Origin of the sequence: Halioglobus maricola, from assembly GCF_009388985.1 — a bacterium.
Taxonomy (GTDB): domain Bacteria; phylum Pseudomonadota; class Gammaproteobacteria; order Pseudomonadales; family Halieaceae; genus Halioglobus; species Halioglobus maricola.
Map to the genome: position 1 here is coordinate 1,800,169 of NZ_CP036422.1, position 57,671 is coordinate 1,857,839.

At 57.2% G+C, this 57,671-nt stretch carries 49 protein-coding genes and 1 riboswitch (2 of these 50 only partly in view); of the genes, 25 read left to right on the top strand and 24 right to left on the bottom strand.

Translation table 11 applies throughout. The annotated features are described in order from the left end of the window. The 5 genes from EY643_RS08160 to EY643_RS08180 all read left to right on the top strand — a co-directional run. Positions 1-422: the 3' portion of an SIMPL domain-containing protein gene (locus tag EY643_RS08160; protein WP_240732864.1), read on the top strand. The gene continues 292 nt to the left of window position 1, outside the view; 422 of the gene's 714 nt are visible here — the last part of the coding sequence; its start codon lies off the left edge, out of view; it ends in the stop codon at positions 420-422. A 73-nt stretch (positions 423-495) separates the two neighbouring features. Beyond that, positions 496-1,980: a glutamate-cysteine ligase family protein gene (locus tag EY643_RS08165; RefSeq protein ID WP_152661734.1), complete on the top strand. Its 1,485-nt coding sequence runs from the start codon at positions 496-498 to the stop codon at positions 1,978-1,980. Further along, on the top strand, positions 1,977-3,011 hold the full coding sequence (locus EY643_RS08170) for a M14 family metallopeptidase (protein WP_152661735.1): 1,035 nt from the start codon (positions 1,977-1,979) through the stop codon (positions 3,009-3,011). Before EY643_RS08165 ends, EY643_RS08170 begins: the two co-directional genes overlap by 4 nt. A 166-nt stretch (positions 3,012-3,177) precedes the next feature. Continuing rightward, on the top strand, positions 3,178-5,580 hold the full coding sequence (locus EY643_RS08175; protein ID WP_152661736.1) for a TonB-dependent receptor plug domain-containing protein: 2,403 nt from the start codon (positions 3,178-3,180) through the stop codon (positions 5,578-5,580). A 113-nt stretch (positions 5,581-5,693) separates the two neighbouring features. Continuing rightward, the gene (locus tag EY643_RS08180; protein WP_152661737.1) at positions 5,694-6,218 is read left to right on the top strand and encodes a winged helix-turn-helix transcriptional regulator; all 525 of its coding nucleotides are present in this window, start codon (positions 5,694-5,696) and stop codon (positions 6,216-6,218) included. An 18-nt stretch (positions 6,219-6,236) separates the two neighbouring features. Here EY643_RS08180 and EY643_RS08185 read toward each other — a convergent pair whose 3' ends face one another. Then, a complete protein-coding gene (locus tag EY643_RS08185) occupies positions 6,237-7,415 on the bottom strand; it encodes a cytochrome P450 (protein WP_152661738.1) in 1,179 nt (392 codons plus the stop codon). 122 nt (positions 7,416-7,537) lie between these two features. Here EY643_RS08185 and EY643_RS08190 point away from each other — a divergent pair, with 122 nt between their 5' ends. Beyond that, positions 7,538-8,140, top strand: a complete 603-nt coding sequence (locus tag EY643_RS08190) for a TetR/AcrR family transcriptional regulator (RefSeq protein WP_152661739.1) — start codon at positions 7,538-7,540, stop codon at positions 8,138-8,140. A gap of 173 nt (positions 8,141-8,313) precedes the next feature. On the opposite strand, the gene EY643_RS08195 is transcribed toward EY643_RS08190, so the two are convergent. After that, complete coding sequence (locus EY643_RS08195) at positions 8,314-9,585, bottom strand: O-acetylhomoserine aminocarboxypropyltransferase/cysteine synthase family protein (protein ID WP_152661740.1); 1,272 nt, start codon at positions 9,583-9,585, stop codon at positions 8,314-8,316. A 146-nt stretch (positions 9,586-9,731) separates the two neighbouring features. On the opposite strand from EY643_RS08195, the gene sstT reads away from it, so the two are divergent. Further along, positions 9,732-10,925, top strand: coding sequence for a serine/threonine transporter SstT (gene sstT, locus EY643_RS08200; RefSeq protein ID WP_152661741.1), 1,194 nt, complete (start codon positions 9,732-9,734; stop codon positions 10,923-10,925). On the opposite strand, the gene EY643_RS08205 is transcribed toward sstT, so the two are convergent. From EY643_RS08205 to cobS, 10 genes are all read right to left on the bottom strand, one after another. Continuing rightward, positions 10,922-11,803: a cobalamin-binding protein gene (locus tag EY643_RS08205; protein ID WP_152661742.1), complete on the bottom strand. Its 882-nt coding sequence runs from the start codon at positions 11,801-11,803 to the stop codon at positions 10,922-10,924. The two genes, sstT and EY643_RS08205, sit on opposite strands and share 4 nt — an antisense overlap. Beyond that, positions 11,804-12,841, bottom strand: a complete 1,038-nt coding sequence (gene cobT / locus EY643_RS08210; RefSeq protein WP_152661743.1) for a nicotinate-nucleotide--dimethylbenzimidazole phosphoribosyltransferase — start codon at positions 12,839-12,841, stop codon at positions 11,804-11,806. 4 nt (positions 12,842-12,845) lie between these two features. Beyond that, on the bottom strand, positions 12,846-13,349 hold the full coding sequence (cobU, locus tag EY643_RS08215) for a bifunctional adenosylcobinamide kinase/adenosylcobinamide-phosphate guanylyltransferase (protein WP_152661744.1): 504 nt from the start codon (positions 13,347-13,349) through the stop codon (positions 12,846-12,848). Continuing rightward, the gene (locus tag EY643_RS08220) at positions 13,346-14,128 is read right to left on the bottom strand and encodes a heme ABC transporter ATP-binding protein (protein ID WP_152661745.1); all 783 of its coding nucleotides are present in this window, start codon (positions 14,126-14,128) and stop codon (positions 13,346-13,348) included. The genes cobU and EY643_RS08220 overlap by 4 nt, the downstream gene beginning before the upstream one ends. Beyond that, positions 14,128-15,156, bottom strand: coding sequence for a FecCD family ABC transporter permease (locus EY643_RS08225; protein ID WP_152661746.1), 1,029 nt, complete (start codon positions 15,154-15,156; stop codon positions 14,128-14,130). The genes EY643_RS08220 and EY643_RS08225 overlap by 1 nt, the downstream gene beginning before the upstream one ends. Next, positions 15,153-16,655, bottom strand: a complete 1,503-nt coding sequence (locus EY643_RS08230; RefSeq protein ID WP_152661747.1) for a cobyric acid synthase — start codon at positions 16,653-16,655, stop codon at positions 15,153-15,155. Before EY643_RS08230 ends, EY643_RS08225 begins: the two co-directional genes overlap by 4 nt. Next, the gene (gene cobO, locus EY643_RS08235; protein ID WP_240732896.1) at positions 16,609-17,178 is read right to left on the bottom strand and encodes a cob(I)yrinic acid a,c-diamide adenosyltransferase; all 570 of its coding nucleotides are present in this window, start codon (positions 17,176-17,178) and stop codon (positions 16,609-16,611) included. Before cobO ends, EY643_RS08230 begins: the two co-directional genes overlap by 47 nt. A 64-nt stretch (positions 17,179-17,242) precedes the next feature. Further along, complete coding sequence (locus EY643_RS08240; RefSeq protein ID WP_152661749.1) at positions 17,243-19,105, bottom strand: TonB-dependent receptor plug domain-containing protein; 1,863 nt, start codon at positions 19,103-19,105, stop codon at positions 17,243-17,245. Positions 19,106-19,205: 100 nt separating this feature from the next. Beyond that, positions 19,206-19,364, bottom strand: a riboswitch (cobalamin riboswitch). 21 nt (positions 19,365-19,385) lie between these two features. Beyond that, positions 19,386-19,925, bottom strand: coding sequence for a histidine phosphatase family protein (locus EY643_RS08245; protein WP_205743183.1), 540 nt, complete (start codon positions 19,923-19,925; stop codon positions 19,386-19,388). Further along, on the bottom strand, positions 19,922-20,710 hold the full coding sequence (cobS, locus tag EY643_RS08250; protein WP_152661751.1) for an adenosylcobinamide-GDP ribazoletransferase: 789 nt from the start codon (positions 20,708-20,710) through the stop codon (positions 19,922-19,924). Before cobS ends, EY643_RS08245 begins: the two co-directional genes overlap by 4 nt. A 50-nt stretch (positions 20,711-20,760) precedes the next feature. On the opposite strand from cobS, the gene bluB reads away from it, so the two are divergent. The 7 genes from bluB to EY643_RS08285 all read left to right on the top strand — a co-directional run bounded on the left by bluB (position 20,761) and on the right by EY643_RS08285 (position 26,762). Next, complete coding sequence (bluB, locus tag EY643_RS08255) at positions 20,761-21,408, top strand: 5,6-dimethylbenzimidazole synthase (protein WP_152661752.1); 648 nt, start codon at positions 20,761-20,763, stop codon at positions 21,406-21,408. Positions 21,409-21,458: 50 nt separating this feature from the next. Continuing rightward, on the top strand, positions 21,459-21,962 hold the full coding sequence (locus EY643_RS08260; RefSeq protein WP_240732865.1) for a DUF501 domain-containing protein: 504 nt from the start codon (positions 21,459-21,461) through the stop codon (positions 21,960-21,962). A 69-nt stretch (positions 21,963-22,031) separates the two neighbouring features. Beyond that, positions 22,032-22,391, top strand: coding sequence for a c-type cytochrome (locus tag EY643_RS08265; protein ID WP_152661754.1), 360 nt, complete (start codon positions 22,032-22,034; stop codon positions 22,389-22,391). Then, positions 22,391-23,752, top strand: a complete 1,362-nt coding sequence (locus EY643_RS08270) for a D-arabinono-1,4-lactone oxidase (RefSeq protein ID WP_152661755.1) — start codon at positions 22,391-22,393, stop codon at positions 23,750-23,752. The genes EY643_RS08265 and EY643_RS08270 overlap by 1 nt, the downstream gene beginning before the upstream one ends. 5 nt (positions 23,753-23,757) lie before the next feature. Beyond that, positions 23,758-25,023 carry a DSD1 family PLP-dependent enzyme gene (locus EY643_RS08275; protein WP_152661756.1) on the top strand — a complete coding sequence of 422 codons (1,266 nt, stop codon included), beginning with the start codon at positions 23,758-23,760 and terminating at the stop codon, positions 25,021-25,023. Between the two features lie 4 nt (positions 25,024-25,027). Further along, positions 25,028-25,630 (top strand): YigZ family protein, encoded by a 603-nt coding sequence (locus EY643_RS08280; RefSeq protein WP_152661757.1) that lies wholly within the window; start codon positions 25,028-25,030, stop codon positions 25,628-25,630. A 79-nt stretch (positions 25,631-25,709) separates the two neighbouring features. Further along, positions 25,710-26,762 carry a 3-deoxy-7-phosphoheptulonate synthase gene (locus EY643_RS08285; RefSeq protein WP_152661758.1) on the top strand — a complete coding sequence of 351 codons (1,053 nt, stop codon included), beginning with the start codon at positions 25,710-25,712 and terminating at the stop codon, positions 26,760-26,762. Here EY643_RS08285 and EY643_RS08290 read toward each other — a convergent pair. Together EY643_RS08290 and EY643_RS08295 are read right to left on the bottom strand one after the other, a co-directional pair. Then, positions 26,759-28,228: an MBL fold metallo-hydrolase gene (locus EY643_RS08290; RefSeq protein ID WP_152661759.1), complete on the bottom strand. Its 1,470-nt coding sequence runs from the start codon at positions 28,226-28,228 to the stop codon at positions 26,759-26,761. The genes EY643_RS08285 and EY643_RS08290 overlap by 4 nt on opposite strands. A 133-nt stretch (positions 28,229-28,361) precedes the next feature. Next, positions 28,362-30,680, bottom strand: coding sequence for a TonB-dependent receptor (locus tag EY643_RS08295; protein ID WP_152661760.1), 2,319 nt, complete (start codon positions 30,678-30,680; stop codon positions 28,362-28,364). Between the two features lie 291 nt (positions 30,681-30,971). Between EY643_RS08295 and EY643_RS08300 the strand changes: the two genes are divergently transcribed. Beyond that, positions 30,972-32,645: a mechanosensitive ion channel family protein gene (locus tag EY643_RS08300; RefSeq protein WP_240732866.1), complete on the top strand. Its 1,674-nt coding sequence runs from the start codon at positions 30,972-30,974 to the stop codon at positions 32,643-32,645. Here EY643_RS08300 and EY643_RS08305 read toward each other — a convergent pair whose 3' ends face one another. Then, positions 32,646-33,680: a DUF481 domain-containing protein gene (locus EY643_RS08305; RefSeq protein WP_152661761.1), complete on the bottom strand. Its 1,035-nt coding sequence runs from the start codon at positions 33,678-33,680 to the stop codon at positions 32,646-32,648. Between the two features lie 93 nt (positions 33,681-33,773). Between EY643_RS08305 and EY643_RS08310 the strand changes: the two genes are divergently transcribed. Then, a complete protein-coding gene (locus EY643_RS08310) occupies positions 33,774-37,304 on the top strand; it encodes a PAS domain-containing hybrid sensor histidine kinase/response regulator (protein ID WP_152661762.1) in 3,531 nt (1,176 codons plus the stop codon). 2 nt (positions 37,305-37,306) lie between these two features. On the opposite strand, the gene gspG is transcribed toward EY643_RS08310, so the two are convergent. Both gspG and EY643_RS08320 read right to left on the bottom strand, forming a co-directional pair. Continuing rightward, complete coding sequence (gene gspG / locus EY643_RS08315; protein WP_170287325.1) at positions 37,307-37,996, bottom strand: type II secretion system major pseudopilin GspG; 690 nt, start codon at positions 37,994-37,996, stop codon at positions 37,307-37,309. Between the two features lie 67 nt (positions 37,997-38,063). Beyond that, positions 38,064-39,308: an NAD-binding protein gene (locus tag EY643_RS08320; protein WP_170287326.1), complete on the bottom strand. Its 1,245-nt coding sequence runs from the start codon at positions 39,306-39,308 to the stop codon at positions 38,064-38,066. A gap of 92 nt (positions 39,309-39,400) precedes the next feature. Here EY643_RS08320 and EY643_RS08325 point away from each other — a divergent pair, with 92 nt between their 5' ends. Next, on the top strand, positions 39,401-40,417 hold the full coding sequence (locus EY643_RS08325; protein WP_152661765.1) for an AraC family transcriptional regulator: 1,017 nt from the start codon (positions 39,401-39,403) through the stop codon (positions 40,415-40,417). A 16-nt stretch (positions 40,418-40,433) separates the two neighbouring features. Beyond that, positions 40,434-42,332, top strand: a complete 1,899-nt coding sequence (locus tag EY643_RS08330; RefSeq protein ID WP_152661766.1) for a DUF3604 domain-containing protein — start codon at positions 40,434-40,436, stop codon at positions 42,330-42,332. On the opposite strand, the gene EY643_RS08335 is transcribed toward EY643_RS08330, so the two are convergent. Then, a complete protein-coding gene (locus tag EY643_RS08335) occupies positions 42,319-43,506 on the bottom strand; it encodes a type III PLP-dependent enzyme domain-containing protein (RefSeq protein WP_152661767.1) in 1,188 nt (395 codons plus the stop codon). The two genes, EY643_RS08330 and EY643_RS08335, sit on opposite strands and share 14 nt — an antisense overlap. 138 nt (positions 43,507-43,644) lie before the next feature. Between EY643_RS08335 and EY643_RS08340 the strand changes: the two genes are divergently transcribed. Continuing rightward, positions 43,645-44,079 (top strand): Lrp/AsnC family transcriptional regulator, encoded by a 435-nt coding sequence (locus EY643_RS08340; protein ID WP_152661768.1) that lies wholly within the window; start codon positions 43,645-43,647, stop codon positions 44,077-44,079. A 6-nt stretch (positions 44,080-44,085) separates the two neighbouring features. Here EY643_RS08340 and dinB read toward each other — a convergent pair whose 3' ends face one another. The 3 genes from dinB to EY643_RS08355 are packed head-to-tail and all read right to left on the bottom strand — an operon-like array spanning position 44,086 to position 46,730. Then, complete coding sequence (dinB, locus tag EY643_RS08345) at positions 44,086-45,162, bottom strand: DNA polymerase IV (RefSeq protein WP_152661769.1); 1,077 nt, start codon at positions 45,160-45,162, stop codon at positions 44,086-44,088. A 1-nt stretch (position 45,163) separates the two neighbouring features. Then, on the bottom strand, positions 45,164-45,811 hold the full coding sequence (locus EY643_RS08350; protein ID WP_152661770.1) for a TetR/AcrR family transcriptional regulator: 648 nt from the start codon (positions 45,809-45,811) through the stop codon (positions 45,164-45,166). A 34-nt stretch (positions 45,812-45,845) separates the two neighbouring features. Next, entirely contained in the window at positions 45,846-46,730 is an 885-nt protein-coding gene (locus EY643_RS08355; protein ID WP_152661771.1) for a LysR family transcriptional regulator, read from the bottom strand. Positions 46,731-46,857: 127 nt separating this feature from the next. Here EY643_RS08355 and cysC point away from each other — a divergent pair, with 127 nt between their 5' ends. From cysC to EY643_RS08370, 3 genes are read left to right on the top strand one after another with little or no spacing between them, the layout of a single operon-like run. Further along, entirely contained in the window at positions 46,858-47,475 is a 618-nt protein-coding gene (gene cysC, locus EY643_RS08360; protein ID WP_152661772.1) for an adenylyl-sulfate kinase, read from the top strand. Positions 47,476-47,488: 13 nt separating this feature from the next. Beyond that, on the top strand, positions 47,489-48,676 hold the full coding sequence (gene sat, locus EY643_RS08365; protein ID WP_152661773.1) for a sulfate adenylyltransferase: 1,188 nt from the start codon (positions 47,489-47,491) through the stop codon (positions 48,674-48,676). 8 nt (positions 48,677-48,684) lie between these two features. Beyond that, a complete protein-coding gene (locus tag EY643_RS08370; protein WP_152661774.1) occupies positions 48,685-49,641 on the top strand; it encodes a DHH family phosphoesterase in 957 nt (318 codons plus the stop codon). Here the strand turns inward: EY643_RS08370 and EY643_RS08375 are convergent. After that, the gene (locus tag EY643_RS08375; protein WP_152661775.1) at positions 49,629-51,971 is read right to left on the bottom strand and encodes a putative bifunctional diguanylate cyclase/phosphodiesterase; all 2,343 of its coding nucleotides are present in this window, start codon (positions 51,969-51,971) and stop codon (positions 49,629-49,631) included. The genes EY643_RS08370 and EY643_RS08375 overlap by 13 nt on opposite strands. Before the next feature lie 216 nt (positions 51,972-52,187). After that, a complete protein-coding gene (locus tag EY643_RS08380) occupies positions 52,188-53,291 on the bottom strand; it encodes an alkene reductase (protein ID WP_152661776.1) in 1,104 nt (367 codons plus the stop codon). A 180-nt stretch (positions 53,292-53,471) separates the two neighbouring features. Here EY643_RS08380 and EY643_RS08385 point away from each other — a divergent pair, with 180 nt between their 5' ends. Continuing rightward, positions 53,472-55,196, top strand: coding sequence for an SLC13 family permease (locus EY643_RS08385; protein WP_152661777.1), 1,725 nt, complete (start codon positions 53,472-53,474; stop codon positions 55,194-55,196). Here the strand turns inward: EY643_RS08385 and EY643_RS08390 are convergent. Next, the gene (locus EY643_RS08390; RefSeq protein WP_170287327.1) at positions 55,193-56,047 is read right to left on the bottom strand and encodes an alpha/beta hydrolase family protein; all 855 of its coding nucleotides are present in this window, start codon (positions 56,045-56,047) and stop codon (positions 55,193-55,195) included. The two genes, EY643_RS08385 and EY643_RS08390, sit on opposite strands and share 4 nt — an antisense overlap. A 146-nt stretch (positions 56,048-56,193) precedes the next feature. Between EY643_RS08390 and EY643_RS08395 the strand changes: the two genes are divergently transcribed. Together EY643_RS08395 and EY643_RS08400 are read left to right on the top strand one after the other, a co-directional pair. Next, entirely contained in the window at positions 56,194-56,829 is a 636-nt protein-coding gene (locus EY643_RS08395; RefSeq protein ID WP_152661779.1) for a nuclear transport factor 2 family protein, read from the top strand. Positions 56,830-56,831: 2 nt separating this feature from the next. Next, positions 56,832-57,671: the 5' portion of an alkene reductase gene (locus tag EY643_RS08400; RefSeq protein ID WP_170287328.1), read on the top strand. The gene runs 225 nt beyond the window's last position; the window shows 840 of its 1,065 coding nt (coding positions 1-840); it begins with the start codon at positions 56,832-56,834; its stop codon lies beyond the right edge, outside the window.

A 57,671-nucleotide genomic window follows, 5' to 3' on the forward strand; every position in this document is an offset into this window, starting at 1 on the left:
ACGTCTATCCCAAACCCCGCAATGAAAAACCGCCAGTGATTGCCGGTTATCGCGTGCGCAACACGCTCTCCGTCATCGTGCGCGAGCTCGACAATCTCGGTGTGCTGCTGGACCAGTCGGTCAGCCTGGGTGTAAATGAAGGAGGTAGCGTCAGCTTCGGTAATTCTGACCCCTCGAGCGCGATTGATGCCGCCCGCGCCGACGCGGTGCGCGATGCGATGAGCAGGGCAAAGACCCTGGCCGGCGCAGCGGGTGTGAAACTGGGCGATATCATTTCTATTACTGAGCAGACCGGGGATTCCCACCCGCGCCCTGTGATGATGAGTCGCGCGGTCGCTGCAGAGGCGGACTCGGTTCCCATAGCGGCGGGCGTAAACAGCTACAGAGTCACCGTGCAGCTCTCGATCACCATCGAGCAATGATGCGCCGGCGAGGTCTCGCCAACACGATCTAAATCAATAACAATACCTGTGAATACCGCCACAATAGGTAGTCATGGGTATAGAGATAGACAGGGTCGATTTCTCTGACGGCGATTTCAGCCGCTTTAGCGCGTGCCTGGAGGAGAATCTGGCGGCGTTGGGGCAACTGCTGGCCCGCCCGGAATTTGGTCACGGGCCTGGCTCATTGGGCGCCGAACTCGAAGTCTATATTGTCGATAGCCAGGGCAGGCCGCTGCACGCCAATCAAGAGATCCTTGCGGCCGCAGGGGACCCGACGCTCACCCTCGAACTCAATCGCTACAACCTTGAATTCAACCTGCCGCCCTTTGGCCTGGATCAGGGGCCGTTTCATGCCACCGAACAGGCCATCCGCGAGAGCCTCGCCAGGCTATCAATCAGCGCCGCGGAATTCGGCGGCAGAATCGTTCCCATTGGCATCCTGCCGACGTTGCAGGAAACTGACTTTGGCCACCATTGTATTACTGACAGGCGGCGCTACCACGCGCTTGTGAAGCAGCTGATCCACCGCCGGGGCGAGAACTTCCGCATTGATATTAACGGTGCCGAGCCACTGAAGATGGAGATGGGAGATATCACTCTCGAGGGTGCCAACACCTCATTTCAGGTGCACTACCGGGTAGCGCCCGAAGACTATGCTGAAACCTTTAATGCGATCCAGTTGCTGACGCCGCTTGCGCTTGCTCTGGCGGGCAATTCGCCGGGGCTGTTCGGTCACTCGCTCTGGTGCGAGACGCGGATTCCGTTGTTTAAGCAGTCTATCGATACTCGCCATCTCGACCCCTACGGCTGGAATGAGCCCGCCCGGGTTAATTTTGGCCAGGGCTGGGCGCGCGGCGGTGCGGAAGAATTGTTTCGCGAGGTTGTGCGCATTTATCCGCCGCTGCTGCCCTGTTGTGGAGCGAGCAGCGCTGCCGAGGAAATGGCTGCCGGCGAGGTGCCGGGTCTTGGCGAATTGCGCCTGCATCAGAGTACCGTCTGGTTGTGGAACAGGCCTATCTACGATGATGCCGATGGTGGCCACCTTCGTATAGAAATGCGTGCGTTGCCAGCAGGGCCTACTGCTGTGGACATGGTCGCCAATGCAGCGTTCCTGATTGGCGCGGCTGAAGGGGTTCGCCCGCAATTGGAGAGGTTGTTGCCCGCGATACCTTTTCGGATAGCAGAGTACAACTTTTATCGCTCGGCACAGCACGGGCTGGATGCAAAGTTGCTGTGGCCGGAGCTGGACCAGCATGGTTTTCGTGAGCAGGGCATCGCAGGGATTATCGCCCGCTATATCCCGCTGGCGAAGGAAGGGCTGCGCGCGATAGGTATTGGTGCAGACGAAGTGCATTACTACATGGGCGTCATCGAGCGGCGTTTGCAAACACGCCAGACTGGAGCGCAGTGGCAGACTCGTAAACTGGCGCAACTGCAAGCGCAGGGCATGCCTCAAGCCCAGGCCCTGCACGCGATGTTGGAGAGTTTTATGACACACAGCGCAGACAACCTGCCTATTGCTGATTGGCCCCTATGAGAAGATTTAAATTTGTACGCAATCCTGAGGCCTCCGAACTCGGCAATAATGTTGAAGAATTCCTGGATTGGCTGGGCGGGCCCACCTGCCTGTTACTTGAGGGGGCGGACCCAAGCCGCACCCGTGCGTTGGTCACATTGCTGCATGGCAACGAACCATCGGGCACGATCGCACTTTACCGCTGGCTTCGTAGTGGTCGCACTCCGGCGATCAATATCGTCTGCATCGTCGCATCAGTGGGTGCCGCACAGGAAAGCCCGCGCTTTAGTCATCGCATGTTGCCGCGCGCGCGCGACCTCAATCGGTGCTTTCGCCCACCGTTTGAAGACGCCCAGGGAGAACTTGCTGAGGAGATTCTCGAGATTCTGCGCGTGCACTCACCAGAGGCTGTTGTCGACATGCACAACACCTCGGGCTCCGGCCCCGCGTTTGGTGTGTGCACACATATGGATTCGCAGCACGACGCGCTTGTCTCTCTCTTCACCCAGCGCCTGATAGTGTCCAACCTCGGACTCGGTGCATTGATGGAGCTGAGTGAGGAATCCTGTCCCACCGTCACGGTAGAGGTAGGCGGACGGCTTGATGACGAGGCTCATGAGTTGGCCTATGAGGGGCTGTGCCGCTATTTCGAGGCGGAAACGGTGCTCAGCCCCGAGGTGACCGATTGGGGCCTGGAGCTACTGTGTGACCCGATCAGGTTGGAGCTGCGCGAAAACGTGACTCTCACCTATGCAGAAGAGCCCTGCGACAACTATGACATCACCCTGCGGCCTGATATCGAGCACCATAACTTCGGTGGCGTGACCAGTGATACCGTATTGGGTTGGGCCCGATTGCCAGAAAGGCAGTTGTTCTCGGCACAGGATGCAGGGGGGCGTTGCGCGGTCACAAGTCTGGTGCGAGTAGCGGAAGGCAAGATTTTTCCGGCACAGGCGCTCAAGTTATTTATGATTACCAATAATGCCGCCATCGCGCACTCGGATTGTCTCTTTTATGCAGTACTGGACGATGGTTCGACGATCTGCGCCTAGCCCCGTTTGTTAAATATTCACATTTCCCTTCGGCTTTTATGTCACAAACCACATGTTATTGTGGTGTTGCACATTATCAGGTACTAGTCGGTTTGACGCGGTGTCGGATGTTGTCAGCTGAGACCGAACAAGAACTAAAAAAAGAAACGTTTAGGGAGGCTCCACCATGCATTTCAAGAATGCACCTTTGTACGCAGCTGTCGCTGCTGCCGTCGTCACAATGACCCAACCCACCCTGGCCATTGCCCAGGATGAACAAGCCCAACTTGAAGAGGTAGTGGTAACAGGTACTCGTAACCTGAAGCCCCGTACCGTTTCAGATTCTCCGGTACCCGTGGATGTTCTCAATAGCGAGGAGTTCAATAGCCTCGGTAATACCGCAGACATCACCGATAACCTGAAGTCCTTGATCCCTTCATATACGGCTACTCCCGCTACCGGTGACGGTAGTGCCTTTATACGACCGACCTCTCTGCGGGGCATGGCGCCAGACCAGACTCTGGTGTTGGTCAATGGCAAGCGGCGCCACCGCGCAGCCCTTGTACAGTTTTTCGCCCCGGCCGCCGGTGATGGCGCCCACGGTGTTGATATTGGCATGATTCCCAGTATTGGCCTGAAAAGCGTTGAAGTTTTGCGCGACGGTGCCGCCGCCCAATACGGTTCCGACGCGATTGCCGGCGTGATGAACTTTCGCATGAAGGATGACAGCGAAGGTGGTTCTGTCATGGTGCAGTACGGCGAGTTCTTCGAGGGCGAGCAAAGCATGAAGATCGGTGCCAATGGCGGTTTTGCTATCGGTGAGAGTGGTTTCCTTAACCTGACCGGTGAGTTCTATGAAAATGACGGCCTGTCCCGGGGGGATCAGCGTCCGGATGCGCAGGCATTGATCGATGCGGGTAACCAGGGGGTCGGCTCTGACGCCGTCTTCGACGATGCACCCTTCACTCAGTCCTGGGGACGTCCTGAAACTGAAGGCTACCGTCTGTTCTTCAATTCCGGTTTTGCTGTGGGTGAAGAGAGCGAATTGTACTTTTTCGGTAACTACGCCGAGACGGAAGGGCGTTACCGTTTCTTCTATCGTAGCCCGGACCATTCCTCCATGAACAAGCTGCGTGACGAGTTTGGTTACGACGGCCCGCTCAATGAAACAGGCTATACGCCGTACCTCGATGGCGACCAGACCGATTACAGCATCGTTGGTGGCTGGAAGGGTAATTGGAGCAACGATCTGTTTTACGACTTCAGTGTTGGTTGGGGCAAGAACGAGCTCGACTATTTCCTGAATAACACGACCAACGCAGCTCTGGGCCTGGGCTCCGATGGCGAACCGGTAAAAATGGATTTCGATCCGGGTGACCTTGAACAGGAAGAGCTGAACTTCAATGCTGATTTCGGTAAAGCGCTCACCGACAACCTGTTCCTGGGCTTCGGTGCGGAGTGGCGCGAAGAAACTTACACCATCGTGGCAGGCGAGCCGGATTCCTATAACGGCGACGGTTCCAGCGGTTTGGCAGGCACCAAGCCCCAGGATGCGGGTGAGTTCGACCGTGATAACTGGGCGATATATGGTGACCTGGAACACGACATCACCGACGAATGGTTAATGCAGTATGCATTGCGCTATGAGGATTTCTCCGATTTCGGTGACACCACGAACGGCAAGATAGCGACTCGTTATCGGATCGCTGACACGTTCACCTTGCGCGGTGCAGTCTCTACTGGCTTCCACGCCCCCACGCCGGGTCAGGCCAACGTCCGCAGCACGATCACGACTTTCGACGGCGCGACGGGTCTGCAGGTTGAGGAAGGCCTGGTGCCACCAGATTCGGACATCGCCCAGCAGAACGGTGGCGCGCCGTTAACCGAAGAAAAATCCACTAACTATTCCCTCGGCTTTACCTGGGATTTCGGCGAGCGCACCACACTGACCCTGGACGGTTACTTTGTTGAAGTTGATGACCGTATCTACCGTACCGGTGATATCCAGACTGATAGTGACGGCACGATCTCGTTCTTTACCAACGCCCTGGATGTGGAGCACATGGGTCTCGACCTGGTGCTCACTAACGACATGTTCTGGGACGACAGTACTTCGACGACGTTCACACTGGCGTATAACCACAACGAGATCGAAGTGGTAGGTCAGTCCCTGGTGGATGGTATCCAGCCCGTCAGCGATGCTCAGGTCGAGGATATCGAGAACAACTACCCGGAAGATCGCATCGTGTTCACTGCGAACACACGTTTTGCCGACAACTGGTGGTTTATGTTCCGCACCAACTGGTGGGGTGAGCATTACGATGAGCGGGGCACGATCAATGGTGAGCCCGGAGATCGCTCCAAGGAAATTGGCGACGTTTGGTATGTCGACCTTGAGCTCGGTTGGGATATCACGGAGAACTGGAACGTGACTTTAGGCGGCTCCAACGTGTTCGACGAGTACCCGGATGAGATCAAGGACGACGGTGTTTACGCCAACCGGGTGAGTGTCGGTCTCCCGTACCCCCGTCGTACTGTGACCAACTATGAAGGTGGTTCCTGGTACTTGCGCGCATCCTATAACTTCTAGCGTAGGCTGGAGATCAGAGCAGGGCGGCCAAATGGCCGCCCTTTTTTTGTCTCCCGGTTCCAAATCGGAATGTTTGTGCTAAATTTCTTGTCTCTACACGGAGAGTACAAACCATGCGTTGGGACGATATCGATAAACAAGTTTGTTCAGTGGCTCGCTCACTTTCAGTGGTCGGCGAGCGCTGGACCATGCTGATTATTCGTGATGCCTTTCTCGGCACACGACGATTTGACCAGTTTCAGAAAAACCTGGGCATCACGCGTCACCGGCTCTCAGAGCGTCTCGGAAAACTGGTTGACGCTGGTGTGTTGGTAAAAGTCCCGTACAGTGATCGCCCCCTGCGCCACGAATATCGACTGACGCGCAAAGGCCTGGGCTTGTATCCCGTGCTTATGAGTCTCGGTGCCTGGGGTGATGAGTGGATGGATGCAGGGGAGGGCGCGCCCCTGGAATATGTTCATCAGCGCTGCGGGCGGCAGACCCATGCAGTGATGACCTGTAGTGAATGCGGAGAACCGTTGCGGCCGGAAGAGGTGCTACCAAGCATTGGCCCTGCGCTACAGGGTATAGCCGATGAGTTGGACGAAAAGATCGGCAGTGTCGAGGAAATACCGGCGTTGCTGAGAAAATCCATGTAGTGCAATTATTGGTTTGCGTCAGAAACTGCAAAGCAACTTTGCAGGATGGCGAAATATCGTACCACTGGGAGCAGCACCTTCCGATTCGATCAATTGCAGATTTGGCAGGCGCTCCAGAAGACAATCGAGTGTAGTGCGCAAATTCATTTTTGCCAGATGCATACCCGGACACATGCGAGGTCCGTGGCCGAATGTCATTGATTTGGCGTCGACTTCCCTGTCGATATTGAAGCGATGTGGATCTTCAAATCTACTGGCGTCGTGATTAGCTGAAGCGATACCCATAAACACAAAACTATCCGCGGGAATTTCAACACCTTCAATGATGGATGCGGAACCCGCTTTGGTAACCCTTGGCAAGAAAGAAACCGCGGGTTCCCAGCGCAAGGCTTCATCGATAGCCTGGTCACGGAGATCGGGATTGTCTCGAACCCGGTTCCACTCTCCAGTGCTCAACAGGGCGTAGAGCAGATTGCCTATCGAATCATGGGTCGTTGAAGATCCAGCGCTGAACATAATGCCAATATGAGATTTCAGTAAAGCGTCGTCCATTTTCACGCCATCAACATCATCGTGAATCAGCTGGGAAATGACATCGTCTTGCGGATTGCGGCGACGCTCCTCAATCACCGGGTCAAGATAGGCCCATAACTCATCGCGGCACCTATTGGCTCGCTCAGGTTCTGAGGTGAAATGCAGTAAGCCCACAACCCAGTCAGCAAACTTCTCCTCCTCATCTCTGGGAATCCCCAGTAACCGTGCGATGACGATGTAGGGGTAGAGTAGCGAGAAAGATCGGGTCATATCGGTTTGCGAACAATCGATGAATCTGGCGATGAGCTCGTCCGCAACCTCCTGCATCATGTAGCTATCCATCTTGTCGACCATGCGAGGCCGGAAGGTGGGGGTGGCCAGCTTGCGATAGAGCCGGTGGCGCTCTCCTGACATGGATTGAAAGTTCTCGCCGATGAGAGGCGCGATACCCATTTGATACGCCCGCTCAGGCGGCAGGTTCACCGTGTCCTTGAAAGCGCGCATCAAGCCGTCATGGCTGGTTACGAGGTATGCGGGCATGCCGTAGTACTCGATTTTTGCCAGCGGCCCCTCGGCGCGTAGTTCATCCAAAAAGTGGTGCAACGCCAGCCCGGGAAGTTCCCATTCCGACATATCTTGATCTAGCTGGCTCTGGCGGGGCATAGCTTTCTCCCGAAAATCTATCTGCAGACGCTCAAAGATACAGTTGGTGGAACAACTGTGTCAACTTGTGTGTCAGCACAGCTGTGATAGCCTCTGTACCCTCGAACAGGGAGCTCTGGCCTATGCATGAGATTGTCGTCAGCAAGCGGCGTGTAACACCGCAACAAAAAGCAAAGCGGTTGGAAATTATTGATGAGACCCGCAAGCTGCTGGCCGAGTATGGTGCAGATATCTCGATGGAGATGGTGGGCGCCGCAGCCCAGGTTTCGCGGAGTACGCTGTACCGTTATTACGTATCAAGGGAGCACCTGATTTCAGAGGTCACGCTCGAAGCCGGGAATCGCCTCGTCGAGTATCTTGAATACGACCCGCCGAAAGGAAAAACGATTGGTGCTCGAACGAGCTATCTTTGCGCTCAAATTGTGCATGTGGCAGAAGGGAGCCCGAAGCTATTGGCGGCCTGTATCAATAATCTCGCTTCGGACGATCCAGTCGTGACCGACGCATATGTCGAGATCGAGCAGATAATTCCACGGATTTTTGGCACCGTTTCGGGCACTCAGAAACTGCAAATAGCAGCTGAGGTTTGGAATACGATTTTCCGCTACTTGTTTGGTGGTTTTATACTTGCTACGACGGGAAAGCTCTCGTACTCCGAACTGGCAGGTGATCTGGCGGAGTTATGTAAGTCACTGCTGGCTGATATTTGGGACGTCAAATGTTAACGATAACAAGCGTCCACCGCTCGGGTGGTTCGCGCGCAGTTCACTGTGGAACGTCTCGTTGAAGTAGAGCTGCGTAGTCAGCATAAGCTGCTCACGCAGCGCCACCTGGAGATCACTATGCGCTGCGCTGGGGTCAAAGCAGGCAGCGGAATCGCTTTAACGGCAATCGATGCCTACGTGGCGGCAGCCAGGGCTTGCTCCACATCCGCGATGATGTCGTCCACATGCTCGATACCAATCGATAGCCTGACCATCTCCTCGCTCACGCCGGCAGAGGCGAGCTCTTCAGGGTTCAACTGGCGATGGGTAGTGCTCGCGGGATGGCATGCCAGGGATTTGGCGTCACCGATATTTACCAGACGCAGAATCAGCTGAAGTGCATCGATAAACTTGCCGCCGGCTTCGGTGCCGCCTTCGATGCCGAAGCTGAGAATACCCGCTGCCCGGCCCTTGCAGATTTTCTTGCAGGTGTCGTAGTAGGGGCTGTCCTTAAGACCAGCGTAGTTCACCCACTTCACTTGCGGATGCTTATTCAGATACTTCGCGACCTTCTTCGCGTTCTTGCAATGCTGTTTCATTCGCAGTGAAAGTGTCTCCAGCCCCTGCATGATCAGGAAGGCACTGTGTGGCGACAGCGCTGCTCCGGTGTTGCGTAGCGGGACCACACGGCAGCGACCTATATACGCAGCTTCACCCATGGCCTCGGTGTAGACCACGCCATGATAGGAAGGGTCTGGTGTTGTCATTACCGGGAAACGGCCGCTACCCGCCCAGTCGAATTTACCCGAGTCGACAATTGCACCGCCTATGCTGGTGCCGTGGCCGCCGATATATTTTGTCAGGGAGTGCACAACGATATCGGCGCCGTGGTCGAAGGCCTTGCACAGCAAAGGTGTCGCGACGGTGTTGTCCACGATCAGCGGTACACCGGCCTCGTGGGCGATGTCTGCCCACTTCTCTATATCCACTATGTTGCCAGCCGGATTGCCGATGGATTCGCAGAACAACAGCTTGGTATTTTCGTCGATAAGCGAGCGAACCCGGTCGAAGTCGTCGGCCGCCGCGAAGCGCGCTTCGATACCCTGGCGCGGGAAGGTGTGCGCAAACAGGTTGTAGGTGCCTCCATACAGTTGCGAGGTGCTCACGATGTTGGAGCCCACTTCGGCGATGGCCTCTATGGCGTAGCGAATGGCCGCCATACCTGATGCCACACAGAGGGCCCCAATGCCGCCTTCAAGCTCAGCCAGGCGTTGCTCCAGGACAGCATTGGTAGGATTCATGATGCGGCTGTAGATGTTGCCTGGCACGGCCAGGTCGAATAAGTCTGCACCGTGCTGGGTGTTGTCGAAGGTGAAGGACGTCGTTTGGTAGATCGGCGTGGTGGCGGCGTTGGTTGTAGGATCGCCGTCGTAGCCCGCGTGCAGGGCAATGGTTTCAGGTTTCATATTGCATGGTTCCTTGTGTAATTCGCTTTGGTTCAAGTGGTGTATTCAGATTAGCAAAGGCATGTCTCCCTGCAAGCAGAGCAGGCGAGCGATATGCCTGAAATCGCGCTATAGTGACCCAGAACAAATAAAAACAAGGTGTTGCAATGCGATTGTTGCAAATGGGACTTATCCCTCAAATTTTACTGGGCGTTGTACTGGGTGCGCTGCTGGGTGTGTTCGTACCGACCGTCGCCGAGCCGCTGGGTCTGCTGGGCCAGCTGTTTGTGGCGATGCTCAAGGCAGTGGCGCCACTGTTGGTTATGCTGCTGGTGATGTCGGCAATTGCCAACCGTCATGAGTCTGGCAGCGATGGGCGCAAGACACTGATCGTTGTAGCGCTTTATGTCGCAGGCATGGTCTGCGCGGCCATTGTGGCTCTGATCCTGAGCCAGCTTTTCCCGCAGACCATCGCACTGGCGGCCAGCGCGGAGGGCGCCCCACCTGTGGCGGTCAGTGCAGTCCTGACTGATGTGTTGCTCAAGCTCGTTGATAATCCGGTCAATGCCTTGCTTACCGGCAATTTCCTCGGCTGTCTCTCATGGGCCGTTTTGCTGGGGCTTAGTTTTCGCAAGGCGCCAGATACATTTCGTGAGCATTTGCAGATCGCTGCCGATGGCGTAGCCAGCATCGTGCGCTACGTGATCAAGCTGGCCCCCATCGGTATCTTTGGCCTTGTGTGTTTCACGGTAGCGACGGTGGGGATGCAGGCCCTGGCTGGCTACGCCAGCCTGGCGACCGTGCTCGTAGCGGCCATGTTGATTATGGCTTTGCTTGTAAACCCGCTGCTGGTCTTCTTTCTCACCCGTGAAAACCCGTACCCCATCGTCCTGCAGTGCCTGCAGGAGTCCGGCATCACCGCGTTTTTCACCCGCAGTTCCGCTGCCAATATTCCGGTGAACCTCAGTCTGGCGAAGAAGCTGGGCATCAGTGAGGAGCTTTACTCGGTGACCATTCCAGTGGGTGCAACGGTGAATATGACTGGCGCCGCGATTACTATTACCACGCTGACTCTGGCGGCGACCCATACTCTGGGTATTGAGGTTTCCCTGCCTGCAGCGCTGCTCCTCTGTGTTATTTCCGCTCTGTCAGCTTGTGGCGCCAGCGGCGTGCCCTCGGGTAGCCTGCTCTTGATTCCCCTGGCGTGTTCCCTGTTCGGTATTCCTCTGGATGTCTCGATGCAGGTGGTGGCGGTGGGCTTTATTATCAGCGTAATCCAGGATTCGGCTGAGACTGCGCTGAACTCCAGCACTGACGTTGTGTACACCTACGCGGTAGACCAGATAGGAAAGAGCGACTAACGCATTCCTGCGAGATGTGCGCAGATGACGTTGGCACCCTGTAAAAGCCGGCTTGTGGGCCGTTGTACCAGATCGGGATGCACGTGAAAGAGAGCGTCTTTCTGTACCGCTTTCAGGAACGGGTAGTCGCGCCAGTCATCAAGCCATTCGGGGCGAGACTCGCCCATGCCGCTGGCAAGTATAGCCTCGGGGTTGGATTGAAGTACTGCTTCTCGGCTGACCACCGGAGCTAGCTGGGGTGCCTCTGCGAAAATGTTGCTGCCGCCACATAACTCGATCACTTTGCTGATCATATGCTCCCCGTTGATGGTCTGCAGCGGGCTATTCCACACTTCATAGAACGCGGTGATCTCGCGTTGCGTCCCGTGCTGTGTTTCTAGTGCGGCAAAACCCTGATCAAGGGTGTCGGCCACGTTTTGTGCGATAGCGGCGGTACCCGCCAGGGTGCCGATGTCGCGAATCATCTTGCCGATATCTTCAATATCGCGGGGAGCACTGACATAAACGGGAATGCCAAGAGATTCGAGCTTGCGGAGCGATTCCATGCCATTCCCTGAAGCCCACATGATCACCAGATCTGGCGCCAGCGCGGTGAGAGACTCCTGGCTCCATGCGTGATAGCTGCCGACGCGGGGGATGCTCTGCGCTGCCATTGGGTAGTCAGAATACTCCACGGCGCCCACGAGCCTTGCGCCTGCACCGGCGCTGTAAATGTTCTCCACGATATGTGGCGCTAATGCCACCACTCGTTCGGCAGGCTGAGGTAGGGTGATCGTGCGGCCGATTGCATCGGTCACTGAGACGGCAGCGGATGCAGTAGTTGCTGCGAATGCGCAGCCCAATTGGAGCAAGGTGAAAAGTGTTAGCAGACGCAGCATTCAGTTTTCCTCGGTGACGCCCGCTTCAGCGAAACTCGCCATATTGTTGTGTAGAGCGAGTGCGCTCTCGATCAACGGAAGGGCAGTGAGCGCTCCGCTGCCTTCTCCCAGGCGCATGTCCAGCGCCAGCAAGGGGCGGAGCTCCAGCGTATCCAGCAACTGTTGATGGGCTCCCTCGGCCGAGCAATGCCCGGCGAGTAGCCACCGCTGTACGGTCGGGTTTATACGACAGGCCACTAGCGCCGCAGCGCTACTGATGAAACCATCAACAAGGCTGGGAATGCGGCGCTGTGCAGCGCGGATGTATGCGCCTGCGATACCTGCAATTTCAAATCCTCCCAGACACTGCAGGTTGTGCATCGGCGAATTCAGATGGGCACTGTGTAAGCTAAGCGAAGCGTTGATTAGCCCGGTTTTGGCCGCCAGGCGTTCGTCGTCTATGCCCGTGCCACGGCCGGTGGTCTCACTGGCGTCCAGGCCCAGTAGGGCAGCCATGAGGGCTGAAGCGGAGCTGGTGTTGCCAATTCCCATATCCCCGGCGATGAACAGCTGGCAATTCAGTTGGTCTACTACCGCAGCTCCTGCGTTGAGTGCCCTGTGCGCTTGCTGCTCGGTCATCGCGGGTACAGTGCTGAAGTCACGGGTCCCTGCGTCGACAGAACGCTGTTGTAAGCCAGGCATATCGGCCACCGGAGTGAACGTGCCCATATTCACCACTTCCAGATCCACCTCGCGCTGGCGGCAGAGAACACTGGCTGCGGCGCCGCCGCTGAGGAAATTGGCGATCATCTGGGTGGTCACTTCCGCAGGATAGGCAGAAACCCCGCGGCGAGTTACACCGTGATCTGCCGCGAAAATGCGTGCGCAAACGCTGTGCAGCTCTGGCCTGTCTGTTGCCTGCCATGCTGCAAACTGCTCGGCTATCTGTTCGAGGTAGCCTAAAGCTCCGATTGGCTTGGTGAGCGTGGCTTGTCTATGTTGTGCCGCAACGCGATGTGGTTCAGATGGCGTTGGGCTGGGTTCGGTGAGCCAGTGCATGGCGTTATCCCTTGATAGTCTGTGGCAGGCCCGCGATGACCACGGTGACTTTGTCACAGTGCTGGGCGAGGTCTTGATGCAGCCAGCCTACTTCGTCTACAAATGTGCGGCTGAGCTCACCCATGGGGATGACGCCCATTCCCACTTCATTGCTGACGAGCATTAGTTCACCCTGGAGTCCCGGGAGTAGTTCCATCAGTGCGTTTCGTTCTTGCTTCCAGCACTTCTGGTGCAGGCAGTTGCTCAACCACAGGCTGAGGCAGTCCACCAGTATGCAGGCGTTTGGTGCGTCGATGTTGGCGAGCTGCTTCGCCAGAGCGAGCGGTTCTTCCTTTACCTGCCATTTCGGCGAACGATCTCGCTGATGGCGCGCGATGCGCGCAGTCATCTCCTCATCGCCAGCCTCTGCGGTGGCTAGGAGGTGGGGCGTGTCGCTCTGTGTCTCTGCCAGTTGTTGGGCAAAACGACTCTTGCCGCTGCGGGCACCGCCGAGTATCAAGTGCTTCATGAATTGATCACCAGTGGACCACCGTGTACGGGGTGTTCTTCTATTAAGACATTTGCAGTGAAGACGTCGCTGAACATGGGTGTTGTAAGCACTTCTCGCGGCGTGCCTGTAGCGTGTTGGCGTCCGTTGTTGAGTACTGTAATTCGATCGCAGATCCCGGCGAGAAGATTGAAGTCGTGGCTCGCAATGATGATACCGCAGCCCTCATTGCTGAGCCGCCTGACGATATCACTCACCATGTGGGTATGCGCCAGATCGAGAGCGGCACTGGGTTCATCCATGAGGAGTACCCGTCCAGCACTATCCTCTGGACGCCATATCTGGGCGACGCAGCGGGCAAGTTGAACGCGCTGCCGCTCACCACCGGAAAGTTCAGTGTAAAGCCTTTCGCGCAGAGATTCGGTGTCAGTGAAGGCGAGTACCTGGTTGAGGATTTCGGCATCGGCCTCAATGCCGCTCGCGTGGGGAATCCGCCCCAGCAAGATGACTTCCTCGACGGTGAACGGGAAATTCAGGCCTGGGTTCTGTGACAGGAACGCGAGCGACTGGGCGCGTTGCTCATTATTCATAGACGCCAGTGCCTGTCCCTGAAGGCGCAGTTCACCGTTGTCGAGGGCGTGGCCGCCAGCCAGGGTGTGCAACAGAGTGCTCTTACCGGCGCCATTGGGGCCCACGATCCCCAGTACTTCGGCGGCTGCAAGATCGAGTTGGATTTCCTGAAGCAACTCGCTGTTGCCATAGGGCGAGACCCCCGCAGTATTCAGACTTAGCAGAGCCATCACAGCATTCCATAGTCGCGCCGGCGACGCAGCAGGGAGATAAAGAACGGCACGCCGATCGCCGCGGTGACGACGCCTACGGGTAGCTCAGTGGGCGCAAGCAGGGTGCGAGACAGCGTGTCCGCAAGTACCAACAAGATAGCCCCTGCGAGTCCAGATGCGGGCAAAAGGTAGCGGTGATCCGGGCCGATCAACATGCGCATAATGTGCGGTACTACGAGGCCGACAAAGCCAATTACACCGGCGAGAGCGACAGCCAGGCCAACACCAATAGCGGCCAATGTGACGATGCAACTTTTGGAAAATTCGATATTGATGCCCAGGTAGCGCGCTTCGGATTCGCCGAGCAATAGTGCATTGAGCGCGTTGGCGAAACGGGGAAGGGCGATCGCGAGTACGGTAGTTGCGCCCAGCGCCACAGCGACTCGCGGATAGTTGGCGCCGTCCAACCCGCCCATTCGCCACATACTAATGCGCCTGAGGATCTCATTGCTTGAGTAGAATTCGAGGACATTGCTCGCTGCGGCTGAAAGCGCGGAGATCGCGATGCCCGCCAGGAGCATGGTTGCGACCGACGTGACGCCACCGGAGGTCGCGAGTTTGTAGACAAGAATGACTGCGAGCATGCCGCCGGCGAACGCGCCCAGCGAAACAACGCCTAATGCACCCACACCAGCGACTACCGGTGCAGCGAGGGCTATCGCAATGCTGGCGCCAAGCGCCGCACCGGCTGTAACACCGATTAATGAGGGGTCAGCCAGTGGGTTGCGGAATAGTCCCTGCATGGCAGCACCTGTCATACCCAGCATAGCCCCTACGAACATTGCGAGAAGTGTGCGTGGCAAGCGTATATGGCCGATGATGACAGCGTCCTGGTCGACCCCTTCGCCGCTTATGTAACGTCCCAGAGCGCCGACCGCATCGATCAGCGAAATGTCGACGGTTCCCGATGCCGTTCCATGCAAAATACATAAGGGCAATCCTAGAGCGAGCAGCAGCAGGGTCAGCCTGGCGCGTCGGGCTCTCATGTTGCAAACCACTTGGGAAACATGCGGGGTAGGTCCAGTGATTGTTCCAGCGCATCCGCCAGGCGATCAATTTCACGTTCGCGCAATTGGTCTCTGTCTTCGGCTTCCGCGCCTTTGAGACCGGCCCATCGCAACACCGCGGCGCAGCTTTCGCCGCGGTCCATGATGCCGTGGGTATAGGTGCCGGCTACACGGTTGTCAGCTGATACCGCACCATCTTTGCGCCCGTCGTCGAACGTGACAAAGGGCTTTGTGCCTGTCTCGACCTCGGTCTGGCCGCTGTGAATTTCATAGCCCTCAAAGCGACCCTCGCCGTTAATAAGGCCTGAGACCTGCCGCAGCGTCTTGCCTGGCTCAAGCGTGGTACTTAGTGGTAGAAGTCCCAGCCCCTTTGAGCTGCCAGCAGTGCCTTCAATGCCATTGGGGTCGTCAATTTGATCGCCAAGCATTTGCATGCCGCCACAAATGCCGAGCACCTTGCCACCGTAGCGCAGGTGAGTCAGCAGGTAGTCATCCCAGCCATTTTGGCGCAGCCACTCGAGGTCGGCCCGCACACTTTTGGAGCCAGGCAGAATAACCAGGTCAGCTGGCGGTGGCGGGGAACCGGCACCGACGTAGTGCAGGTCAACCCTGGGGTGGCTGCGCAGTGGATCGAAGTCGGTGTGGTTGGAAATTCTAGGCAATACGGGTACGACGATGCGAAGAGGCGTTTCCGTGTCGCAGGATTGCTCTGTAGTGATAGCGTCTTCGGCGTCCAGTTGCAGGTTTTGCAGGTAAGGCACGACACCCATTACAGGTTTGCCGGTCCGTTGCTCCAGCCATGTGAGGCCGGATTCCAGCAGCGCAATGTCACCGCGAAAACGGTTGATGATAAATCCCTGCACCAGGTCTTGTTCGCTGGGAGAGAGTAGTTCCAGAGTGCCCACGAGGTGAGCGAATACGCCACCACGATCAATGTCCGCAACAATAACCACCGGACAGTTCGCGGCTTCAGCGAAACCCATATTGGCGATGTCGCCCTCGCGCAGGTTGATCTCGGCGGGGCTGCCGGCGCCCTCTACCAATAATGCCTCGTAACTTTTTTTAAGCCGACCCCAGGAGTCGAGAACCGTGTCCATCGCCACGCGCTTGTAGTCATGGAATTCGGTGGCTTCCATGTGTTGTACAGCCTGGCCCTGCAAAATAACCTGTGCGCGCTTATCGCTACTGGGCTTTAAAAGCACCGGGTTCATGTCGACGTGGGGCGCAATACCGGCCGCCTGGGCCTGCAATGCCTGGGCGCGACCAATTTCTCCCTGACCGGGAGTTACCGCGCTGTTGAGCGCCATGTTTTGAGGTTTAAAGGGCGCTACGCTAACGCCGCGCCGGAGCAGGCAGCGACAGAGGCCGGCAACCATCACTGACTTGCCGGCATCTGACGTCGTGCCCTGGATCATCAGGGCAGTCGGGTTGCTAATAATCGACGCCACGCCGGGCCTTAATGCCGGCTTTGAAGGCATGCTTCACTTCCTTCACATCGGAAACAGTATCCATGACTTCCTGAAGGGCTGAGCCACCACCACGCCCAGTAACCACAACGCTTTGTTCCCGTGGGCGATTGGCAATGGCATCAATGATCTCTGCCTCGGGCAGATAGTCGTAGGCGATCATGTAAGTCAGTTCGTCCATGACAACGAGGTCGTAGGAGTCATCCTGCAGCATAGGCAGTACCTTTGCCCAGGTGTCTTTTGCCGCTGCGATATCGCCGGAGCGGTCCTGTGTATTCCAGGTGAAACCGGTCCCCATTTGGTAGAAGTCCACCTGTGGGCACTTGTCCCGCAGGTAGATTTCTTCACCGGACAACTGTTCGCCCTTGATGAACTGGACCACACCCACTTTCATGTCGTAACCCAGCGCGCGCATCACCATACCAAAAGCAGAGCTGGATTTTCCCTTGCCATTGCCGGTCACGAGAATCGCGACACCGCGCTCCAGATCGGCCGACTCAATATTCGCATCGACTTTGGCCTTCTGCTTTTCCATGGCGGCCTTGTGCTTGGCCTCACGTTTCTCATTCTGCTTGTTATCGCTCACGCTGGTTCTCTCTTTAGAAGTTGTACCGCACGCCGGCATAGGCCGCCGCGCCACTGGTGTTATAGCTTGGCACTTCCTGGTAATCCTCGTCCAGCAGGTTCTCGACGCGGCCATAGAGTTCCAGACCATCGATCACTGTAAAGCTGGCGTTGAGGTTCACTACTTCGTAGTCGTCCAACTCACTGCCATCGATGTCTTCCGCGTCATAGGAACCGCGCACATAGACGCCCATTGAGAGGCGATCATTCAGGCCCAGCCAAGTCAGACCCAGGTTGGCCAGGTGCTCGGGACGGCGTATGCGCGCGCTGCCGGTGGCGTTTTCAGTGTCGTTGTAAGTGTAATTGCCATCCAGGGCCAGACCCCATGCCAGTGGGAGTTCGCCGATGAGTTCAACACCGGTGGAATCGGTATCACCACTGCCCTGCAAATAACCGGAGAAGAAGTCGAGGTCAAAGTAGATTTCGTCGCTGACAGTCTGATCGAAGTAATTGGCCTCAAGATAGATACCATTGTTCGCGAACCAGGCGACACCTACATCAAAGCCCTCACTTTCTTCCTCCTTGAGCTCGACTTCGCTAGCGGGCGGATAGAAGGCGTTTTCGTTATAGGCAATTTCATACAGGCTGGGCGCGCGGAAGCCGGTGCCGTAGGTGGCCTTTAGTTTGAGTTCACCGTCACCCACAGGGATCAGGTACGCAGCGCTCGCGCGGTAGGTTGTATGAGTGCCGAAATCTTCATTGTCGTCGTAGCGCACGCCAGCGGTCAGGAACACATCGCTGATAGCTTCACCCTGGTATTCCAGGTAGTAGCCGTCCTGTTCCCGTTCGTGGTTGTTCCAGCCATCGTCGAAGCTTTCTTCCTTGCGTTCTGCGCCGTATACAAAGCGTGTGGTTTCGGTCAGCGAATAGCTGCCCAGATAGCCATATTGATCCAGGTCCCCATCGCCACCGAAGCCGAATACATTCTTGGTATAGAAGGCGCGTTCCGTTTCATTGCCGGTGTAGCTTAGATCGTGGCTGAAGCTCCCCGTTTGCAGTTGTGCTGATACCCGCCAGGCGGTTTGATCGAATGTGTTATAGCAGTCGTTACTGTTGCTGAAGGTTGCGCTGTCATAGCAGCTGTCGTACTCGTTCTCTCCTTCAACATCCCGCATAACCGCTTCAAGACGGAAGTCGTCGGTGATGTTCCAGCCCAGACGCCCGTGCAGGGTTGTGTTTTCGTAGCCATCGTCATCTTTCAGGTCGGTGTCAGTATCGCGTGCATTGAAACCGTCGGTTTCGAAGTCGACTGCCGTCAGGCTGAAATCAACAGTGTCATTGCCGCCGGCAACATCTGCCGCCAATTGTTGGGTACCGTAGCGGCCGCCTTCGGCGCTTACGCTGCCACCAAGACCCGGCTCGGCAGACCGGGTGTAAGCGTTGATGACGCCGCCAGCATCGGCGCCGTACATCATGCCCTGCGTCCCGCGGAGTACTTCGACACGCGTAATCCCTGTCGACAGCAGGTTCTCGAATTTGGGGCCAATCTGGGTACCTGATGTATCGGATACGTCAATGCCGTCGATATACAGCTTGGTGCGGAAGCCTTCTTCGCCGCGCACACGTACGCTGGTGGCAGAGCCGGCGCCGCCAGAATTGCTCACTGCGATCGCAGGTTGGGTCCGCAGTACGTCATACAGCGAATTGAATCCGCGCGCCTGTATATCGGTTTCGGTAATGACAGAGACAGAAGTGCCAATCTGGCGCAGCGGCATTTCAACCCGGGAAGAAACCACGATGATCTCTTCAAGCTTACTGTTAGCGGGCTCTGTCTGGGCGTGCGCAAGTGCGGGAATAGCGCTGGCAACTGCGAGCGCGAGTGGTGTGAATCTGGACATTGTTGTTCCTCAATAGCCATAGAATGTTGGCGACTGAGGGAGGGGATCAGGAAATGCGACCTTGGCTTTGGCCAGACAACCTTGAATGAAGCCCTCCGCTCCATCGGTGTTGCATCAGGCAGGTGTCGGACTCACCGTCAAAGACGGCATACCGTTGCGGGGGCAGTGGTGATGACGATGAAGAACGTCACACGCTTCCCATTTAACCCACCCAGCAGACCAGAGGAATGCGGCGGGCACCTGATACGGGGCGGGAGAATAAGAGCTGGACTGGGTAAAGTCAATCAAGACTGGCGGGGGCCGCATTGGCGAACGCGTAGTTAAGGGCGTGGGTCAGCGGTCTTCCGGCCCGGCTGCAGAGCAGTATGCCGAGTGCCCCCCGGTGACTGATCAGTAGTGTTCCGGGAGCTGAGTCGCTCACCACAGCCTGCATGCGCAGAGCCACCTGCTCAGCAGATTCGCCGCCCGGTGGCCCGCAGCTGACCCAGTTGTCGCCCCAGGCGTCGACTTCCTCGGCTTCGCGGGCATAAATTTCGTCCCAAGCCCGACCCTCCCAGTCGCCCATGGAAATTTCCCGTAAGCGCTCGTCCAGCAACGGTTCAGTGGCGCCAAGGAGCCTGGCCAAGGTATTCGCAGTTTCCCTGGCGCGACCAATATCGCTGCTGATGATATGGCGAGGCAGGGGGCCTGCCCATCCCTGGGCCAGGGCCCGAATTTCGTCGAAGCCACGGTTCGATAACGGATGCTCCCACTGGCCGATACAACGGCCCTCAGGACGCTGGGCGTGGGCGTGACGCAGCAGAGTGAGTTTTGCGATCACGCCGCGTAGTGCGCGCAGAAGAACAGGTAAACAGCGCACTCGGTGAGCTGGTTGACGCCGCCAAGTGTGTCGCCGGTAACGCCCCCGATACTGCGCTTAAGCCAGACGTGACTCAGGAAAACAATCGCCAGCACAAGCCCGATAAGCCCCAGGGCCTGGCTCCCCGGCAGCCACAGTAGTGGCAGAACTGTGAAAGCGCTGCCCAGCAGGGCTCTGCGAGTGGATACGCTTTCCACCAGCGGCTTGCCGCTGGCTCCCTCGCTGACATAGAGAGAAAATTGTACAAGGGGCAGGGTAGTCCAGCGCCCAAGGGCATGAGCGGTCAGTAGCGCGAGCGGAATCATTGCAGCTTCGATAGTTGCCAGGCCGGCGAGCTTTAGCGCGAGTGCAAGAAATAGCGCGGCCGAGCCATAGGTGCCGATGCGGCTGTCCTTCATGATTCGGAGTTTGTCTTCGACCGTCCAACCACCGCCGAGACCATCCGCACTGTCTGCCAGCCCATCTTCGTGGAATGCACCGGTTAGCGCGATCGCAGTGCCAAGGGCGATCACGGCTGCGATTGGCTGAGGCCACAGGGCGAGGCTCGCGCAAAATACAATAGCCGCCAGGGCACCGATAACCAGCCCGACCAGAGGGAAGTACGCGGTCGACTGGCGAAAGCTCTGCTCGGACCAGGCAAAGGCGGGCATCGGGATGCGGGTCAGAAAACTGAAGGCAGTGGCGATGGCGCGCAATTCCTTGATCTTGCGGCTGGCGGGCGTGCAATCTTCAGACGTGGAGTTCATTGCTATTCCTGAGTACTATGCGCGGCAAAGCTGAGGATGATAACTGATTCATGGCAGACGAACACCGATTCACACAGCCTGAGATAGCCGCGGTTTACCGCGCGATTCACGAGCGCAGAGATATGCGCCATTTTCGTTCTGATCCTGTTGCACCGGAGGTGCTTGAGCGGCTCCTGGATGCGGCCCATCATGCCCCCAGCGTTGGGTTCATGCAGCCATGGCGTTTTATTCGTATCACCAAACCGGAACTACGCCAGCAGCTTCATGCACTTGTTGAGGTCGAGCGACTGGCGACAGCAGAGGCGCTAGGCAAGCGGGGCAATGAGTTCATGAAGCTTAAAGTCGAGGGCATTCTCAATTGTGGCGAACTTCTGGTGGTGGGGTTGATGGAGGGTCGAGAGCAACACGTCTTTGGCCGCAGAACCATGCCGGAAATGGATCTGGCCTCAGCCTCGTGCGCCATCCAGAATCTGTGGCTTGCAGCCAGGGCAGAGGGGCTGGCCGTTGGATGGGTGTCACTGTTCGATCCGGCTGCGCTTGCGCAGTTGCTGTGTATGCCCTCGGGAAGCACGCCGATGGCTGTCTTGTGTATAGGTCATACCGACGAGTTTTATGAAGAGCCTATGCTCCAGACCGAGGGATGGAGAGATCGCGATCCAATAGAGCGATACCTCTACGAAGACAAGTGGGAGTCGTAGTTTAGCGCTATGATGGTAATGACGTTTATAAAAGCTACAGGATCTGCAAATTGAGTGTTTCTGAACAGGACAGGGCAGAGGTGGGCGAGTTGCTCGGCCGTGAACCGCGCGGCCTGGAGGACGTATCCGTGCGTGACTCCGAGGGGCGGCCGAGCGTGATCAGGGTGGCTCCACTGGTAGATGACAAACCGTTCCCCACCCTTTACTGGTTGGTCGATCGCGACTTGTCATATCGAATAGATCAGGTAGAGGCATCGGGGCTAATCGCGCAACTCCAGTCGGAGATTGATGCAGATCCTCAGCTGCAGGCAGCGATGGCTGGCGAACATCTTCGCTACAAGCAAAGGCGTGAGCAGTTTATGTCAGATCGAGACCGGCAGAGGATTGAAGCGCTGGGTTTTGGCGATGTGTTCGCGACTAAAGGTATCGGTGGCATTGCCGATACATCACGCATCCGCTGCCTTCACACCTGGTATGCCGCGCATCTGGTAGAGCCGAATACGGTAGGGCGTCTGTTGGATAAGTACTGGGCTACTCAAGCACAAAGCCATTGACCGGGGCCGGCGGTGGTCATAAAATAACCACCAAGAAAGTAGTTATAACTAACTTTAGGGTATCTGCCAATGAAAGTGATCAAGTTAGCCGCTGTAGCACTCACGCTGGTTCTCGCCGCCTGTGCGCAGGAACAAGACAGCACAACGGCCGCGAATGAAGTTGCGAGCCGCGACCTGCAGCCGGCCGATGCACAGCTTGCCGAAATCTATAATCGCAGCTGTCGCAGTTGTCATACCGTGGCTGCTACCGGCTCGCCCCTGACTGGCGACACTGCAGCTTGGCAACCGCGCATGGGCAAGGGAATGAATACCCTGCTCGACAGTGTAGTGAATGGCTTTGGCGGCATGCCACCTTTCGGCCTGTGTATGGACTGCGGTGCCGAAGAGTTTGAGGCGCTAATACTCTTCATGGCAGGGGAGCAGAAGTAATGATGCAGCGTCGCAGTCTTCTTCAGGCCCTGGTGGCCACCGCGCTCGCCAGTCAGGTGAGCCCAATGGCGCTCGCCGCTGAACCGCGGCGTCTACCATGGCGCAATTGGTCTGGCAGCCAGCAATGCCTGCCCATGGCGCGCAAGGCGCCGGCTAACATGGCTGAGTTGCAGGAGTTGCTAAGTTCCACCACCGGCACTATTCGCGCCGTAGGCGCGGGGCATTCTTTCACTCCTCTGGTGCCTACGGATGGTACGCTGCTTTCGCTCTCGCGCATGGGTGGTGTAAGTGACGCTGATAGCAGCACGTTGCAGGCGACCATCGGAGGCGGCACCCGTCTTGGCGATATTGGCCAGCCACTGCACGATGCGGGGCAGGCGATGGTCAATATGCCCGACATCGACGAACAAACCCTCGCTGGTAGCCTGGCCACAGCCACCCATGGCACAGGTGCGGGTCTGGGTTGTATGTCTACCCTGGTCACCGGGCTAGAGCTGATGACGGCGAGCGGCGATGTATTGTGGTGCGACGCGCAGCAGCACCCGGAAATTTTCCAGGCGGCTAAAGTCTCCCTCGGCAGCCTCGGCCTGATTACCAGGGTTCGCTTGCAGAATCGCGAGCCCTATAAGCTGCGCCGCGAAATGGTGTGGATGCCGTTGGAAGAGATGCTGGAGGCTGTTGACGGGCTGGCGGACAAACACCGCAACTTTGAGTTTTTCTATGTACCGTTCTCGGGCTGGGGATTCACCGACGCACACGACATCACCGACGAACCCATTGCTGCGGCAGAGGAAGCGGTCGACCCTAACGAGGGTACGATGGAGCTGAAAACGGTGCGGGACTGGCTGGATTGGTCCCCCGCGCTGCGCGAACTGATTCTCGGCACCTATGCACGGACCATTCCGGATGAGGTGAAGGTTGGTAACTCCTGGAGCAACTACGCTAATGAGCGCAATGTGCGTTTCAATGAGATGGAGTACCACTTGCCACGGGAAAATGGCCTGCAAGCGCTGCGCGAGGTGATCGCTGCGCTGGAGAGTAAGCATCACGAGGTGTTCTTCCCGCTGGAAGTCCGCTATGTGAAGAGCGACGATATCTGGCTAAGCCCTTTCTACCAGCAGGATTCCATGTCGATTGCCCTGCATCGCTACTTCGAGGAGGACTACAAACCCTTCTTTGCGACTGTTGAGCCCATTCTGCGTAAATACGGCGGACGTCCACACTGGGGCAAACTGAACAGCCTGGGGCAGGATGAGTTTCGCGAGTTGTACCCGCGCTGGGATGACTTCGCCGCGGTGCGCCGAGAACTCGATCCCAATGGCAGGTTCCTCAACGACTATATGCGCAAGTTGTTCGGGTAAGTCGAATGAAGCGTCGCAATTTCGTACTGGGAACGCTTGCCGGTGCCGCCGGTGCAGGGCTGCTGCTGCGCCCGGGCGACCGTGGAGCTCCACACAGCGCCTATTTTGAGAGCCTGAGTGCCGCGCTCGATACCGCCGACATAGCAACACCGCGCCTGCTGATTGATCGCGCTGTATTGCGGGAAAATATTGCGACCCTGAAAAGTCACATAGACGATAGATTTGCCTATCGCATCGTCGCCAAGTCACTGCCTTCGATTGAATTGCTGCGGGAAGTGATGCAGCACTCCGGTAGCGACCGGCTGATGTTGTTCCATCAACCGTTTATCAACAGTGTGGCAGAGCGTCTGCCCCAGGCTGATATTCTGTTGGGTAAACCGTTGCCAGTGGCTGCCGCAGCGACATTTTATCGAGAGCGCCCTGACAGCGCCTTCGATGCCGCACGGCAGCTGAACTGGCTGGTCGATAGCCCTGAGCGAGTGACCCAGTACGCGGCATTGGCTGATGAACTGGGCGAATCTTTACGCGTCTGTATCGAACTGGATGTCGGTTTGCACCGGGGCGGTGTTCAGAGCGAGTCTGAGCTTGTGGCAATGCTGGAGATCATTCGCAGTTCCCGGCATCTGCAATTTACCGGTTTGATGGGTTATGAGCCGCATATCGTCAAAGTGCCTGGCGGGCCGGGGCGTTATCAGAGGGCGGCGATGGCGAGCTATGCAGATTTCAAAGCGACGGCGCAGCAGTTTCTCGGCGATGCGTGGCCTGAAGACGTCATCCTGAATTGCGGTGGCAGCCCAACCTACCAGCTATACGATGAGGGTGATTATCCGTTCAATGAACTGGCCGCGGGTTCTTGTCTGGTCAAACCCGTTGACTTTGACCTGCCATCCCTGGCTGATCATAAGCCCGCCAGCTATATTGCCACGCCAGTGCTGAAAACCAGTGAGGGCGTGCAGATTCCCGGGATCAATCTGGGCCCTCTGCAATCCCTCTGGGACGTGAACCGCAGTCGTACGGTGTTTACCTATGGGGGGTACTGGAAAGCCAGTCCTGTGTCGCCTAGTGGCCTTAGCACGAATGGTGTATTCGGCCGGTCCACCAATCAGGAAATGCTCAACGGTTCCGAGGCCATCGGGCTCGAAGTGGATGACTGGGTCTTCCTGCGCCCGAACCAGAGCGAGTTCGTGTTTCTCCAGTTTGGCGCTATTGCCGTGGTTGAAGAAGGTGCGGTCACCGAGTTCTGGCCAGTACTGGGAGAAACCCCGGCCTGACCCCTTGGCTTACCTGATTCCAGCAAGTACCGCAGAGCGCGAGATCGTCATCAAGAAATCGCGGTTTATCGCTCGCGTGGTGCATGTGCAAGACCGCAGCGCCGTGAATCTCGCAGTTGCCCAATCCCGTCTCGACTACCCCGACGCGAGACATCATTGCTGGGCCTATCTGCTCGGCTCCCCGGCGGATGCCCGCAACGCGGGGATGAGCGATGACGGTGAACCTTCCGGCACGGCAGGCAAGCCTATTCTCAACGTACTGCAGCACGGCGAAGTAGGTGATGTCCTCGTCGTTGTAATCCGCTATTTCGGTGGCATTAAGCTGGGCGCGGGTGGGCTTGTCCGGGCCTACGGTGCTGCGACGCAGCAAGCTCTCGAGATTACGCCCACCTTGGCCCTGCGTGATATGGGGCGGCTAACCCTGAACGCAAGTTTCGCAGCGGAGCAGCCCCTGCGGCATCGCCTGTCCCTGCTGGAGGCCGAGGTGCGAGAGGTTGGCTATGGCGATGTGGTAACGATGCAGGTCGCAATACCCGTGGAGAATGAAGATACCCTGCGCCAGTTTTGCGCCGCCCAGGGCGTAGCCGTGGTCTCGCTGGAGGACTGATTTGGCGCAATGCCAATAGCGGCCAGCAAGTGCTATATTAGGCGCCGTTTTTTCTAGCTATGGAAAGGTTTTTACCCGCATGAGTGCCAATACTGACGACCTCAGAATCCAGAAAACCAATGAGCTGATTTCCCCTGAGCAACTAATCGGGGATATAGGCATCAGCGAAGCGGCAGCTGCAACAGTTAGTGAAGCCCGCAGTGCCATCCACCGTATTCTTCACGGCGAGGACGATCGCCTGCTGGCCATTGTGGGCCCGTGTTCTATTCACGACCCCGAGGCAGCGCGTGATTATGCCGCCCAGCTGAAAGCAGAGGCGGATAAGATTGCCGATGACGTATTGGTTGTAATGCGCGTTTATTTTGAGAAACCACGCACGACGGTAGGCTGGAAAGGCCTGATCAACGACCCGGATCTCAACGACACCTTCCAGATCAATAAAGGTCTGCATCTGGCCCGGCAATTGTTAGCAGACCTGGCGGAGATGGGCCTGCCAACAGGTACCGAATACCTTGACCTGATCAGCCCGCAGTACTACGCAGATCTGATTTCCTGGGGTGCTATTGGTGCCCGCACAACGGAAAGCCAGACCCATCGCGAGTTGGCCTCCGGTCTCTCCTGTCCGGTCGGATTTAAAAATGCGACCGACGGGGATATCCAGGTGGCTATCGACGCAATCGGTTCTGCTTCACAGCCGCACAACTTTCTGTCGGTGACGAAGCAGGGCCATTCAGCGATTTTCCAGACAGCGGGTAATGAGGATTGCCATATCATCCTGCGCGGTGGAAAACACCCGAACTACGACATGTTTTCGGTAGACGACGCTGCGGGTATGTTGGCCAGGGCCGGCTTGCCTGAGCGGATTATGATCGATGCATCGCATGCGAATTCACGCAAGATTCCAGCGCGCCAGATCGACGTGGCCTCCGATATCGCCACCCAGATTGCGCGGGGCAGCAATAGCATCGTCGGCATTATGATTGAATCAAACCTGGTAGAGGGACGCCAGAGCGTGGTTCAGGGGCAGGAACTGACGTATGGCCAGAGTATTACTGACCCCTGTATTTGCTGGGACGATACTGCATCTCTGCTCGAGGAGCTCGCAACCGCAGTGCGTCTGCGTCGCGGTTAGCGGGAGCGAGCGCGCTCGCGGGCGGCTGTCATCTGGTCGAGGTAGGTCAGCATTTCCATGGTGTTGGTGTCCGGGTCCATGATCCTGGTTTTGTACACGTCGTATACGAGCTGCTGTACGCTGGGATCGTCCGGGCGCGCGTAGAAAAGCCAGTCGGTCAGGTGAGATGCCAGGCGAATATCCTGGCCGATCAGTCCCTGGGCATACTCCACAATTGCAGGCACATTGCCTCCAGCCAACTCAATGATCATCTCGCCCTGATCTTCCATGGTGGCGGGCGTCCAGTTGGACGGAATGTCATCCCACCAGCCGCTGTACTGCTTGATCAGCATTTTTGAGATGTCGTTAGGCGTCACGTACTGCACATTGAGGGTGGGGTGCGTGGCGAGGTGTTCTGGCAAGCGGACACTGCGATAGATTTCATCCTTGCGTTTGCCCGCGTTCAGGCCGTCCACAGTATGTTGGGTAATATGGTCAAAGGTCTCGGCCAGCACCAGGAAGTTTTCCTGAATAGTTGCAGTGTCGGTTATTTCTTCTCCGTGCGCTGGCAGTAGAATCGCCGGTTCCAGTGCGGCCATTTCCTTCATCGCGAATGACCACTCTTCGACATGACGTTGTACCCGCTTGCCGTTGCCCGCATTAGGCAAAAAACCCTGGTAGTAGTCCGCGCTGGCCAGCGCGCGGCGACCCGGCACCCATACGTAGAGCTGGTCGTCGGTTTCGCCCTTGTGGTGCTGCAGCACGAACTGCTCACCGCCGACCTCAATCTCCAGCCGCTCGCTGAAGTAACGCGTGGGCCACACCAGATCATCAGCGGAGGAGGGGAGTTGCTCCTCGGGCTGGCTCATATATTTCGCCAGCGATCCGCGCAGGCGGATGTAGCGCTCGAAACGTGGTTTTAATGCGTCATGCGCGATAATCTCCGGAGTTTCCCCCGCTTCCATGATCGCCCAGGTGCCATAGGCGTGATCTACGTGGCCGTGGGTGTAAATGATCGTGTGAATCGGCAATTCGGTGACTGAGCGGATGGCCTTGAGGATAGCGGGCCCAGCCGGCCCCATACCTGTGTCTACGAGCACCACGCCCTCGTCAGTCACGAAGAATGCGGCATTCACAATCGGCATGCGGATCAGGTAGCTGCGCGGCCCGACTTCCACGACACTGGTCTTGTCGAGTACGTCGTCGATCGCTCCCTGGGTGCGGCCGAACATGTTCTGTGCCGCTTCCACCGAGTATTCTCCGCCGAAAGATCCCCCCTCCATCAGCCGGGGGATAATTTCGGGGTTCTCTGCAAGCACCATGGTGCGTGTCTCGATGCCAGCGCTGTTGCCGACAACCTCGATGGTTGCAGAACGCACCGAACGGGCTGCGTCGAGCGCTGTTTCTGCGATTTTAGTGTCTGCCAGGGTCATACCAATGAGCAGGAATGCTATGGCAACCAGTGTGTGGGTGATCAGTTTTTTCACGGTCAATCTCCGATAGTTCTGGGCCTAGAATAGTCTCCCGCGGTTTGCACGCCAATGTCCCCCGGGGCCGGATTGTAGTGAACTGAAATAAAAAAGGGCGGCCGAAGCCGCCCTTTGCATACGCTTGCTTCGTTTAGAAGTTGTAGCGCGCGGTGACGCCGATAATCCGCTCTTGCTGGATATTTGTCTGCGTGTAGGAACCGCCTGAATAGGCGATGTCATATTGGTCATGGCCCTGTTCGAAGGTGACTTCGTCGGAATCGAGCAGGTTCTTGGCCCAGAGGTTGACGTCCCAGGTGTAGTCATTGGAGCGCAGGCCCGCGTAGACATTGACGACGTGGTGAGCATCAAATTCAGCACGTGAGGAGATGCCTGCAGAGGCTTCCTGGTTGAGGCGCTCATCGGTGTACTTATACAGAGCCCGAATGTACCACTCGTTGCTGCCTGTGGGGATGAAGTACTCCGTGTTTGCCGTGAGCGTGAATTCTGGCTCGCCACTGATGGGGTCGCCGCCTATGTCACAGGATCCCAAAACTTCACCGGGCTCTCGATCGTTACAAGGGCGTTCGGCACCGTCGTCCCATTCTCCCTTGACGTAGGAAACACCACCGCCGGCGTTCCAGTGCTCGCTAAGAAGAATCTGTCCTTCAAACTCGGTGCCCCATACTGTCGCGTCACCGTTGTAGATGATGCCACCGGAGATATCGACGGGCTCACCCTCGTCGTTGAGAACCTGTACGCCGCGGACGAAGCCGAGGTAGCCGTCATACTTCTGATAGAAAACGGCGCCATTCAGCGTTGCGCGACCGTCCAGGTAGCGTCCCTTGAAGCCCGCTTCGAAGGAGTCACTGACTTCTTCATCGTGGATCAGGTCGTCTTCACCATTGGGCAGGAACGCAACATTCGGTGTGGGGTTAATGGAGATGCCGCTGGGACGGTAGCCTCGGTTGTAGGACGCATACAATGTGGTGTTGTCAGTCCATTCCCAGTTCAGGCCGACAGAACCGGTGACCGTGTCTTCCTCGGTATTCTGGTTCTCCGGGCTCACGCCTTCGATGGGGAATGCCGCTTTGATGCCGCCTTCTACTACGTCCTGGATGGGCTCCAGGAACGAGGGCAGATACAGCAGCTCGCCGTAGAATACGTCAGCCGCACGGAATGATTCGTACTCTGCATAGCGCAAACCAACTTCCAGTTTGGTCCTCTCATTCAGGTAGAAAGTATTGAATGTGAAAATGCCGAGTTCTGTACGTTCAACAGGAATTGCTCCAACCGTGCTGAAGTTAATGTCCAGACCGGGGCTTACAACAGAGTTGGATATGAACGAGGTGCTCGTATCCTGATCCTGGTAGTAGATGCCAATCATCCAGTCGTAGAAATCATTGTCGGAAGACGACAGGCGAAATTCCTGAGAAATAGATTCCTGGTCGGTATTGGAGTTCTGCCAGGTGACAGCTTCTTCAGTGGGAACAAAGCTCGCGCGGTCATTCTCGGTAAAGCCGACTTTTTCACTTTCGGAATAGCCGGTTACGGAAGCGAAGTTCAGGTCGCCGATGTCCCAGTCAATTTGCAGGTTGGCCAGGTCGTATTCCATAGTGGCGTTGTCGATGAGGTCACCAAGAGAAGTCTGGTCACCCGGAGACAGGGTAGGGCGCTCGCCGAGGTTGTCGGAGCCGTTCATCGCCTTGGGGTCTTCAGTGTCCCGGTCTTGATACTGGTACACGAGCTTTATGTTCAGATCGTCCGTGGCTTGCCATACACCGCTCAAACGCGCTGACTTGGCTTCGGCTTCCGGGTCGTCGAAGCCTTGATACTGCTCGACGTTATTGGAATTGTTTATGTCATACACTGCCGCAACACGAGCGGCAAAAACGCCTTCAACGATAGGGCCGCCATAAGAGACTTTAGCGTTGATGCCGTCGTTGTCTGAGACGCTCAACTCGACGGATCCCTCTGCTTCACCGAGGTCGGCGTGGCGGGTTACAAGGTTGATAGAACCGCCTGGCGATGTTTTCCCCTGCAGGGTGCCCTGGGGGCCGCGCAGGACTTCCACTCGCTCCATATCGTAAAGCTGAGAGAAAGCCACGTCTTCACGCACGGGCTGGTCGTTCCAGTAAACACCCACAACACCGCTCGCGCCCGCTTCCGGATCGAGGCTTACACCGCGCATGGCAATGCTGTTGTTACGCGCATTCGGGCTGGCCAATGTGAGGCCGGCGGTCAGCTGCTCGAGGTCGTTAAATTTGAACGCGGAGTATCTGTCCATACTCTCGCCGGTGACCACGTTAACCGTACCGGAAATTTCCTGGACGGTTGCAGCGCGCTTCTGAGCAGTCACGATCACTTCTTCGATGAATAGATCCTGAGCGTACGTCGGTGCCACGAGTGCTGTGATGGCAGTCGCTAGTAGGGTTTTAGCCACTACTGGAGTAGAGGGGCGACGGTTCTTCATTGCATTACCTCACGCAGATGTCCATGCCAATTAGGAGCGGACGGGTTAATTATCTTTCTTATGAGCATCTGCCACGGCAGACCTCCCATACAGGAGTCAATATACTATCTCGGAATACACGATATATGTCCAGAACGGCCATTTTTGTCAGGCGGATTGCAGCCCGCGGTCCTACTATTCGTACCGGCTGGCAGCTTGTCGTAGCGGTGGGAAAATGGCAGAGCTGTGCTAAGGTAGCGGGATTCTGCCGCTGTGCGGTTCGAACCTGTCCTGTCCAACCGGAGTACCCCTGTGAATCCAAGCATCCGCCACCTGTTGATCGCGCTCGTTCTATGTCTAGGTTTGCCGTTTTCGGCATTCGCAGATGAGGCAAAAACGCCCGAGCAGATAGCGGCCCTGTCCGATCGCTTGCAGCAGGAAATAAGTGATCTGCAGGCATTGGACAAACTGATCGAGGGAGCCACTGAGCACAGCCTTGAGTCTTTGATTTACCGACGTGACGACCGCAGCTTCAAGCTTTTGCTGGATCTGGATGCATTGGCCAAGGCTGCCGCCACCTTGCCGGAAGATGCGCCGGTGCGCGTCGAAGTCACCGCTTTTCTCGGCGAGGGTGTGGGGGGCGCCGGACAGGCCATTCTGCAGCGGGTGGCAGAACTCACCGAACGCATTGCAACACATCGCGCAGCCCTGGGCGATCTAAGCGGGTCGGACGCGGTGATCGCCGAGGCGCGTATCGAAAACCTCGAGAACCTGCGTATCCGTTATTACGAGGCGGTGGTAAGTCTCATCGAGAGACGCCAGGATCTGGGCCTGGAAGGCAAGGCCCTGACCAACGATTTGTCACCCATGTTATACCTCCAGTCTGAAGCGCTGGTCGGGCGAATAGAATATGTCGGTGCCGTTCTCGGTGAGCTCAGTCAGCGGATCGCCAAGGACCCGTCTAATGCGGACCTCGGCGCGGCTCGTATGGATATGGCGCGGCAGCAGGAGTTGGATTTAAGCCATCTCGAGCAGTTGATCGATTTACTGGTGCGAATGGGAGATGAGCCCGACGCCTATAAAGAAGTGTTGCTGGCTCAGGGACAGGGGATCAAGGTGTCCGCGCTTGAATCAGGTGTCCTGCTCAGCCTGCTCAAGAGCGGTTGGGCTAGCGTCAAGGAGTCTTTAACGGACAATGCGCCGGACATTCTATTCCGGATTTTCTTGTTCATTCTCGTGATGGTGGTATTTCGCTACCTGTCCAGGCTGACCAAGTCTGCGGTAAAGGCGGCTTGCGACCGGCCCGGAAATGATATGTCAACGCTGCTCAAGGATGTGATGGTTTCAGTGTGTGGCGGCACGGTGCTTGTCCTCGGGTTTTTGATAGCCCTCTCGCAGATAGGGATATCCCTGGGGCCCATGCTCGCCGGTCTGGGCGTCGCTGGTTTTGTGGTGGGCTTTGCCTTACAGGATACATTGGGCAACTTCGCCGCCGGCGGCATGATTCTGCTCTATCGACCCTATGATGTGGATGACTTCGTCGAGGTGGCAGGTGCGTCGGGCCTGGTCAAGAAGATGAGCCTGGTGTCCACAACGATCACTACCTTTGACAATCAGACCCTGGTCGTTCCCAACAGCAAGATCTGGGGTGACGTAATCAAGAACGTCACTGCGCAGAAAGTCAGACGCGTAGACCTGGTGTTCGGTATCAGTTACACCGATGATATCGCCAAGGCGGAACAAGTTCTCGCAGCGGTGCTGGAGGATCACGATATGATCCTGGAAAAGCCGGAAGCGATGGTCAAGCTGCACGAGCTGGCAGACTCTTCGGTCAACTTCATCGTCCGCCCCTGGGTGCGCACGGCGGACTACTGGGATGTCTACTGGGATGTCACGCGCGAAGTCAAAATGCGCTTCGATCGCGAGGGCATTTCCATTCCGTTTCCACAGACGGACGTGCACTTGTATCCACAGCAAGAGAGTTGATCAGAATTCCCAGCCGATGCCCGTGGTGATGGAGTAGTCCCAGTAGCTGTCGCTGTCCTCAACCTGGTTGTCGCTCGTCGCCCAGGCGGTGATGTCCCAGCTCAGGTCTTCTATCATTTCCCAGCGTAGGCGCAAGCTGCTGTCGCTGCGAAGGCGGCCCAAATCGGTAACGCTGGGATACAGGGTGAAGTTCAAGTCGACATTGAGCTCGGGTGTCGTGAATTTCCAGGTGGCATAGGTCAAATTGAAGAACGCTTCCACGTCCTGATTGGTCTCTGCCCCAAGGTTTTTTTCGGTGATGACCTGCAGACCACCTGATCCGACGAGGCGGGTCCGGTGCGAATCAAGAACATAGCGGCCCAGGCCGGCGCCCACACCTATCCGATAGGCCAGATCGAGTTCGTCGTTATCTTCATAGTTCACAAAGGTCGTGCGGAAAGCATCGGAGCGGTTGAGGCGCCACACGCCACGATTGACATTGATACGTGTGCTTGACGTGCTGCCCTCGTCGGTTTCGGTGATTTCGCTACGGGCAGAGAGGGTGTTGCGCGATTTTTCGTCCTCGTAACTCACTTCGGTATTGAAGGCGAGTTGGGTCACGCCACTGGCGTTGGTGTAGCCATAGGTGCCCGAGAGATACACGTCCAGGCGATCGATGAAGGTCTCTTCTACAGGGCGTATCTCCACCACGCCCAACGATTCAAGTTCGTGACGGCCGAAAATGTCGGTGAGTAGCAGCTGGCCGGGGCGAGCCTCGTTGGAAAAAGAGCCATAAAGTCTTTCGCCGTCGCTGACGCGAACCTCATAGTGATATTTGCTCTCAACCCTGGCGACCTCCGGCCATTCGATTCGCACCCGCCCCATGGAGTCTGTGCTCAGCTCCAGGATGCCACCATACAGCTGTTTAATCTCGCCGGTGACTTTGTCGCCGTTGTATAAATGGACAACATCGGTCTTGCGTTGGGCCAGAGCCTCGGTACCGATCAGGCAGAATATCAGGGCCAGAATGCGAATGAAGTGATGAGAAGGTGTCACAGATCAATCTCGTAGTGCGGTTGTGGTCTACCACCTATAGTAGCCGTTGTTGGCGTGGTATGCTCACAGCGGATAACAATAGAATTCGGCTCGATGATCTCACCGTCAAATCTACTCAGCCTGGCGCTGCTCTACATCTGTATTCTGTTTGCCGTGGCGTGGTGGGCTGATCGCCGTTCCGAGCAGGGCAATTCCAAGGGGTGGTTCTCGCGCCCGGGTACGCGCGGCATCGTGTACGCGCTATCTCTGGCCGTGTACTGCAGCTCGTGGACTTTTTATGGGGCGGTCGGGAGCGCGACCGAAACCGCGTGGGGCCACGCTCCCATTTATCTCGGCCCGATCCTGATGTTTCTTTTCGGGTGGCCTGTTATTCAGCGCATGCTGGCCGTGGGTGAGCGCCACCGTGTGACGTCGATTGCTGACTATATCGGCGCGCGTTATGGCAAGCGCCAGATGCTGGCGGTCCTGGTGACGCTAGTCGCTACCGCTGCCGTGTTGCCCTATATAGCCCTGCAGTTCAAAGCGCTTTCGCAGGCCTGGTCTATCGTCGGTGGCAGCCTCGATGAGATGGAAGCGTATGGCGGAGATACCGCCTTGCTGGTCGCTATTTTACTTGCGGTGTTCACTATTCTTTTCGGGACAAGACGTCTCGATGGGCGGGAACGGCATCAGGGCATGATGGCGGCGATCGCGGTTGAGTCGGTCGTGAAACTGGTGGCCTTTGTGGCCGTGGCGATGCTGGCGATGATTTATCTATGGGGGCTTCCAGCCGACGTGAGGATGGAGCATGGCTCCCAGGCGTTGGGCGAATTTACAGTGTCTTCGGACTTTGTCGCTCGAACCCTTATCAGTGCGCTGGCGGTGCTCTGTTTGCCGCGACAGTTCCATGTGATGGTGGTCGAAGCCCAGCAGGGAACGAATACGCGTATGGCCCGGTGGATATTCCCCGTCTATCTGGCCCTGTTTATGGTGCTCGTGGTGCCAATCAGTGTCGCCGGTTCCAGTGTTTTTGCCGTATCAGACACCATCAGTCCTGACACCTATGTCCAATTGTTGCCCCAATCGATGGATTCTCATTGGGTCACGGTCGCGGCTTTCGTTGGCGGCATCTCTGCAGCGACCGGTATGGTCATCGTCGCTACAGTGAGTCTCGCCATCATGATTACCAATGAAGTGGTGGCGCCAATCATCATGCGCGCCAACGCGAACTCACCGGCCGCGGTGTTAAAGCTTGGGGACAGCCTGCGGCGTATCCGCCAGTTCACAATCGCCGGTATCCTGCTTGCAGCGTGGTTGGTGACCCAGCAGATCATGGGTATTCCCTGGCTGGCCCAGATCGGCTTTATCTCATTCCTTGCGGCGGCACAGTTGGCGCCCGGGCTGCTCGCGGGCCTCTACTGGCGCCGGGCCCATGGGGTAGGGGTGATCCTTGGGTTATTGCTCGGGCTCGCGCTCTGGTTCTATTGCTGTGTGTTGCCTGTGGTATTGAATGCAGACGCGAGTTTGTTACTTGAGGGGCCGTTGGGCATTGGCTGGCTCAGCCCAACAAACCTGTTTGGCATTGAAGCCGAGAACCGCCTGGCCTATTCGACGGGTTGGAGCCTGAGTGTGAACGCAGCAGCGGTGGTATTGATCTCTCTGCTGCTGAAACCCTCGCTTGCTGACCTGCGTCAGGCTCGCTTGTTCACCGAGGGCCATCACCACGACACCGCCGATCGCGATCGGGATTTCGAGTTGAGCCTGATTCGAGTGAGCCAGCTCCAGGCGCTTTTGCCGCCATTTATGGAAGCGGACGAATTGCGCAGCATGTGGCTGGAATTTGAGACTGCCTATCAACAGCGGCTACTGCCCGGAGATCGCGCGCCGATCTTTGTGGTCAATCAGGTAGAGTCGGTGCTTGCCAGAATCATCGGTGCAACCTCTGCTCATCACGCCATGGAGCAACTGGAGCGAAGCCAGCAACTGGAGTACTCAGATCTCGCCGGTATGGTGACCGATGCCAGCCGTCTGAATACCTTTAACCGAGAATTGCTGCAGACGACAGTGGAAAGCCTGATTCAGGGTGTCTCCGTTGTCGATAAAGAGTTGCGTCTGGTGGCCTGGAACAAGCGCTACGAGGAAATATTCCACTACCCTGAACGCTTTCTCTACGTTGGCTGCCCGATCGAGAGAGTGTATCGCTTCAATGCTGAGCGAGGCATTCTTGGCAGCGGGGGGCGCCCGGTGGAAGAGGAAGTGAGTCGACGACTGGACTGGTTGCGCGATGGCAACCCTCATCAGTTGGAGCGCACCATGCCCGACGGTACCGTGATCGACATTCGCGGCAACCCGCTTCCTCACGGCGGCTTCGTGACCACCTATATCGACATCACCGACTATCGGGACGTCGTGGGCCAGCTCGAAGAGGCGAAAATGGAGCTGGAGCAAAAAGTGGCCAGCGGCTCCCAGACGCTCACCGAAACCAATGCTCGATTGCGGCAGGAAAATCGTTTGCGCGCGCAGGTGGAATCCAGCTTGCGGGATGCACACCAGAGTAAAACTCGCTTCATGTCTGCCACCAGCCATGACCTGCTGCAACCGATCAATGCAGCGAGGCTGTTCACTGCCGCACTCAAGCCGCAGTTGCGTGAAGATGTGGGCGATGAGACTCGGCGTATCGTTGACCAGATTGACAGTTCGCTGCATCGAGCCGAACAGTTGATTGCCGAACTTCGCGAGATATCACGTCTGGATTCGGGCAAGCAGATGCCACGCCGTAGCCACTTCGCTATCAATGAGATATTCGAGGACCTGTATCGAGAGTTTCTTCCCATGGCCGAGATCAAGGGGTTGCAACTGGAAATGGCACCAAGTTCCGTGTGGCTATATTCCGACAAGGCGCTGCTGACCCGGGTGTTGCAGAACTTTATTTCCAACGCGATCAAATATACCCGGGAAGGGAAGGTCTTGTTCGGATTGCGCAGGCGTGCTGATAGCGCTGAGCTGCAGGTGCTGGACACGGGCCCGGGGATCGCCGAGAGCGATCAGGTCAGGGTCTTTCAGGAGTTCGAGCGTTTGCAACGTCATGCCCATCAGGGCGAGGAAGGGCTGGGGCTGGGGCTCGCTATTGTGTCGCGTTACGCCGAATTGCTCGGCCACGGGCTGAAGCTTCGTTCGGAGCCGGGCCGCGGCACCTGTTTCTCCATCGGGGTCACCTTCGGCCAGCCGCAGGACGTGGGGAGGCCCGAGAAATTGCCGAATGCGAGCCGGGATCTCGAGGGTCTCGAGGTACTCTGCCTGGACAACGACCCACTGATTCTCGACGGGATGCAGCAATTACTGATCACCATGGGAGCCAGTGTTTCGGGCGTGAGCGACAGGGAGGCTTTGCATAGACGCCTGGCTGAACTACCCCGGCCTGACATTATCTTCGCAGATTATCATTTGGACGATGGTGATACTGGGCTCAGCGCGGTCGTGGAGGGGCGTAAGTTATTAGGCATTGAAACGCCCTGCATCATTATCAGTGCCGATGACAGTGATGTGATTCGTGACCGTACCAAGGCGGTGGGTTTTCGGTTCCTGCCCAAGCCGGTTAACGCAGCCCGTTTACGCGCCCTGACGCTGGCGCTTACGCGGGCGTGACGCTAGAGAATACGGTCGATATGGACGAGGTAGCGCTGTAACTCTGAGCTGACATCCGCATCCAGACCTTCACCGCCAGGCTCACCATCGCGGCCTAGCGAGATCATCTCTACCGTGCCCTTGGTGCGGCCCCATTGTGTGGACTTATAGACATAGGGACGTCCCCAGGGGTCTGTGGGGATCGGATTGAGATAACCTCCCTCCCGGTAGTTGGGCATGCGCATGCGGCTTTCCGGTTTTTCCTTAAGCGCAGCCAGTCCCTGTTCGGTCTGAGGGTAGGAGTGGTTTTCTTCGTAGTAGTCCTCGAGCGCGCTCTCAATGCTGGCGAAATCGGCGATGATTTTCAGCCATTCAGCGCTCTCCCGGGTGATCGGGCCAAAGCCTGCTATCGCGGCGAGTGAGGCAGCGGGGTCTTCGCTGCAGAAGACTTTCCAGTCACGCGGCTGTGGATCGCGATCAATCTTTTCGTCTCTGTAGATAAAGGGCGCGTTTTCCTTGCGTGGATCGTGGTAGGAAATGTAGGCCGTGAAGGCGCCACAGACGACCCCGCCAGGGTATGACCTGAGGTCGTCCACGGAGAGGTCGGTCTTGATGACGATGCTCTCCTTAAGCGCGATTTTAGCGTCTTCGATGTTAGAGCCACAGGCAACGAGTGAAAGCGCGATGAGGGTCAGGGCGGCGGGGCGAATCAATCGAGTTATCTCCGTACAGTTTAGCGGCAGAGTATGAACATTTTGCCGGCGGGGTACAAACATGCTCTCACTGCAGATCAATCCAGTCGCGGGGTATGTTGTCTTCGAACAACTGGGCGATGCTAATGCTGATAATGTTGTGCTCTTCGCCCACTTCCGTTGCAAACAGGGATTCCTTGCTTGAGCGCGCGATGACCATTGCGCCGGGGTATTTGCGGCGCAGCCATAATGCGGTGCGCAGATTTTCTTCTTCACGGCCAGTGCCAAGCACAAACACTGTGTTGCCGCCGTCAACGCTGACTGTAGAGCGCACTCTCTCCCACACCTCCGGGTGCGCGATATCGCCCTCAAACAGTTCCCGTCGGTAGTCACCGGAAAACTTCATTTGCTCGTCGGCGACCAGAACCCGGCGCTTGGCGTCCTTGTCAATAATGAGCACCGTGTCCAATTCCCCGGATGCCGAATTTTGCATTTCTTCGAGAACAGTTTGGCCAAAGCGGCCGAAGCCGGCGAGTATGACGACATCTTTAGGTTCGGTCTCGCGGAAGTGTTGGAGCATCTGGCTGCGAACCAGTCCGGAAGCAGCGATGTGATAGGTGTTGAAACAGTGGCAACTGTTGGCGACCCGCGTGTTGGCCATTGAGCGCATAAAGCGAAGGCTGGAGCAGTGAATCACCACGCGCGAGGCGATACCGGGTACAAGGTTCAGCAGCACACTCGCTGCCTCGTAACTACGCAGGCTGTTGTCATTTAATAAAAGAATGCGCCGCGCCCGTTCGACCTGTAATTCACGCAGGAAGAACTCATGAGTAATATCGCCGCTGACCACCACGGCGCCAAAACTCTGTTTGAACTCGGCCCGTAAAACCTCAGCACTATTATTGGATACCACCACCACCGGTATTTTGCGATTGTGTTCGCGCAGAACCCGCAGGTAGCTAATCACCAGTTCGCCGTCGCCCACAACCACGACGTGGTTGCGCATCCGTTTCATCTGCCATGCCTGTGGCGCCAGGGCGTGCAGCAGGGCGCTGATCAGGCCCCAGGCCGCGAGTATTGGTGCGCCGAAGTAGGCGATCCAGACCATGATACGCCCGGCAACGGGCCCCCCGATCGGAGTTCCAAGGTCTACTCCGCCAACCACAAACAGGCTCAGTGAGTAGTAGGCTTTGGTAAGAAGGCCAGATTCGGCAAGCTCGGGGCGCTCTGTTACCGAGACGCCTGTCGTAAAGCCGATCAGTGCGAGAAGAAAAATAGCCAGTGCACCGACGGGTATCCATGGAAATTGCTGTGTTGAATAGTGTTTCTGCATGCCCAGCATGATACCCCAGGGGTCTGGCAGCTCGCTATCGGTTTGTGCTTTGTGTGGCTGCTGGATACACTGCGGTCACTGTAAAAGGTCCTATGAACAAGATCATTACACCCTCGCCGTTGCACCCCGCCAAGTCCTTGCTGCCTGCGCTGGAAGTCATGGCTGCGCGCGGGTTTAGTAGCGATGCCTGTCTCGAACACACTCGTCTGACCAGAGCACAGTTGGAGCGGGAAGGGGTCACGATTTCTGCCTCCCAGGAACTGCAGTTCTATACCAATGTACTTGAGCTCAGTGGCGATGAGAGTATCGGCTTGGAGTTGGGTGACGTATTTGTCCCTGAACGCTACGGTTTGTTTGGCTATGCCTTGCTTGCAGCTGAAACGTTTGAGCACGCATTGGCACTTGCGGAAAATTTCGGACCAATGACATTCAGCTTCTTTGGCTTTCGTTACGGTCAAAGTGACCGCGATGCCTGGTTTGAACTCACCAATGGTCCCGAGGTTTCTCCCGGCTTGTCGCGCCTTTTTATTGATCGGGCTGTTGCGGCAGCGGCGCGAACTTTTAGTGCCATTCTTGGCGACCGATTCAGGCTCCATCATGTGCTCTTGCCGCACGAGGGCAAAAACGGGAGCGAGAACTATTTTGATCTATTCCAGTGTCCGGTGAGTTTCCAAAGCCAGCATGCCAGGTTGGTTTTCGATGCGAGCTTGCTCGACCAGCCGCTGCTGCAGAGCAACCGCGAATCCTCGCTTCATCTGGAGCAGCAGTGCCAGTTGATCATGGCGCGGCTGGGTGGGCAGGGCCGGCTAGTTAACAGCGTGCGTCTGCAGGTGCTGTCGCGGCCGGGCGTGTTCCCGGAGATTGACGTGGTGGCCGAAGCGCTCGGTATGTCTGCTCGCACCTTGCGCCGGAGATTAATGTCTGAGAATACCAGCTACCGTGAAATTGTTGACGAGCTGCGATATGGTCTGGCGCTCGAGTACCTCGGCAGTACGGCGCTCCCCATGGATGAAATTTCGCGGCTGCTCGGCTATACCGGATCGGCCAATTTCAGTCACGCATTTCGGCGATGGGCGGGGCTGTCTCCCAGCGCCTGGCGCCGCCGTTAACTAACAGGAGAGTGTGATGACTGTACGCCCCTTGGCAATATCTGTGCTGTTTTCAGGGCTTTTGTTTGGGCCCGCTCTAAGCAGTGCCCAGCCCTACACAGAGCAGCGTCAACCCTGTGCGCACCGCGATGAGCTCAAGCAGCCTTTTTTTGGCGACTTGCACGTCCACACTCGCTACTCGCTCGATGCGAGTACCCAGGGCACCAGGACCTCGCCGGCCCAGGCCTACGAGTTCGCCCGAGGTGCGAGCCTGGGGATCCAGCCGTGGAGCGATGACGGTGCGCCCATGCGTAGCCTGCAGCTACAGCGGCCACTGGATTTTGCCATGGTCTCTGACCATGCTGAGTTGATCGGCGAAGTCCAGATTTGCAACAATCCGGCAGAGCAGGGGCACGACAGCTGGCAGTGCCTGGTCTATCGGAATATCCCCCGCGCAGCCTATTACCTGTTTAATTTCATGGCGACGATGAAGCAGACCCATCTGGGGCTTTGTGGAGATAACGCGGAAATTTGCCTGCAGGCGTCACTCAAGCCGTGGCAGGAAATGCAGGATGCAGCTGAAGCTAACTACGACCGTTCCGCGACCTGCCAGTTCACCAGCTTTGTGGGCTATGAATGGACCGGTATGGAAGGCTTTAGCGGTGGCAACCTGCATCGCAATATTGTGTTTCGCAATGCAGACGTTCCGCAGCTGCCCCTGAGTTTCATCGACGCTCCGGAACCGCATTTGCTCTGGCAGGGATTGCGCGAAAGGTGCGTCAGTAGCGAAGCCTGTGACGCTATCGTGATTCCACACAATTCCAACCTGAGCGCAGGGTATATGTTCTCGGGAGCGCTTGATGGCGGCGGTCTGATGACTCCGGAGTATGCTGTCGAGCGAGCACAGTTCGAACCACTGGTAGAAATCATGCAGCACAAGGGCGCCTCGGAATGCTACTACGGCCCCGGCAGTAGCGACGAGTTGTGCGCCTTTGAACAATTGCCGGTAGACAATATTGCCGGGCGCAACAATTTGCCCCAACCGGATACGGGTTTTGTGCGGCGGGCGCTTGCCGATGGCTTGAGGCTGCAGGGCGAGTTGGGGGTCAATCCCTACCAGTTTGGCGTGATCGCCAGTACTGACACCCACCTGGGTGCGCCGGGCGCAGCAGAAGAAGACAGGTTTCTGGGGCATGGCGGCGCAGGCGTGCCAGCGGGTGATTCGATTCCTCCGGGACTGCCGGATAAGCTCGAGTACAATCCGGGCGGTCTCGCGGTGGTGTGGGCGGAGGAGAATTCTCGCGATGCGCTGTTTAACGGCATGCGCGCGCGCGAGACCTACGCTACCTCCGGCCCCCGTATAGTCAGCCGGCTGTTTGCCGGGCAGAGTTTCCCCAAAAATCTCTGTGAGCAACCGGACAAAATAGCGCGCGCTTACGCCGAAGGTGTGCCAATGGGAAGCGAGGTCAGTGGCGGTGAAGAAGCCCCGACGTTTTTGGTGGCAGCGAGCCAGGACAATGGTGTGGCGGGTGCCCCGGGTATGCCTCTTCAGCGGATCCAAATCGTCAAGGGCTGGATTGATAAAACGGGAGCGGCCCGTGAGAAAGTCTTTGACGTCGCCGGCGATGCGAACAATGGGGCGTCCGTTGATATCGCCAGTTGTGCAACGAAAGGGGAAGGCTTCGCCCAGCTTTGTACTGTCTGGCACGATCCCGAATTCAATGCGAGCCAGCCCGCATTCTATTACAGCCGTGTACTGGAGAATCCGAGCTGCCGGTGGAGCCAGCGACAATGCGTAGCGGCAGGTGTAAATTGCAATGAAGCAGACACCATCACCGAGGGCTACGAGGGTTGCTGCGCTGCAGAGCACAGGCCGGTCATACAGGAGCGTGCCTGGTCGTCGCCGATCTGGTTTACACCGGCTAAGGCGTCGTGAATTCACCCGCGACCAGGATGTCGCGATAGTCTGCCGGGGCGAAGCCGTTGAATCGGGTGCTGGTCGCCGAGCCATATGCGCCGAGCAAACCAAACTCGATATAGTCACCGGTCTGCATGTCAGCGGGTAGGGGCGTTGCTCTTGACAGACGGTCAACCGGATCGCAGGTGGGGCCGAAGATATGGTAGTCCTGTAGCGACCCCGTCAGCGGCTTGTCTCCCCGCCAGGCCCGAATCGGCAAGTGAAGGTCAACCAGCAGCTGTTCCTGCATTCCGCCATACACGCCGTCATTAATGAACAGGCTGCGCCCGCAATCTCGAACATGAATCACACGCGCTAGCAGCGAAACGCTATCGGCGACCATCGCCCGTCCCGGTTCGCACATGAGTCTGGTTTTGGGCGGCAGAAACGCAGCAGCTGCGGCGTGAATTTCGGAGAAAAACTCGCTGAGCGTCGGTACGTCTGCGCCGGCATAGGCTACCGGAAAGCCGCCGCCGACATTGACCAGATCCGGTGCGCATCCGGCGCGCGCAATGATATCACCGGCCGCCTCCAGGTAGCGGCGGTACATGCCGGGGTCCACGCACTGTGAACCGGGGTGGAACGTGAGTGCGGCCTTGCCACCACGAGCGTGTATGAGGCGCATGAGTTGCACGGCAGCGTCCGTGCTGGCGCCGAACTTGCTACCGAAATCGTAGGCAGCGCCCGCGTGTTCCAGCTTGAAGCGTACGGTATAGCGCACGTTGGTATCACCGCCGCAGGCGCGATAAATTTTGTCGAGTTCAGAGGTTTCGTCGAGGGCGAAAGAGCGCACGCCATAGCGGGCGTAGGCCTCGGTGATGGCGGCGAGGTCTTTCACCGGGTTGTTAAAGTGCAGTACGGCATCAGGCGCAATAGCGAGAGTGGAGCGGACTTCTTCAATAGAGGCGACGTCGAAATGACGGACGCCTGCTTTATGGAGCGTTTGCAGGACTCGCGCTTCTGGGTTGGCCTTGACCGCGTAGCTGACGTCGCCGTGGAAATTTTCCAGAAACACGGCAGCGACTGATTCCAGCTGGCTGGCACAGAAGAGGTACGCGGGCTCTTCCGGCGCGGTATCTGCGATAAATCCGCCAGTGCAGGAGTGGGGCTTTCGCTTGCTCTGGAGCCACTGTTGTTTGATGTCGCCTGTCATGTGCGTATCCCTGAATCTGTTATAGCTCTATTCTGGTCTCAACAGCTGGTGATTTGGGAGTTGCAAAAACTGGTTAATTTGTTCAAATTGGTGTCATATTGAATACATGATTGTTCAAAACGAAAAGTAGGGGGCAATGTGGAACTGAACAAGAATGACCGGCGCCTGCTCAAGGCGTTGCAGCGCAATGCTCGCCAGAGCGTTAGCGAGCTTGCGCGGGAGCTGGATCTTTCCCGCACCACGGTGCAGAAGCGGCTCGCCGCACTTGAGAGCAATGGGGTAATCACTGGGTACAAGGTGAAACTCAGTGATGCCTATCGGGCCGAAACTCTGCAGGCCTACGTCAACCTGGTTGTTGATCCCCGCAAGGGCGCGATGGTAAGTGCGACCTTGGAAAAGTTGCCGCAGGTCGAGGCGCTGTACACCGTCAGTGGCAAGATCGATATGGTAGCGTTGATGCGAGTGCACAGCCCGGCTGAGCTGGATGCGACGCTGGATAAAATCGGCGAAACGGATGGGGTCCGCGATACAGAATCGGCGATCGTGCTGTCTACCCGGTTTGACCGACGTTGAATTGGTTCAGTTATCAAACAGCGCGAGTTGAGATTCGCGGACTTCGTGACGAGGATTGAGGCGCAGACCTGCGCCCAGTAAGCGCACCGGCCGGCTCTGGCGCTGCCAGGCGCTTTCCAGCAGCGCGAGATACGCACCCGGCTGCAGCCAGTGTTCGCCATTGCCAGGAATGACTTCTTCCATCGTGGTCTGGTTGAAGTTATCGAACTTCACTTTCACAAAGCGCTTGTTGGGGTGATATTGCTCTTCGATACGATGAAAGCGGGTCTCCAATTCAGCGAGAATTTTTTCCAGCGCTGTGCGCATGGCATCGATATCAACAAGGTCATCACTATAGGTGTTCTCCACCGAGATCGATTTGCGGATGCGGCTGGTTTGTACCGGGCGGTTGTCTTCGCCGTGGGCCAGCTGAGACAGGCGCAGGCCGTACTTGCCGAAGCGTCGGGCCAATGTTTCCAGTGGTATAGCTTGCAGTTCGCCGCAGGTCGTGGCGCCCAGTTTCTCCAGTTTGGCTGCCGTGACGCTACCAACACCATTGATTCTGGATACGGGCAGTTCGCGCACGAAGCTTGCTACCTGTCCCGGTGCCAGGGTGAAACAGCCATCGGGTTTGTTCCAGTCGCTGCCGACTTTGGCCAGGAACTTGTTGGGTGCAACGCCGGCCGATACGGTTAATTGCAGTTCTTCTTTTATGCTGGCGCGAATTTCTTCGGCGATCAGTGTCGCACTGCCCTGGCACGCGGTAGCTTCACTGACGTCAAGGTAGGCTTCATCGAGGCTCAGTGGCTCAATGACCTCTGTGTAGCGACGGAATATCTCGTGAAACTGGCGCGAAGTCTCGCGGTAGAGCGGGAAGCGGGGTTTGAGTATCTGCAGTTGGGGGCACAACTGGCGGGCGCGGCTGCTGGGCATTGCAGAGCGAACGCCGTATTTTCGCGCTTCATAATTGCAGGTGGCAATAACGCCCCGGCCGGTGCTCCCACCCACAGCGATCGGCTGCCCGATCAGACCGGGATTTTCTCGCATTTCCACTGATGCATAGAACGAATCTGCATCGACATGAATAATTTTGCGCCAGTTCAACTTACGTCCTGGCGGGTGCTTCCAGCATCGCCGCAATGGCGCCCGCGACCTGATCGAGCATGGTATTGCGTTGGCGTGGCTTTGAGCCGAATGCGCTGCAGATGTCCGCAATGCTGTGGAAATTGATCGACAGGGCCAGGAACAGGCGCTGCCTGGCTTCGGCCTGGCTAAGGTGGGACAGGGCCTCGGCCACAATCGGTTCAAGCGCAGCAACCTTGCGAAAGTTCAGTTGCGAGTCATTGCCGGGATTCGTCGCCGGACTGCTGGTGGCGGCCAGTTGCGACAGCATACGCACATAGTAAACGCCCTCCGGGTTTTGTTTCAGATATTCACCCAGAGGAGTGACCAGAGTGCGTGCGACTCGCTCGGCGGGGCGCCATTGTTCCAGATGCGCGCTCTCGAGGAAGCGGTTGCGAAGTGCTTCCACCGCGTCGGCGTGATAGTCCAGAATCGCCTGGATCAGGCCTTTGCGACTGCCAAAGTGATATTGCAGGGCATTGCGGTTCTTTTGACCCGCCGCGAGGGTGATTTCATTGAGCGAAACAGAATCCACCCCGCGCTCGGCGAACAGTTTCTGAGCAGTGCGGATAAACCGCAGGCGCGTATCGGCCGAGCGTGCAGCGTGCTTATTTACATGGCCGCTGGCCATACGGACTACTCCTTGTGGAAAACTCCATCTTAATTCAGGTATCCACCGAACGACAGGTTTCCATCCAGTCGTTCACCGACGCCAGTGGATAGCGCTGTTTGCGCAATACAAAATAGAAACTGCGGCTGAGGTCGCGTCGAGGCAGGGTGAGCGGAACGAGATCGCCATTGGCGAAGTTTCGCTCGAGTACGATGCGGGAGAGGCAGCCTATGCCCAGTCCTGATTCCACTGCATTTTTGATGGCCTCGTTGTGCTTGAATTCAAGATACACATTGAGGGAGGGCAATAGCCCTGCCATGGCCCGGTCGAATGTATGGCGAGCACCGGAATCAGGTTCACGCAGAATCCACGCTGCATCGCGGATATCCCTTGCCGAAAGCGTCTCCTTTTTAGCCAGCGGGTGGTTGGCTGCGCAGAAAACGACGAGTTCATCGTCACGCCAGGGTATTAGCTCTAGCTCGCGGTGCTGGAGTTCTCCTTCAATCATGCCGATATCCACTTCGAAATTAAGCACCTTGGCGGCAATGTCAGGTGTATTCGCAATCTCCAGGCCCACATCGGCTTCGGGATATTTTCCCAGATAGCCAGCAAGGTAGCGGGTGGCCAGGTGATTACCAATGGTGAAGCTGGCGCCAACCTTGATGTGCCCCAGAGACTGGTGTGTCAGCAACAGGTTTTCGAAATGCTGGCAGTGGGCGAGCAGGGATTCCGCTTCTTTGCGCACGGTATGCCCCACCGCATTGAGGGCGAGCTTATTGCTGACGCGATCGAACAGGGGGACGTCGTAGCCCTGCTCGAGATTGAGCAGCGCTTCGCTGGCGGCGGACTGTGACATGTGTAGTTCGCCCGCCGCACGGGATATGTTTTCGTGGCGTGCAACCTCGAGAAAAACCTGCAATTGCTTGAGCGTAAATTTCACGCCGACTCCTGGTTTGAGTTGCCATCGGAAAAACCGATACTTGCATCCATAATATCCTGTTTTACATATAGTGGGAACGGGCGTAAGCTGCCGGCTCTTTTTTTGATGGATTCCACAGGACACCGACATGGCTGAACAAAAAGCAACAAATGTGCACTGGCACGAAGGCGATATTACCCGTGAGCACCGCGAAAAGCTGCTGGGGCAGAAGGGCGCAACGCTCTGGTTTACTGGCCTGTCTGGCAGCGGCAAAAGCACCGTTGCGGTTGAGCTGGAAGGCATGCTGCACGAACGTGGCGTGGCCTGCTACCGTCTCGATGGCGACAACGTCCGTATGGGTATCAACAAGAACCTGGGTTTCTCAGCAGAGGACCGGGCTGAGAATATCCGCCGTATCGGTGAAGTGGCCAAGCTGTTCGTAGACAGCGGGCAGATCGCTTTGTCCAGTTTCGTGAGCCCTTATAAAGCAGACCGCGATGCTGTGCGAGCGCTACACGACGAGGCCGGTATGGATTTCATAGAGGTGTTCGTCGATTGTTCTCTGGAAGCCGCCGAAGCGCGTGACCCCAAGGGCCTGTACAAGAAAGCCCGCGCAGGCGAAATCAAAAACTTTACCGGTATTGATGACCCTTACGAGGCGCCCGAAGCACCGGAACTACATTTGCACTCTGACCAGCAGTCGCTGGAAGAAGAAGTGAACCTCATTCTCGACCTGCTGCGCGAACGCGGCATCGTCACCAAGTAAGCTGGAGAACATAATGATCAAGCCCCATGGCTCAGACGAACTGAACCCGCGCTATGTATATGACGATGCGCAGCGTACTGCCCTGATAGCGGAGGCCGAGGGCCTTCCCTCGCTCCTGCTCAACTCTGCCGCGGCGGCCAATGCTGTAATGCTCGGTGGCGGTTATTTCAATCCCCTGGACGGTTATATGACGCTCGCCGATGCCCTGAGCGTGGCTGAGAACATGACCACCAGCGCTGGCGTGTTTTTCCCTGTTCCCGTACTCAATATGACCGACGAAACGGGTATTGAAGCCGGCAGTCGTATAGCCTTGCGCGACCCGAATGTCGAAGGAAATCCGGTGCTCGCGATTATGGATGTCGAGGGTGTTGAGTCTGTCAGCGACGAGCAGATTGATTTTATGGCGGAGAAGATCTTCCGTACTCTCGATGGTGATCACCCTGGCGTCGCGACGTTCAAAAGCCTGGGTAAGACCGTGCTGTCTGGCCCCATTCAGGTGCTCAACTTCTCCTACTTCCAGGCAGATTTCCCCGAGACCTTCCGCACCGCGGTTGAGATACGTAATGAAATCGCCGAGCGCGGCTGGAACAAGGTTGTGGCATTCCAGACCCGCAATCCGATGCACCGGGCGCACGAAGAATTGTGCCGCATGGCCAAGGATGACCTGAATGCCGACGGTATCCTCATCCATATGCTGCTGGGCAAATTGAAGCCGGGCGATATCCCTGCGGATGTGCGCGATGCGTCGATTCGCAAGATGGTTGACGTCTACTTCCCCGAGAATACCGTCATGATCACTGGTTATGGCTTCGACATGCTTTACGCTGGCCCGCGCGAGGCTGTACTGCACGCGGTGTTCCGTCAGAACTGTGGCTGTACTCACCTGATTGTCGGCCGCGATCACGCCGGTGTAGGCGACTACTACGGTGGTTTTGATGCCCAGACCATCTTCGATGAGGAAGTTGCCGACGACGCTTTGGAGCTGGAGATCTACAAGGCCGATCACACAGCCTACAGCAAGAAGTTGAACAAGGTTGTGATGATGCGCGACGCGCCTGATCACGCCAAGGAAGACTTTGTGCTTCTGTCGGGCACCGCCGTACGCGAAATGCTGGGCAAGGGTATCGCGCCTCCGCCCGAGTTCTCTCGCCCGGAAGTCGCCAAGATTCTGTCCGACTACTACCAGTCTCTGGATAGCTGATCGCGGCGATGGACTACGACATATTCAATGGTGATGCCGATGGCATCTGTGCCTTGCTGCAACTGCGCAAGGCGGAGCCCCGGGAGGCCAAACTTGTCACCGGTGTTAAGCGTGATATTAACCTTCTTGGCAAAGTCGATGCACAATCAGGCGATCGTCTGACTGTGCTCGACGTTTCGATGGACAAGAATAAGGCGGGACTCGGGGCGGCACTCGAGGCGGGAGCCGAAGTGTTCTACGTCGACCATCACTTTCCCGGTGATGTCCCTGAACACGCCTCGCTGACGAGTATTATTAATGAGTCCCCCAATGTCTGTACGGCGGCGCTGGTCAATGGCCACCTCAAGGGCGCCTATCTTGATTGGGCGGTTACCGGTGCGTTTGGTGACAATCTGAAAGAGACTGCGCGCAGCCTCGCCGGTGATCTGGACATTTCCGCTGCCGACCTGGATTTGCTGGAAAAATTGGGCACGTTTATTAACTACAACGGTTACGGCCCGGCGGTTGAAGATCTGCATTTTGATCCTGAGGCGCTCTATCTCCGTCTCTATCAAGCTGATAGCGCGTTGGAGTTCGCAACCGCATCTGCTGATTTTCGCACGCTGGCCGATGGCTATGCTCAGGATATGGGTGCTGCTGAAGCGCTTAGCCCGAGCATGGAGACCAGCAAGGTGGCGCTCTACACGCTGCCCAATGAAGCCTGGGCGAGGAGAGTGAGCGGGGTGTTCAGCAATGATCTCGCGACCGCGCATCCTGAACGCGCCCATGCTGTGCTTACTGCGAAAGACAACGGCAACTTCCTGGTGAGTGTCCGTGCGCCTATGGTGAACAAGCAGGGTGCAGCTGAGCTGTGCATGCAGTTCCCTACAGGTGGGGGCAGGGCGGGAGCTGCCGGCATAAATGATTTGCCAGCAGAACAGCTCGATGCGTTTGGTCGTGCCTTTGGAGAGGCCTACGGCGCCTGAGTGTTACGCGGGGCCGGCGCCTCTGAGAGGCGCTGAACCTGGTCCACGAAGTGCCACGGCGCGAGCATGGGTTTGAGCTTGTTCGCGGGCACTGGCGGGCTGAATAGATACCCCTGAAGGAAGCCGGCTCCGTTTTCAGACAAGAATTTGAACTGTGCGTGGGTCTCCACGCCAGTTACCAGCACTCTCAATCCCAGGCTTCGTGCCATGGCGATGATCGCCACAATCAGTTTTGCTCCCGCTTCGCTGCGGCCACTGTCCAGCAGGAACTCCCGCGCGATCTTGATCTCGTCCAGCGGGTACTGGCTCAGGTAGGTGAGGGGAGAATAGCCCGTGCCAAAGTCATCCACGGAAAGGTAGATGCCAGTTTCTTTGAGCGCCTGCAGTGCCTCGACCGTCTCTTTGTCGTTGCTGGTCATAATGCTTTCGGTCAGCGCCAGCTCCAGTTGCTCAGGCGCAATATTGAACTGGCGGATCACCTCGCGGATTCGGCTAATGAACTCTGTGTCAAATTGCAGGGCTGAGATATTGATTGCTACTTTTTTGAGTTTTACGCCGGCACGGTTGAATGTCTGTACCTGACGGCAGGCCTCGACCAGTACCCAGTCCCCCAGCTCTTCGATAACACCGATCTCTTCCGCCAGGCGGATGAAATCGCCAGGGGGGATCATGCCTTCTTCCGGGTGCTCCCAGCGGAGTAGGGCTTCCACTCCGGCGACAGAGCCCGAGCGTGTGTCCACCTGAGGCTGGTAGTGCAGCGATAATTCATTGCGCTCAATAGCGCGGCGCAGGTCAGCTTCCAGACGCAGCCGATTCTGACCTTCCTCGCCCATGCCCGGGTTGTACACTTCGATACCGCTGCCCGTTGTTTTCTTGGCATGCCATTTGGCGACGCTTGCCGCTTTGATGAGGTCTTCAACTTCAGCGCCGTGTTCAGGTGCCATGGCGATGCCGACAGCGGGCTTTATCACCAGCTCGTGTTCGTCGATATTGAACGGCGTCTGTAAGGTCTGCATGATTCGGTCCGCCACTTGCAGAACCGCTGCTTCGGATTCGACTTCGTTCAGCACCACGGTGAACTCGTCGCCGCCAAGGCGCGACACAGCGATGTCTGCGTCGCTATTGATCAGATGGCCGATACTGTCGCTTTCACGTACAGCCCGGCTCAGGCGCTGGGCGACCTCTTGCAGCAGACGGTCACCCGTGGCGAGGCCGAGGGAGTCGTTAACCCGTTTGAACTCATCCAGATCTATAAAGAGCAGGGCCAGATTTTGCTTGTTGCGATGATTGAGCTTCAGTAGCAGATCAAGTTGCTCGCTGAAAAGCTGGCGATTGGGAAGCTGGGTCAGTTTGTCGTAGTTGGACATGTGATGCAGTCGACTGCGGGTCTTCTTTACCTCGCCGACGACTTTGTTGAGCTGGGCATTGCGTTCGGTCAGCTGCGATGTGCGTTGCTCCACTTTGAGGCTCAGCAAGCGGTTGCCGATTTCCTGTTCAGCCTTGAAGTTTTTGACACCACCGAGCACCGTATTGATGACGCGCGCCACATCCTGCATTTCTCCCGGGCCCTCAAGGTGCACTGGCCCCTTTACTTCGCCGGCAGCGATGTCATCCGCCAGCTGGCCAAGTTGTTGCAGGGGGCGAGTGATGCGCCTTCCCACTAACCACCCGGCAATACTGCAGACGATAACGAGCACGAGAATCCAAATGAATACCTTGCCCGCCTCCAATAGTGAGGCGGTGGCGAGTTCATTGCGATCGAGCAAGAGGTGCAGGTAGCCGATCACCCATTGACTTTGACTGCGGTTGGGCGAGGTGAGGGCGATTGCAAAATCGGCTTCAGTCAGCCTGCGTTCGGCTGGATTGACGAGGGTGAATATCGGCAGGCTGAAGTAGGCCGGGGTGCTCTGGGGAATGACAGAGTTTAGCAGGGAAAGGTCTATGGGCTGCTGACTCCCGTCGAACGCGACAAGTACTTCGTCAAGGGTCAGGGCATCGCCTCGGACAGTCGTAAAGTCGGCGGGATTAAAAGTACGCGCGATGGGGTTATCGCGACTTACCAATTCTGTCCCGGTGTTGTTATAGATAATCGCGCCGGCAACGGCCGCTTGCTGGAAGAAGTCTTCCAGCGTCTCTTCCATGGCGGCAATATCGTTGCGATAGATGTGGAACTGCAGATCGGGCCTGGCCAGCAGCTGACTGGCAGAGCTACGGGTAAGCTGTTCCAGTTGGGTATGGTATTCACGCAGTCCGGTAACGGTGCTCGCAACGATTCCCATCAGCAGCGCACTGATCACGAAAACCAGATTGAGCCGGGTCGTCATACTCATACGCTGCTCTCCCTGCGCGCGCGACGACCGCGAAGACAAAGCGCCTTGTGCCCCGGTACTGTTACAACTGCCATGTCACTTGTCCCGTTATGCCCCCTGTGCAAGGGAGTGCTGTATCGTCCGCGCGCAGTCCATCCTGTACATTGCGCGAGCAAATTATTGCAGCCAAATTACCACGAGCCATGCCCGCCGTGCAATGTGTTGCAGAGGCCCTGCCTATTCTTGCTGGGCGGGTGGCTGATCGCAGTAACCCTCTTCATTGCCGCCGTACCAGAAGAGGGGGTCGATCTCAGCATTGAGAGGCTGCTCGCGGGCCTGGCGATGAACCCAGTCGGGGGTGGACATCAGCGGTCGACCGATGGAAATGGCCTGGGCGTGCCCGCTGGCCAGGGCTGCGCGAGCGCTGGCAAGATCGTAACAGCCGTTGGCAACCAGATTGCCGCGATAGAGCTTACGCAGGTCCCCTGGCGTGAAGTCCAGTTCGCCCCCATCCCCTGTGTCGACTGCTAATGAGTCGAACCCTCGCTCAACGATTTCGAGGAAGGCGAGAGGGCGCTTGTCCAGCTCACGCACCGCGTGGGTGAATACGGTGCGCGGGTCGCTGTCGCTGCAGTCCCAGGTAACGGTGAAGGGCGACAGGCGCACTGACGTGCGGTCCGCACCGATCGCTGTACTCACCGCGTCGGTGACTTCGAGCAGGAAGCGCGCCCGGTTCTCTACTGAGCCGCCATACTCGTCTTCGCGGCGATTAACGCCGTCGCGCAAAAACTGGTCGATCAGATAGCCGCTGGCAGCGTGAATCTGCACACCATCGAAACCCGCTTCAATGGCATTCAAGGCAGCCTGTCGATACTGTTCAATAACCTCAGGAATTTCTTCCAGCGCGAGTGCTCGCGGAGGCGTGCAGGGCTCGAAACCATCGGCGGTGAAGGTGTTGATTTGTCCGGCGGTGGCCGAGGAGGAGACGGGTGCTTCACCTTCTGCCTGCATCTTGCTGTGTGAGACTCGCCCGACATGCCATATCTGGCAGATAATCCGCCCGCCGGCCGCATGTACCGCATCCGTCACCCTGCGCCATCCTGCGATCTGCTCCTCCGTGTGGATGCCTGGTGTAGCGATCGAACCGGTGCCCTGGGGGGATATCTGGGTGGCCTCGGAAATGATTAGCCCGGTGCCCGCCCGCTGCCGGTAGTACTCGACCACGGCATCTGTGGGGATGCGCTCCGGTGACCTTGCTCGGGTCATCGGGGCCATCAGAAAGTGATTGGCAAGGTCAAAGCTGCCCAGAGTGACTGGGGCAAATGGGTCGAGGGAGCTCATCTATCGTTCCTGTATTAATCTAAGGCGAGAGTATTATTATGCGGATCGTTTGGCGACGCGCCAGTAGGGTAAAAGAATACCGCTTTGGGGTCTGCGCCCGCATACCGCATTGCGGCTACTGTTGTGGCCTACCACGACAAACGGATATGCTTGGCGTTTTCCTCCAGGGTGTATTGCACAATGATTGACCAGCTGCTCATAGTCGGGCTATTCGTCGCCCTGCTGGCCAGTCTCATATTTACGGATTGGCCGGCGGTGTGGGTTTTCGTCGGATCGATGCTGGCGGCGTATTTTCTCGGGCTGGTAGAAACTGAGCAGGTTTTGGCCAAGGCGTCCAATATGGGCCTGATGACGCTGATTCTGCTGTTGCTTGTATCGGTAGGGCTGGAAAAGTTGTCATGGCTGACGCGTTTGTCAGGCAAATTGATTTCATCTAACTACGCTCTCAGTCTGTTGCGCCTGGGGACTGTCACGGCATTCTTCTCAGCGTTTGTAAACAATACCGCAGTCGTGGCGACACTGGCGCACACCGTGCGCAGCAATCGGCATCATCCGGCGTCGCGTCTACTGATACCGCTTTCCTATGCCGCTATCCTCGGCGGCACTATGACTCTGATCGGTACGTCCACCAACCTGATTGTCAGTAGTTTTCTCGAAGATGCCACCGGACAGGGCCTGGCGTTTTTTGATTTTTTCCTGGTCGGATTCTCGGTCACGGTCGTGGGCCTGATTGTCATGCTGCTCAGCTCCAGTTTGTTGCCCCGCAGCGGCGGGGAGCAGATCGACATTAACGAATACCTGATCGAGGCAGAAGTCAGTGCCGATTCCGGCCTGGTTGGCAAGAGTATTCTGGACAATGGTTTGCGTGAATTGGAAGCCTTGTTCCTCGTTGAGATTGTCCGCGGAGATCATCTGGTGTCGCCGGTTGCCCCCTCCGAATTTATCGAGGCGGGCGACAAACTGATCTTCTCGGGCGATATCAAGCAGGTAAATGCACTGGAGTCTTTTCCAGGGCTGCATCTGTTTGCCATTGAAGAGGGATTGCTGCGCGAGAATATGACGGAAGTGATCGTCATGCCCAACGCTTCAATCGAGGGCAAGACCATCAAGGACAGTGGCTTCCGATCACTGTTTGATGCGGCCGTTGTCGGTATGCGGCGCGGCGGTAAGCGTCTCTCTGGCAAGCTCGGCAATATCACGATCCAGGCGGGCGACAACCTGATGCTGGCCGTGGGTGCAGACTTCAATGAACGGAAGAATCTGGATAAGAATTTTGTGGTGGTGGAGGACGCGGTGGGCGGAGCGAGCGCGACGCCGGCGCAGAATTACTTCATCACAGCTACCCTGATAGCCGTTGTGGCCCTGGCGACAACGGGCATGGTCCCGCTGATCAAGGGTATGGCCTTTCTGCTGATCTGCATGCTGCTGATGGGCGTGGTGCGCGGGTCGGAATTGCGCCGCCGCTTCCCATTCGAGCTTTGGCTGATTATTACCTCGGCATTGACCCTGTCGCAGGCGCTAACCAATGCCGGCGCAGTGGCGGCCTTGTCGAACGTACTGCACGTCTATCTGGGTGAGCTGGGTCCCTGGGCGGCTATGGCCGGGATTTACTTCGGCACCCTGGTCCTCACCGAGTTGATGACTAACAATGCCGCAGCGGCGTTGGCGTTTCCTGTTGCGTTCGGTCTTGCGGAAAGTTTTGGGATCGATGTCATGCCTTTGGTAATGGCTGTCGCGTTCGGCGCTAGCGCCAGTTTCCTGACCCCCTACGGCTATACCACAAACCTGATGGTGCAGAATATTGGCGGTTATAGTTTGGGCGACTACTTTCGCGCGGGCCTGCCGCTCTCGATCTGTTACTCGGCGACAGTGCTGTTGTTAATCCCGCTGGTCTTTCCCTTCTAGTGGCTGCCGGTACTCAAGCCGGCTAGCCATTGGGCGATACAGGCGCTGGTGCCCTCTGGGCTGCGCGCCCAATTCACATGACCCAAATATTCTCCCTGCTCTTCAGCTCCCAGGCTGACACGGCTTACGTTGGCACCGCTAAGCGGAGAGAGGGCGCGCTCGATGGCCGCCTGGGTGGCGAAATTATCCTGTTCGAATGCTATCGCCAGCACTGAGCCGGTAAAGGCACCTGCTACCGCGATATTGGTGTGGCCGTCGTAATCGAAGCTTCCGCTCAAACACCACTGACGCCACTGCATCATCATGCCAATTGATTCGCGGGATCCGAAGCCCATGAGGCCGCCGGGGTAATAGCCCGGTGCCAGTTTGAACAGCGGCATAACGGTGCACAGAAAACGCAACAGGAGCCGTTCCTTGCCTGGATAGTCAAGGTAGTGTGGAAACGCGCAGGCCAGATGCAGGACGCCCGCAAGTCGCGAAGGCGCACGTCCTGCGTAAATAGTGCTCAGGTGGCCGCCAAGGCTGTGGCCGCCCAATACAATTTTGCAGCCGGGGGATTGGAGTTCTAACCAATCCAGCGCGGCGGGAATATCGAATTCCAGTAAGTCGTCGAGAGAGAACTGGCAGCTGTAGCTGGGCCGCAGGGCGCTGTTGCCGTGGCCGCGCTGCTCCATTACCGCAACGCTGTGGCCTCGGTCGCACAGCTGTTCGGCGAGCCTGCGGTAAAGCTTTGCCTGGATGCCGAGCGCGGGTAGCAATAGCAACACGGTGCCCGTGCCTGTGGCCGGGTACCAGTAGAGGGGGATCGTCGTGCCGTCGCCGGCTGTAATTTCCTGGATGGGGTCGTTCATGCCCTCGACACTATAACTATCTGAACCTGAACGCCAGAAAATCGCCCTGAAGCCAAATGACAAGCGTTGTGAGCGAAGCTGTCGTTGACCAGCTTCGTGTCGGCCTTCTATGCTCAGTGCCATAGAAAATGTGCTCAGGTGACACAATGGCATCCCTAGAACAACGGTTGGATCGTTTGGAATCGCTCGACGAAATCCGGCAACTGGTGGCGAAGTATTCGCTCTCACTGGACATGCGAGATCTTGACGCCCATGTAAACCTCTTCGCGCCTGACATTCGGGTCAGCAGGGAGAAATCTGGCCGTGGGCACCTTAAGCGTTGGCTGGATGACACCTTGCGGCTTCAGTTCACCGGCACATCTCATCATATTGGCAACCATGTCATTGAATTTGATGACCCTGAGCATGCCCGGGGTGTTGTGTACTCCAAGAACGAGCATGAGACGCCTTGTGCGGATGGCGGGACCGAGTGGGTGATCATGCAGATGATCTACTGGGACCAATACGAACGCATCGATGGCCGCTGGTTGTTCCGACGCCGTTTGCCCTGTTACTGGTACGCTACCGACATCAATAAGCCGCCGGTGGGCGACAACAAAATGCGCTGGCCGGATCGCGAACCCTATGCTGGCGCTTATCACGAGCTCTGGCCCTCCTGGGCTGAATTCTGGAAAAACCCTCCCGGCGATGGCGAACCGGACGTTGCCGAGCCAGCGCCACTTGAGGCTTTTCTGACAACCATGCGGCGCGGTGCTGCAGAACCAAAAATCAAGGTGCGATAAGTGTGAACGATACTTTGTTTGAACCGTTGCAACTTGGCGATTTGCAACTCAGGAATCGTGTCGTGATGGCGCCGATGACGCGAAGCAGAGCCGCCGCCGACGGTATGCCTACCGACACAATGGTCGAGTATTATCGTCAGCGTGCCTCGGCCGGCATGATCATCACTGAGGGTGTGGCGCCCAGTGCGGATGGTCTCGGCTATTGCCGTACGCCCGGTATCTACAATCCGGCACAAGCGGCAGCCTGGCGCCGGGTGACAGACGCTGTGCACGGGGAGGGAGGGTTGATCGTGGCCCAGCTAATGCATGTGGGCAGAGTCGCCAGTGCACTGAATAAGCCCGCCGGGAGTGCAACGGTGGCGCCCTCAGCAATTACCGCTCGCGGTGAGATTTACACCGACCAGCAGGGAATGCAGCCGCTGGATTCGCCTCGGGCTCTCAGCCTGAGTGAGATCGCGGAGGTAGTGGTAGATTACCGCTACGCTACTGAGCTGGCCTATGAGGCGGGCTTTGACGGTGTCGAATTGCACTGCACCAGTGGCTATCTGCCAGCGCAATTTTTCTCGAGCGGCACGAATACCCGGCAAGATAATTACGGAGGATCGGCTGAGAATCGATGTCGGTTCGCTCTGGATGTCTTGCGTGAGATATCCGGTGTTGATGGTGCGGGCCGAGTGGGGATGCGTATCTGCCCTGACAATCCTTTTAACGATCTTCAGGACGACGACCCGCAGGAGACCTTCGATACTCTGCTCAGCAAGGCGGCGGAATTCGGGCTGGCCTATCTGCACACGATTCGCCTGCCCACAGGGCGGGTCGACAATCTCGCACTCGGCAGAAAG

Coding starts and splice junctions, on each gene's coding strand:
- EY643_RS08265 (WP_152661754.1), top strand. CDS start 22,032: ATGAAAGTGATCAAGTTAGCCGCTGTAGCACTCACGCTGGTTCTCGCC.
- EY643_RS08220 (WP_152661745.1), bottom strand. CDS start 14,128: ATGGCTCTGCTAAGTCTGAATACTGCGGGGGTCTCGCCCTATGGCAAC.
- bluB (WP_152661752.1), top strand. CDS start 20,761: ATGGCAGACGAACACCGATTCACACAGCCTGAGATAGCCGCGGTTTAC.
- EY643_RS08190 (WP_152661739.1), top strand. CDS start 7,538: ATGCATGAGATTGTCGTCAGCAAGCGGCGTGTAACACCGCAACAAAAA.
- EY643_RS08175 (WP_152661736.1), top strand. CDS start 3,178: ATGCATTTCAAGAATGCACCTTTGTACGCAGCTGTCGCTGCTGCCGTC.
- EY643_RS08380 (WP_152661776.1), bottom strand. CDS start 53,291: ATGAGCTCCCTCGACCCATTTGCCCCAGTCACTCTGGGCAGCTTTGAC.
- sstT (WP_152661741.1), top strand. CDS start 9,732: ATGCGATTGTTGCAAATGGGACTTATCCCTCAAATTTTACTGGGCGTT.
- EY643_RS08270 (WP_152661755.1), top strand. CDS start 22,391: ATGATGCAGCGTCGCAGTCTTCTTCAGGCCCTGGTGGCCACCGCGCTC.
- EY643_RS08240 (WP_152661749.1), bottom strand. CDS start 19,105: ATGTCCAGATTCACACCACTCGCGCTCGCAGTTGCCAGCGCTATTCCC.
- EY643_RS08285 (WP_152661758.1), top strand. CDS start 25,710: ATGAGTGCCAATACTGACGACCTCAGAATCCAGAAAACCAATGAGCTG.
- EY643_RS08325 (WP_152661765.1), top strand. CDS start 39,401: ATGAACAAGATCATTACACCCTCGCCGTTGCACCCCGCCAAGTCCTTG.
- EY643_RS08205 (WP_152661742.1), bottom strand. CDS start 11,803: ATGCTGCGTCTGCTAACACTTTTCACCTTGCTCCAATTGGGCTGCGCA.
- EY643_RS08180 (WP_152661737.1), top strand. CDS start 5,694: ATGCGTTGGGACGATATCGATAAACAAGTTTGTTCAGTGGCTCGCTCA.
- cobO (WP_240732896.1), bottom strand. CDS start 17,178: ATGGAAAAGCAGAAGGCCAAAGTCGATGCGAATATTGAGTCGGCCGAT.
- EY643_RS08170 (WP_152661735.1), top strand. CDS start 1,977: ATGAGAAGATTTAAATTTGTACGCAATCCTGAGGCCTCCGAACTCGGC.
- EY643_RS08350 (WP_152661770.1), bottom strand. CDS start 45,811: ATGGCCAGCGGCCATGTAAATAAGCACGCTGCACGCTCGGCCGATACG.
- EY643_RS08165 (WP_152661734.1), top strand. CDS start 496: ATGGGTATAGAGATAGACAGGGTCGATTTCTCTGACGGCGATTTCAGC.
- EY643_RS08295 (WP_152661760.1), bottom strand. CDS start 30,680: ATGAAGAACCGTCGCCCCTCTACTCCAGTAGTGGCTAAAACCCTACTA.
- EY643_RS08230 (WP_152661747.1), bottom strand. CDS start 16,655: ATGCCTTCAAAGCCGGCATTAAGGCCCGGCGTGGCGTCGATTATTAGC.
- EY643_RS08330 (WP_152661766.1), top strand. CDS start 40,434: ATGACTGTACGCCCCTTGGCAATATCTGTGCTGTTTTCAGGGCTTTTG.
- EY643_RS08375 (WP_152661775.1), bottom strand. CDS start 51,971: ATGAGTATGACGACCCGGCTCAATCTGGTTTTCGTGATCAGTGCGCTG.
- cobT (WP_152661743.1), bottom strand. CDS start 12,841: ATGCACTGGCTCACCGAACCCAGCCCAACGCCATCTGAACCACATCGC.
- EY643_RS08395 (WP_152661779.1), top strand. CDS start 56,194: ATGGCATCCCTAGAACAACGGTTGGATCGTTTGGAATCGCTCGACGAA.
- EY643_RS08370 (WP_152661774.1), top strand. CDS start 48,685: ATGGACTACGACATATTCAATGGTGATGCCGATGGCATCTGTGCCTTG.
- EY643_RS08275 (WP_152661756.1), top strand. CDS start 23,758: ATGAAGCGTCGCAATTTCGTACTGGGAACGCTTGCCGGTGCCGCCGGT.
- cobS (WP_152661751.1), bottom strand. CDS start 20,710: ATGAACTCCACGTCTGAAGATTGCACGCCCGCCAGCCGCAAGATCAAG.
- EY643_RS08390 (WP_170287327.1), bottom strand. CDS start 56,047: ATGAACGACCCCATCCAGGAAATTACAGCCGGCGACGGCACGACGATC.
- cysC (WP_152661772.1), top strand. CDS start 46,858: ATGGCTGAACAAAAAGCAACAAATGTGCACTGGCACGAAGGCGATATT.
- EY643_RS08225 (WP_152661746.1), bottom strand. CDS start 15,156: ATGAGAGCCCGACGCGCCAGGCTGACCCTGCTGCTGCTCGCTCTAGGA.
- EY643_RS08335 (WP_152661767.1), bottom strand. CDS start 43,506: ATGACAGGCGACATCAAACAACAGTGGCTCCAGAGCAAGCGAAAGCCC.
- EY643_RS08385 (WP_152661777.1), top strand. CDS start 53,472: ATGATTGACCAGCTGCTCATAGTCGGGCTATTCGTCGCCCTGCTGGCC.
- sat (WP_152661773.1), top strand. CDS start 47,489: ATGATCAAGCCCCATGGCTCAGACGAACTGAACCCGCGCTATGTATAT.
- cobU (WP_152661744.1), bottom strand. CDS start 13,349: ATGAAGCACTTGATACTCGGCGGTGCCCGCAGCGGCAAGAGTCGTTTT.
- EY643_RS08320 (WP_170287326.1), bottom strand. CDS start 39,308: ATGCAGAAACACTATTCAACACAGCAATTTCCATGGATACCCGTCGGT.
- EY643_RS08195 (WP_152661740.1), bottom strand. CDS start 9,585: ATGAAACCTGAAACCATTGCCCTGCACGCGGGCTACGACGGCGATCCT.
- EY643_RS08310 (WP_152661762.1), top strand. CDS start 33,774: ATGATCTCACCGTCAAATCTACTCAGCCTGGCGCTGCTCTACATCTGT.
- EY643_RS08185 (WP_152661738.1), bottom strand. CDS start 7,415: ATGCCCCGCCAGAGCCAGCTAGATCAAGATATGTCGGAATGGGAACTT.